Genomic DNA, 57,671 nt, shown 5'->3' on the forward strand with positions numbered 1-57,671 from the left:
CCCCGTTCGTGGCCCGCCCTCATCGGCTCGCCCCGTTCGTGGCCCGCCCTCATCGGCTCGCCCCGTTCGTGGCCCGCCCTCATCGGCTCGCCCCGTTCGTGGCCCGCCCTCATCGGCTCGCCCCGCTCGCGACCCGCCCTCATCGGCTCGCCCCACTCGCGGCCCACCCCCATGCGCTCACCCCGCTCGCGCTCCAGCCCCTGCCGTCGGGCCCGGCTCGCGACCCGCCCTCACCCACCCGAGTGGAACCCCCACGTTCCGGGCATCCGCTCCCAGCCCGTCGCCCGCAAGATATCGCGTTCCATTGACTGTCGTCAGAATTGATAGATACTGGCTGCGCGACTCCCGCTGACGCCAGGATGAGGTGCGCGCACATGGAGCTGTTTCCTTCCGCTCATGTCGATACGTTTTGTCGTGATCGATTGCCACCGGCCGAGCTGTGGCCCGAACTGCGTTTCGAACTACCGGAATTGCGCTACCCGACCCGGCTCAACTGCGCCCGGGTCCTGCTGGACGACACCGTGGACCGGCTCGGTCCCGACCGTCGCTGTCTGGTCACGCTCGACGACCAGTGGACCTACGGGGACCTCCTGCTCCGGGCGAACCAGGTAGCCCGGGTGCTGACCGAGGACCTCGGCGTGGTCCCGGGCAATCGGGTACTGCTGCGCGGGCCCAACAACCCGTGGCTGGTCGCCTGCTGGTTCGGCGTGCTCAAGGCCGGCGCGGTCGTGGTCACCACGATGCCGCTGCTCCGGGCGCACGAGCTGAACGCCCTGTGCGAGATCGGCGCACCCACGGTCGCGTTGTGCGACCACCGGTTCCTGGACGAGTTGGCGGCGGCCGAGGTGCCCGGGTTGACCACCCTCGCCTACGGCGGCGCCGACGAGGCCGACCTGACGGCTCGCTGTGCGAACAAGGACGGCGAGTTCGAGGCCGTGGACACCTCGGCCGACGACGTCGCGCTGATCGCGTTCACGTCCGGGACCACCGGTCGGCCCAAGGCCACCATGCACTTCCACCGCGATGTGCTGGCCAACTCCGACACCTTCGCCCGGCACATCCTCAAGCCCACCCCGGACGACCTGTTCGCCGGCACCCCGCCGCTGGGCTTCACCTTCGGCCTCGGCGGCTTGGTGGTCTTCCCGCTGCACGTGGGCGCGGCCGGCCTGCTGTTGGAGCACGCGACGCCCGAGCGGCTGGCCCGGATCGTCGCCGACTACGGCGTCACCGTGTTGTTCACCGCCCCCACCGCCTACCGGGCGATCATGGGCGCGGGCCTGGCCGACCTGCTCAAGGGCGTCCGCCGGTGCGTATCGGCGGGCGAGGCGTTGCCCGCACAGACCTGGTACGACCTGCACGCGGCGACCGGGATCGAGCTGATCGACGGGATCGGCGCGACCGAGTTGTTGCACGTCTTCGTCTCCGCCGCCGACCAGGACATCCGGCCCGGTGCGACCGGCCGCGCGGTACCCGGCTTCGAGGCCGTGGTGCTCGACGCCGACGGTCACCGCGTCCCGGACGGTACCCCCGGCCAACTGGCGGTCAAGGGCCCCACCGGCTGCCGCTACCTGGACGACCCTCGCCAGGCCGACTACGTGCGGGACGGCTGGAACATCACCGGCGACACCTACATCCGCGACGCCGACGGCTACCTCTGGTACCAGGCCCGCAGCGACGACATGATCGTCTCCTCCGGCTACAACATCGCCGGCCCCGAGGTCGAACTCGCCCTGGCCGCACACCCGGACGTCGTCGAGTGTGGCGTGGTCGGCGCGCCCGACCCCGGTCGCGGACTGATCGTCAAGGCGTACGTGGTGCTGCGCGAGGGGGTGCCCGCCGACGCGGACACCGCCGGCCGCATCCAGACCTTCGTCAAGCAGGCCATCGCGCCGTACAAGTACCCGCGCGCCGTCGAGTTCGTGGCCGCTCTCCCGCGCACCGGCAACGGCAAGCTGCGGCGCGGCGAACTCCGTGCCTGGGCCGAGGCCGGCGCGGCGCCGCCGGCGCCGGCCTCGGGCCGGCCGATACCCGCGGCCGTCGCCCCCGCCCCGGAAGCCTCGTGAAAGGCAACACGATGCAGGACACCCGCCCCACCCGGCCCGACCCGACCGACCCGACCGACCCGGCGGAGGACGCGGCGACGCTGCCCTCCGTGGTGATCGAGCGCCGGGTCGAATGGCAGGACACCGACGCGGCCGGCCACTACCACTACTCGGCCGTACAGCGCTGGGTGGAGGCGGCCGAGGCGGTGCTGCTGCGTCGGCTGGGGGTGGCCGAGTTGTTCGGCCGGATCCCGCGCGTGCACTTCGAGGCGGACTACCGCGAGCGGTTGTGGTTCGGCGAATCCGTGCACGCCGCGTTGCGGGTGGTGCGGGTGGGGGCCAGTTCGCTGCACTACGAGTTCGAGGTGCGCGGCACCAAGGGCGTGGCCGCGACCGGCCGGCTGTCCGTCGTGCACTGCCCGCCGGACGCCGAGGGTGCCTCGCCCTGGCCCGACGAGATCCGGGCCGCACTGTCCCGGGGCGGCCCGCAACGGCCGGAATCGTACGCCTGACGCACGCCGGAGCGAAGACCGCCGCACGGGGCGGAGACCGCCGCACGGGGCGAAGACCGCCACACGGGGCAAAGGCCGCTTCGCGGGCTCGCAGTCCGCCGCACGGTCTCTCGAACACCACCTCGCGGAGCCACACGGCGACCTCAGGCGATATCGCGCCATATTGACGACCGTGGAATTTATTACATACGCTCGGGTAGGCCCGGAACATTGGAGGACGCTGTGCGCATCGCAGTCATCGGTGGCGGGCCGGGCGGGTTGTACTTCGCCGCCCTCGCCAAGCAGCTCTCGCCGGCCGCTGAGATCACCCTGTGGGAGCGCAACGCCCCGGACGACGTGTTCGGCTTCGGCGTGGTCTTCTCCGACGAGACGCTGGACGGCATCGCCCAGGCCGATCCGGAGGTCTTCGCCGCGATGTCCCAGGGGTTCGCCCGCTGGACCGACATCGACGTGCGCTACGGCGGCAGCACCCTCACCTCCGGTGGGCACGGCTTCGCCGCGCTGGGCCGGGAGCGGCTCCTGCGCATCCTCCAGGACCGCTGCGCCGCGCTCGGCGTGGACCTGCGCTACCGCACCGAGGCGCCGGACGTGGCCGAACTCGCGCGCACCCACGACCTGGTGGTCGCCTCGGACGGGGTGCGCTCGACGGTGCGCGAGCGCTACGCCGACACGTTCCGGCCGAGCCTGGACGAGCGCGGCTGCCGCTACATGTGGCTGGGGACCGACAAGGTCTTCGACGCGTTCACCTTCATCGTGGACAAGCACGACTTCGGCGTGGTGCAGGTGCACGCCTACCCGTTCGACGATCGACGCAGCACCTTCATCGTCGAACTCGCCGAGGACGCCTGGCGGCGCGGCGGATTCGCCGAATTCGCCGGCCGCGACCTGCCACGCGGGGCCAGTGACGACGCGGGCATCGCGCGCTGCGAGGCACTGTTGGCCGAACACCTGGACGGCCACCGGCTGATCCCGAACAACTCCCGCTGGATCAGGTTCAGCACCGTACGCAACGCCACCTGGCGGCACGAGAACGTGGTCCTGCTCGGCGACGCCGCGCACACCGCGCACTTCTCCATCGGCTCCGGTACCAAGCTGGCCATGGAGGACGCACTCGCCCTGGCCGCGTGCCTGAACGAGCACGCCGGCATCCCGGCCGCGCTGACCGCCTACGAGGCCGAACGCAAGCCGGTGGTGAGTTCGACCCAGCGCGCCGCGCAGGCCAGCCTGGAGTGGTTCGAGAACATCGACCGCGCGGTGGGCCAGGCACCCGAGCAGTTCGCCTTCAACCTGCTCACCCGCAGCCGCCGGGTCACCCACGCCAATCTGCTCGAACGCGACCCCGAGTTCGTCGCCCGGGTGGACGCGGCGTTCACCGCCGGCCGGCCGGACCGGGTGGACGCGGCGCCGATGTTCCAGCCCTTCCGGCTCGGCTCGGTCCGGCTGCGCAACCGCGTGGTGGTGCCGCCGATGGCCACCTACGCGGCCGAGGACGGCATCCCGGGCCCGTTCGAGTCCGCGCATCTGGGCGCCCTCGCGCTCGGCGGCGCGAGCCTGGTCTTCGCGGGCATGACCGCCGTACTGCCCAACGGCCGCTCCACCGAGGCATGCCCGGGCCTGTGGTCGCCGGCCCACGAGGTCGCGTGGCGCGATGTGGTCACCCGGGTCAAGGAACAGGCCCCGGACGGACCGCTGTTGGGCATCCAGATCGGCCACGCCGGGCGCCGCGCGGCGAGCACTGTGCCGGACGCCGAAGGCCGGAGCGTGCCGCTGGGCCCGAACGGGTGGCCGACGGTGGCCGCGTCGGCGATTCCCTGGGACGCGGCCGGCAACTTCCGGCCGCGCGAGGCGGATCGGGCGGACCTGGACGCGATCACCGCCGCGTTCGCCGACGCCGCCGCGCGCGCCGATCGAGCCGGCTTCGACGCGCTCGAACTGCAATACGGACACGGCCACCTGCTGTCCGGCTTCCTGTCCCCGCTGACCAACCTGCGCGAGGACGAATACGGCGGCACGCTCGCCGGCCGACTGCGCTTCCCGATAGAGGTGTTGGCCGCAGTGCGGGCGGTGTGGCCGACGAACAAGCCGCTGGTGGTGCGGATCTCGGCGAGCGACTGGGCCGAGGGCGGCACCACCGAGGACGACGCGGTCCGGATCGCCCGGGCTCTGGCGGCGGCCGGGGCGGACGCGATCGACGTGTCCTCGGGCGAGGTGGTACCGCACGAGCGGCCCGCCTACGGGCGCGGCTACCAGACCCCGTTCGCCGATCTGATCCGCAACGCGACCGGCGTGCCGACCATCGCGGTCGGCGCGATCTCCACCTACGACGACGTCAACTCGATCCTGCTCGCGGGCCGCGCCGACCTGTGCGCGGTCGGCCGCGCCCACCTGTACGACCCGATGTGGACGCTGCACGCCGCCGCCGAGCAGGGCTACACCGGACCCGGCGCGCCGTGGCCGAGCGCCTGGCGACCGGGCAGCCGCAAGCCGCCCGGCGCGGGCAGCGACCGCGTACCGCCCCGGCTGCACCTGCTGCGCGAGTCGGTCGAAACGGTGCCGCGGCGTTGGCGGCCGACCCGCGATTCCCCTTTGGTGGCCGTACCCGGCCGGCGCTGACGGACCACGAGGAGCCCGACATGAACAGTTGGACCAGTCCCACCGGTCCCACCCCGCCGATCGTGCTGTCCGGCGAACAGCGCGACAACCCGCCCAGGTTCAAGGCCGCGGCCGTGCAGGCGTCGCCGGTCTACCTGGACGCGACCGCCACCGTGGCCAAGGCGGTCGACCTGATCCGCGAGGCCGCCGCCAACGGCGCCGAACTGATCGTCTTCCCCGAGGTGTTCGTGCCCGGGTATCCGTACTGGAACTGGACGATGAACCCGGTCCAGGGCTCGCCCTGGTTCGAACGCCTGTACCGCTCCTCGGTCGACCTGCCCGGCCCACACGTGAAAGCACTGCGCGCCGCCGCCCGGGCGGCCGGCGCGGTGGTGGTGATCGGCGTCAACGAGCGCGGCTCGCACAGCATGGGCGTGCTCTACAACACCATGTTGACCATCGACGCGGACGGCGAACTGATCGGGGTGCACCGCAAGCTGGTGCCCACCTGGGCGGAGAAGCTGACCTGGACCGGCGGCGACGGCAGCTCGCTGCGCGTGCACCCGACCGGGATCGGCCCGCTCGGCGTGCTCGCCTGCGGCGAGAACACCAACACACTGGCCCGCTTCACCCTGCTCGCCCAGGGCGAACTCGTGCACGCGGCAAGCTACATCGCATTGCCGGTGGCACCCGCCGACTACGACATGGCGGACGCCATCGCGGTGCGCACGGCCGCGCACAGCTTCGAGGGCAAGGTGTTCTCGGTCGTCGCGTGCTCGACCATCTCGCCCGAGATCGTCGACGCGATCGCCGGCGACGACGCCGAGGTACGCAAGCAACTCGGCCGCGAACGCAGCGCGCTGTCCGGCATCTTCGGCCCGGACGGCCGCCCGGTCACCGAACCGCTGATCGACGACGAGGGCATCGTCTACGCCGACATCGACCTCGCCAAGTGCATCCAGCCCAAGCAGATGCACGACATCGTCGGCCACTACAACCGCTTCGACATCTTCCGGCTCGACGTGGACAACCGGCCCCGGTCGCCGATCACCTTCACCCACGACCAGACCCCCACCGCCGGCCCCACACCCGTCGCACCCGCCCCCGAGGAGGAGAAATGACCACCCAGGACGACAACATGCTCGGCCGGGCCCGAGTCACCGATACCCCGGAACTGAGCGCCTACTACGCCGAGTTGGCCGACCGCGCGGCCGGCGCGTTGTGGACCGTGGCGAACGAGATCGAGCCGTGGTACCCACAGCCCAAGTCGGTACCCACGTTGTGGCGCTACGCCGAACTGCGCCCGCTGGTACGCAAGGCGCTCGACCTGGTCAAGGCGGACGACGCGGGCCGCCGGGTGGTGATGCTGGTCAATCCCGGACGGCGCGACGTCAGCGCGGCGGCGGGCCTGCTGTACACGGGACTTCAGATCATGGGACCGGGCGAGTCGATGACCGCGCACCGGCACCAGGCCGCCGCGCTGCGGTTCGTGCTGGAGGGCACCGGCGCCTGGACCATCGTGGACGGCGAGAAACTCAAGGTCGGCGCCCGGGACTTCGCGATCACCCCGAACGGGACCTGGCACGAGCACGGCAACGAGTCCGCGGACGCGCCGGTGATCTGGCAGGACGGCCTGGACATCCCGCTGGTCAACGCGCTGGACGCGGGCTTCTACGAGGTGCACCCGGACCTGTACCAGGTGCCCGGCAAGGTGGTGAACAACTCGGTCCTGACCTACGGCGGCAACCTGGTGCCGTACGGCACCGAGCGGTGGACCCGACCCTACTCGCCGCTGCTGGCCTGGCCGTGGGAGCCCACCTACCAGGCCCTGCTCGACCTGGCCCGGGCGAGCGAGGGCTCGCCGTACGACGGCGTGATCATGGAGTACACCAACCCCGCCACCGGCGGCTCGGTGATGCCGACGATGAGCGCGCACATCCAACTCCTGCGCGCCGGACAGGCGACCAAGGCCCACCGACACACCGGCTCGGTCGTCTACACGGCCGCCAAGGGCCACGGCGTCTCGATCGTCGGCGGGCAGCGCTTCGAGTGGCACGAGGGCGACGTCTTCGCGGTCCCGGCCTGGGCCTGGCACGAACACGCCAACCTGGACCCGGCCGACGACGCGGTGTTGTTCTCCTTCAACGACTTCCCGGTGATGCGCTCGCTCGGCTTCCACCGCGAAGAGGCATACCCGGACAACGACGGGCACCAGCCGACCCCGTGAGACCGGATCGCCCACCGGGGCAACGAACCCCGCGACCTTCGACCCCACACGACGAACCCGGGCGGCGCGACCGCGCCGCCCGGACGCAAGGACAGTGAGGACACCCCCATGCGCCTGGTCACCTACACCGTCGACGGATCGTCGTCCCGCCTGGGCGCCGAGGACGGTGCCCACGTACTCGACCTGTCCGCACTCGCCGCCGCCGCGGGCACCGAACTCCCCGGTGATCTGCTCTCGTTCATCCGTGCCGGCGCCGAGGCCCTGGACACCGCGCGAGACCTGCTGGCCGGCGACCCGGCGGCCCGACCCGCCGGCGCCGTGCACGCGAGCGCCGACGTGCGGCTGCTGGCACCGCTGCGGCCCGGGAAGATCATCGGCATCGGGCTCAACTACGTCGAGCACGTGGCCGAGTCCAACCGCACCCTGGACACCGCGAAGGAACTCCCCGAGCGTCCGGTGCTGTTCGGCAAGCCCGCCACCGCCGTCACCGGCCCCGGCGCGCCCATCCTGCACAACGGCGACCTGACCCGACAGCTCGACTGGGAATGCGAACTCGCCGTGGTGATCGGGCGGACCGCGTACAAGGTGAGCGAAGCCGACGCCTGGGAGCACGTGTTCGGGTACAGCATCATGAACGACATCAGCGCGCGCGATCAGCGCCGCTCCGGGCAGTGGTTCTTCTCCAAGGGCCAGGACTCGTATGCCCCGTTCGGCCCCGCCGTGGTCACCGCCGACGACATCCCGGACGCGCAGGCGCTCGACCTGTCGCTGCGGGTCAACGGCGACATCAAGCAGAAGTCGAACACCCGGCACATGCTTTTCGACATCCCGCGCCTGATCGCCGACATCTCCTCCGGGATGACCCTGGAACCGGGCGACGTGATCTCCACCGGATCGCCCTCCGGCGTCGGCGCGGCCCAGGTCCCGCCGCAATTCCTGCGGCCCGGCGACGTGGTCGAGGCCACCGTCGAGCGGATCGGGACGCTGTCCAACCCGGTGATCGACGCCCGCTGACCCGAGCCCGGCCCCACCACTCGAACATTCCGCACCACAGGAGGACCTCCGTGCGCCGACACCCCTACCGCATCGGCCAGATCGTGCCGAGCTCGAACGTCACGATGGAAACCGAGGTACCCGCGATCCTGCGGGCACGTGAGACGGTCGCGCCGGAGCGCTTCACGTTCCACTCCAGCCGGATGCGGATGACCCACGTCACCCCTGAGCAACTCAAGGCGATGGACGCCGATTCCGATCGCTGCGCGGTCGAACTCTCCGACGCGCGGGTGGACGTGCTCGGTTACGCGTGCCTCGTGGCGATCATGAGCATGGGCCTGGGCTACCACCGGGTCGCCGAGGAGCGGCTGCACGGTCGCACCATCGACAACGGCGCGCCCGCGCCGGTGGTCACCAGCGCCGGCGCGCTGGTGCACGGGCTGCACACCATCGGCGCGCGCAAGGTCGCCCTGGTCGCGCCGTACATGTTGCCGCTGACCCGCACCGTCGTGGAATACCTGGGCCACGAGGGCATCGAGGTGCTCGACTTCGAGGCGTTGGAGATCCCGGACAACCTCGACGTGGCCGCACACGACCCGTTGCGCCTGCCGGGCATCGCCGAGCGGCTCGAATACGCGGACGCGGACGCGGTGGTGTTGTCCGCGTGCGTGCAGATGCCGTCGCTGGCCGCGATCGAGGAAGCCGAGCAGCGACTGGGCAAGCCGGTCGTCTCGGCCGCGGTGTGCACCGTGCACCAGATGCTTCGCGCGCTGCACCTGCCCGCCTTCGCGCCGGGCGCCGGCCACCTGCTGTCCGGCAAATTCGCCGACGCACCCCTCGAAGCGGCCTCGGCGAGCTGATTCCGGCGGGCGATCCTGCAGAGCCCGTCGTTCGGCGTGGCCACCCCCGATCGGGGCGGCCCGGCGCGGGTTCCATGAGGGCGGTGTGGGGGAACGGCGCGGCCGAGTGGTTCGGGGGTGGGCCGATCGCCGCGGCGTGTCGGGGTCGGGGCGATTCGCCCGCTTCGACCAAAGATCGGCGCGGTGGAATACTGGCACGCCGTTCCCCACGGAAGGAGGCCCTGGATGGGCTTCGGGCCCAAGTCCATGGCCGCGCTCGGCAAGGCGATCACCGGCCGTGATCTGCCCGCTGCCGATTCCGCGCGGGCAGTCGGGTCACCCGGGATCCGCCGGGTGTTCCAGGGCCGCAACCGGGCGGACATCCTGGTCGTGCTCGTCGCGATGGCCGCCGACCTGCTCGGCTACGCGGTCACCGTGCGCGGTCCGGGGCCTGCGCAGACCGCGGCCAACCTCGCGTTCCTGATCGCGGCGGCGCTGTGCCTGATCGCGCGTCGACGCGCCCCGTTCCCGGTGCTGCTGATGGTGCTGGTGCTTCAGATCGGCCTGAACCTGACCAGCGACATCGGGCAGCGGTTCGGCTTCGTGTTGGCGATCGCGCTGTACACCGTCGGGCTGTCCTGTCGGCCCAGGACGATCGCCCTCGCCATGCTGCTCACCCTGGCCGCCCAGACGTCCGGCTATGCCGACGCGGACATGCCGCTCTTCTACACCTTCAGCGGCGACCTCGTGGCGACCATGCTGGTCGTCGGCGCGAGCGCCGCGGTGCGGCACTGGCAGGCCCAGGTCGAGGTCAACCGGGAGTTGCTTGCCGAGCGGGCGCTGACCGAGGAGCGCCGGCGGATCGCCCGCGAACTGCACGACATCGTGGCGCACCACATCACCACGATGCATCTGATGTCCGGTGGTGCCCGGGCCGGCCTGGACCGCGACCCGGACGGTGCGCGCGGCGCGCTGCTCACGCTGGAGGCGTCGGGGCGGGTCGCGCTGGACGAGATGCGCCAACTGCTCGGCGTACTGCGCAGCGACAAGGACCCGGAATCCGCGCCGTCGGCCCCACAACCCGGCGTCGACGACCTGGACCGGCTGATCGCCGAATCCTCCCTGGCCGGCCTGCCGACCGAGCTCCAGGTGGTCGGCACGCGCCGCGAGTTGTCCCTGACGGTCGGCCTCACGCTGTACCGGATCACCCAGGAGGCGCTCACCAACGCCCGCAAGCACGCCGGCAGCGCGGCGATGGCCCGGGTGCGGCTGGAGTACCTGCCGACGGCGGTCGCGATCGAGATCCGGGACGACGGCGGCGGCGAGCACCTCGGCGGCGGCTACGCGACGACCGGCGGTGGACACGGGCTGGTCGGGATGCGCGAGCGGGTGGCCGTGCACGGCGGGTCGTTCGAGGCCGGGCCGGTTGCGGACGGCGGCTTCCGGGTCGCGGCGAGCATCCCGATGACGGCGGTGGAACCCGCCGTGCCGGCGGGTGCGGAGCCGGTTCCGGCAGAGCCCGTCGCCGAGCCCGCTCTCGCTTCCGCGACGCCCGTGGCCGAGGTCGTTCCTGCGGCTCTCGCGCACCTGAGCGCACCCGAGATCGAGGTGCTGCGCCTGATCGCGACCGGCAGGGCGCGCGACGAGATCGCCGAGGCGATGCGGGTGGACGGCGCGACGGTCGAGCGCCACGAGCGCGCACTGTTGGGCAAGTTGGCACTCCGGGATCGCGCCCAGGCCGTGGTGGTGGCCTACGAATCCGGGCTGGTCCGGGTCGGCCGCCCCACCTCGCCGCGCTGACGCGGGCGGATTCGCGGCGGTGCGCGCGCGGGGCGGGCGTCGGCACTTGTGCGTTCGCACCAAGGGTCGCTCTCGGGTTCGTCGTCACGGCCATGAGCGGGAGCGCCGGCTCCGCGTAGCGTGCCGGTACGCCCCGCCCAGCCCACTGCGAAAGAGGTCCCATGACCGCAACCGTCGACGCCGCGTACTGGAACGCCCGCCTCGCCGAGCTGACCGTCGAATTCGAGGTGCCCGGCGCGAGCCTGGCCTTTCTGCACGAGGGCGAGGTGCACTCCTTCGCCGCCGGAGTCCTGAACAAGGACACCGGGACGCCGGTCTCCACCGACTCACTGTTCCAGATCGGCTCGGTATCCAAGGTCTGGACGGCGACCCAGCTCATGCTGCTGGTCGAACAGGGTCGACTCACGCTGGACACCCCGGTCGTCGACCTGCTGCCCGAGTTCAAGGTCGCCGACGCCGAGGTGACCAAGACGGTGACCGTGCGGCACCTGCTGACGCACACCTCCGGTATCGACGGCGACCTGTTCCTGGACACCGGGCGCGGCGACGACTGTCTGGAGAAGTACCTCACGGCCTGCGCCGACCTCACCCAGAACCACCCGATCGGCGAGTCGTTCTCGTACTGCAACTCCGGCTTCGTCATCGCGGGGCGCATCATCGAGCGGCTCACCGGCAAGAGCTGGGACGAGGCGCTGCGCGAGCAGATCTGCGAACCCCTGGGCCTGACGCACACCTGGACGCTGCCGGAGGACGTGCTGCGGTTCAGTGCGGCGACGGGGCACGTCGAGGACGGCAAGCCGACGCCGGTATGGGGCCTGCCGCGGGCCATGGGGCCGGCCGGGCTGATCTGCGCGCGAGCGAGCGACGTGGTCGCGTTCGGGCGCGCCCACCTGGGCACCGACCTGCTGGCCGCGCCCGAGGCGATGGTCGTGTCGCAGGTGCGCCTGCCGAACCCGTACACGCTCGCCCCGGAGTGGGGGATCGGTTGGATCCTCGACGAGTGGTCCGGACACCGGGTGATCATGCACGCGGGCAACACCATCGGCCAGGCCGCGATGCTCTGGGTCATCCCGGACACCGGCACGGTGGTCTGCCTGCTGGCCAACGGCGGCGAGACCGCCGCGCTGCAGCGGGCCCTGGGCCGCGAGCTGTTCGCCGCGCTGGCGGACGTCGAGATGCCGGAACTGCTCGGCCCGCCGGAGACGCCGGTCGACGTCGACGTCGCCCGCTACGTCGGAACGTACGAGCGGGTCGGCTGCCTCGCCACGGTGACCGTGGAGGAGGACGGCAGGTTCCACCTGCACGTCGAGGTCACCGGCGAGCTGGCGGACATCTCGCCGGCGATGGACTGGGACCTGATATCCGTCGACGAGACCACGTTCGTGGGCCGCCGCGAGGGCAGCCCGCTCTGGGACAGCATGGTCTTCTACGAACTCGCCGACGGCTCGTCGTACCTGCACATGGGCGTACGCGCCACCCCGAAGACGGCCTGAGTCGTCGCAATGCCGGTCACCGCCCGGGTGGATCCCGCGCGGTGACCGGCGAAGCCGGGCGCGGGCCCTTCGCGGAGGAACGGACCGCAAGAGACTCCGCCGGGTGGTGGCGGCGGGGGTCCGGGTTTACGGTCGAACGAGTGGGCGAATATCGCCCGGGTGGGCGGCCCGCCGCCCCTTCGCCGGACGGCGCCGCGTCGGACGCGGCCCTCGGCAGCGCAGGACCCGAAGGATCCGCAGGGCGAAGGATCCGCAGGACTCGCAAGACGGCGTAGGACGCATCATGGCGAACCCGCACGCGACACCCCCGCAGGCCGCCGCCGGATCCGGGCGAAGCGGCGCCACCGCCGCCGCATCCCCACGAAGCGGCGGCAGTGGTGCCGCGCTCGCGGTGATCGCCTCGTGCCAGTTGATGGTGGTCCTGGACATCACCATCGTGAACATCGCCCTGCCGCACATCCAACGCTCGTTGGAGTTCTCCACCACCAGCCTGTCCTGGGTGCTCAACGCCTACACGCTCACCTTCGGCGGCCTGTTGCTGCTCGGCGGGCGAGCCGGCGACATCCTGGGCCGCAGGCGGGTGTTCGTCTTCGGCGTGTTGCTGTTCGTGATCGCCTCGCTGCTCGGCGGACTCGCGCAGAGCGCGCCGGAACTGCTCGCCGCGCGGACCCTGCAAGGTGTGGGCGGCGCCATCGCCTCCCCGACCGCACTCGCGTTGATCACCACGACGTTTCCCGAAGGCCCGGCCCGGAACCGGGCCTTCGGCGTGTTCGCGGCGGTCTCCGCCGGCGGTGGCGCGATCGGGCTGCTCGCCGGCGGTGTCCTGGTCGAATGGCTGGACTGGCGGTGGGTGTTCTTCGTCAACGTGCCGATCGGCCTGCTCATCGTGCTGGCCACGCCGCGCTACATCAGGGAATCCGAGCGCCATCCCGGCCACTTCGACCTGCTCGGCGCGCTGACCTCCACGCTGGGCATCGGCTCGCTCGTCTACGGGTTCATCCGCGCCGCCCAGGAGGGATGGCGGGACGCCCTGACCCTGGGCGCGTTCGCGGCGGCCGCCGTACTGCTCGTGATCTTCGTGTCCGTCGAGCGCAACTCCAGGCAGCCGATCACCCCGCTGGCGATGTTCGCGGACCGCAATCGGGCGGGCACGTACGGCATCATGTTGTGCCTGGCCGCGGCGATCTTCGGGATGTTCTTCTTCCTCACCCTGTTCGTCCAGGATGTCCTGGGCTTCAGCCCGATTCAGGCCGGCCTGGCCTTCCTCCCGATCAGCGCGGTGGTCGCGGTCGGCGCCGGCTTCTCCTCCCAGCTCCTGCCGCGCTACGGACCCAAACCCTTCATGGTCGTCGGCGCCATCCTGGCGGCGACCGGCCTCGCCTGGCTGACCCGTACCGACGTACACAGCACCTACGCCGGCAGCATCCTGGGCCCGACGCTGATCTTCGGCCTCGGCATGGGCATGCAGTTCGTGTCGCTGACCCTGATGGCCGTCTCCGGCGTCGCCCGCCACGAAACCGGCGCCGCCACGGGCCTGCTCAACGCCACCCAGCAGGTGGGCGGTTCGCTGGGCCTGTCCATCCTGGTCACCGTCTTCGGCACGGCCAACCGCAACGAGGCGAAGGATCAGGTGCCCGAGTTCCTCGCCCAGGCGAGCCCCGCCGAGCGGGCGAACTTCGAGCGCACCGGCGTGCTGCCCGCGCCATGGAGTCACCAGGTGCTGACCACCGGCATCTCCACGGCCTTCGTGACGGCCGCGATCTTCGCGGTGATCGCCGTGGTGATCGCCGTGTTCGTCATCCAGGTACGCGCCTCGGACCTGGAACGACTGCGCGGCGACGGCCCCCCGGGGGCGGGTGGCTGACCGCCCGAGGGCGGCCGGGCACGTGCCGTCGGAGCGGGTCGGGTCTTCCCTCGTGGGTGGCCGCGTACCCGTTCGACCACCGTCCACGGGTGCCGACGCGCAGCCTGACCTGCGCGGATGGACCATTCGGCACCCACGGCCCGGAGCAGGCGCCTTCCTCGGGCATCGGCGCCGGACGCGCCGGCGGGGGATGCGGCGTGGTGGCTCAGCCGCCGAGTGCGTCGGTCACCAGTTTGAAGACGGTGTCGGCCAGGGCGCAGGTGTCCAGCGTGGAGCCGCCCTTGTCCGACTCCTGGTTGACGTCCAGGCTGATGAGTTGGGCGTCCCACGCCGTGCCGGATGTTTCGCGGACGTAGGTCAGCGACGCGATGCAGAACGATGTCTTTCCACTGTCGGACAGTTCGATGCCGTTCATGCCGCGCACCGAGATCGGCTTGGCGCCTGCGGCCACCTGCTCGGCGTCCCGCTTGTAGGTGATCGCGACGGTGTAGGTCGAGTCGCCGTTCACCAGCTTGACCGAGCAACGATAGGGAAGGTTGCGGCTGATGCCCTGGTACGTCCAGCCCTGGACCTTGGGCGCCGACGCGTCGATCGAGTTGCACGGGTCCTTGCCGACGAGTGTGTGTCCGGTCGGGGCCGTTGCGCGCGGCGCCAGTTTGGTGACCTTCGGGGCGATGAGGACCGCGTACGACTTGGCTGTTGCGCAGCCCTCGGCCCACGGTGCCTGGTCCGACCCCTTGTTGGGGTAGTGCTGGTTGACCTGCACCGCCGCCCCGAACCCGCTGTCCCCGAAGGGGAGGGTGACCGTGCAGGTGTTGGCAGACGCGGACACCTGATCCTGGAAGAGTGCGACGCCGTCCACCGTGACGGGTGTCAGCTTGGCGCGTTCCTGGGCGGTGAGCAGGACGCCCAACTCGACCCGGAACCGCACACTCAGGTCGGTCGCACCGCCGTTGTTCGCCACGATCTGGCACTCGGTGAACTTCTGCGCCTGGCGTGCCGTCTCGACGACGACCGAGCCGAAACGCTTCGGGAACTCACGGTCGAGCATCGCGCAGGGGTCGGTCGCCCGGATCTGCGACATGAGCGGGACGGTCGCCTTGCGGGCCTCGGCTTCCTCGAAGGTGGCCGGGATCGCGTCGGCTCTCGCCCCGGATCCGCCGGCGGGCGGGGCAGCGGGTGACGTCGAGTCCCGTTTCGCGTTCGGGTCGGTAGCGGGGTTCGTTCTCGTGTCCGACTGGCCGCTCGCGGCGCCTTTCCTTTTGTTCCCCGAGTCGTCGCCTTCCGTCCACTGGATGGCGAGGGCAACCGCAAGTGCCGGCGCGACAACGGCCGCGACAGCGCCGAGGACGAACTTGCGGCGCCGGGCTGCCGGCTCGGGCGCGGGCGCCGAGCCGGGCAAGACAGGGGCTGGGGGCATCATCGGAGGCACGCGCGGACGTGCCGGGATACCGCCAGGGGCACCATCCCCGGCACCGCCGTCGGCCCCGATCGCGGCCAGGCGTTCGCGTACCTCCACCGCGCTCTGCGGCCGGTCCTCGGGCGCCTTGGCCAGCAACGCGAGAATCAGTTGCCGCAAGTCCTCCGGCAGCCCCCGACGCTCCGGACCCGGCGGACGAGGCGGCGTGGTCAGGTGCTGCATGGCGATGCCGTACATGGACTCGGCGTGGAACGGCGGCTGCCCGTCGACCAGGGCGTACAGGAGGCAGCCCAGTGAGTACAGGTCGCTGCGGTGGTCCGCCTTCTTGCCGCCCGCCTGCTCCGGGGACATGTAGTGCGGGGTGCCCAGGATCGCGCCGGTAACCGTCATCGGCGTGTGCCCGGCGTCCGGTTCGACGATCCGGGCGATGCCGAAGTCGAGCACCTTGACCGACCCGTCGGCGCACAGGAAGACGTTGGCGGGTTTGATGTCGCGGTGGACCACGCCGCGCGCGTGCGCGTGTTCGAGCGCGATGCACACCGCGCTGCCCCAGGCCACCACGTCGGCGACCGGCACCGGAACTCCGGTCATGAGACGGGCATTCAGCGCGGTGCCGGCGAGCAGTTCCATCACCAGGTAGGGGGTCATCCGCCCGCCGACCTCGGCCCGCCCGAAGTCGTGCACGGTCACGATCGCCGGGCTGCCCAGCGCACCCACGATGCGCGCCTCGCGCTCGAAGCGGTCGGGTGCGCCGCCGGAGTTCGCGGCGTACGACAACAGCTTGACCGCGACATCCCGCCCGATGCGCTCGTCGCGGCAACGCCACACGTCGCCCATCCCGCCACTGCCGATACACACGACACAGCGGTAGCGGCCGTCGAGGAGCAGACCTTCCACGGTGAATCCCCCGTTGTGGTTTGGGCACGCCCGTCGCGGCCGCGCCGCGATCAGGGTACGGGCACCGCAAGAAGCCCTTTCGGGCACTGGGGCGCAGCGTCCCAGGAGCCGATGCCTGCGGCGAACTCGCGGTCTCCGCCTCGGTCGATCCGGCGCGGGCCGCCGCCTCGATTCGGGTCACGTCGCCGCGTCCCGCCTCTGGGAGCGGCGCACCGACGGATGCGCGCAGGGCCGGCGCATGGAGAGGAACGACGTGGAAGCACTCGTGCGCACGGCATCGGGGACATCCGTATGGCGCTCGTCGAGGCAAAACCGCAGCTCAAGAAGGCGACCCACGACGCGCTCGGGCTACGGCTCACATACGACACCGGAACGCAAAAAGTGCGAGCCGAGGTGATCCTCGACCCGCACAAATTGGGGTTACGGCCTGTGTCCGAGGGGGGACTTGAACCCCCAAGCCCTTTCGGGCACTAGCACCTCAAGCTAGCGCGTCTGCCAATTCCGCCACCCGGACCGGGTGGTCTCCGCTGGTGTTTCGTGCGGCGACGTGGAGAACCATATCAAAGATCCGGAGGGGGATCGGACCGGGATGGGTGGGGCTGACCTGGGGCTTGGCGGGGGAGGTCGGCTTGCGGGCGCCGGGGTGGGGGCGGGGGTCAGGTCTTGTCGAGCAGGCGGGCCTCCTGCTCCGGAGAGAGGCCCTGGGAGAGCGGGGGTTCGCCTCGGGCTCGGTCCCAGGCGAGCACGTCGGCGGCGGTGGTGGAGAGGGGGGTGGACGGGAGGCCGGCGGCGCGGGCGCGGGCGGCGCTGCGTTGGCGGGCGGCCCATTGGTGCTCGGGGGTGACCAGGGGGAAGGGGTCGGGGACCGCGTCGGGGGAGACGGGGACGATTTCGACCTCGGTGCCGGCGACATGGGCGCAGGTGTGGATCAGGTCGCCCAGGGTGGTTGGTTCGGCCGGCCCCACGGCGTGGAAGGCGCCGGGGCGGTTGTCGATCAGGAGCTGGGTGACCAGGCGGGCCAGATCGCGGGAGTCGACGATCTGGATCGGCTGTTCGGGTCGGCCCGGGAGGGCGACGCGGCCGCCTCGGGCGGCTCGGCGGGTCCAGTAGGTGAAGGTTTCCTGGACGTCGTGGGGACCGGCGACCTTGCCCGGGCGCACGATGGTGGCGCGGTCGCCGTAGCGGGCGAGTACGTCGTCCTCGCAGGCGACCTTGCAGGGGCCGTAGGTGTCGTTGTCGAGTTCCTCGGTGTCGCGGACGGGAGGGCGGCGGGGGGTGTCCTCGTCCGAGCCGGGGCCGACCCCGGACTGTACGTACACCGCTTGGCTGGAGACGAACAGGTAGCGGCCGACCCGGTCGCCGAGTACGGCCATCGCCTGGCCGACATGGCGCGGTACGTATCCGCTGACGTCCACCACCGCGTCCCACTCGCCGTCGCGCAGTGCCGAGTAGTCGCCGGTGTCGCGGTCGCCGATTCGCCGGGAGGTCTGCGGGAAGAGGTCGGTGCCGGTTCTGCCACGGCCGAACAGGGTTACCTCGGCGCCCCGGACCAGTGCGTCCTCGACGATCGCCCGGCCCACGAAAGCGGTGCCTCCGAGTACAAGAATTCGCATGGTTCGCGACCGTAGCGGGTCGGCGGGGTGTGTGCGCTCTCTTTTCGAGGGCTTCCGGAGGGCCTTTCCGGCGGTCGCTCGGCAGCCTTTCCGGCGACGTGGGTGTCAATCGTGGTTGACAGATGCGGAATGTCAACGTAGGTTGACGGATATGACCGAAGCAACCGACCTCGCCAGTCGTGCGGGGGATCGCGATCCACGAGTGGGCCTACGGGCCGTGGCCGCGCTGCGCCGGCTGCTCGAACAGCTCGAGGCCGTGCAGGTGCGCAGTGCGCGTGTGCAGGGCTGGTCGTGGCAGGAGATCGCCGCGGAGCTCGGGGTGAGCCGACAGGCAGTGCACAAGAAGCACGGGAGGAACTGATGTTCGAGAGGTTCACGGACAGTGCCCGCGGCGTCGTGTACGGGGCGATCGAGCACTCGCGGCAGGCCGGCGACGCCTGCGTGGAGGAGGAGCACATGCTTGCGGCGCTGTTGGACGCGGAGGGTACGCGGACCTCGGTCGCGCTCGCCGCGCTCGGCTTCGTGGCCGGTCGGGACGAGATCGAGCGCGGGCTGGCCCGGGCCCGGCGGCGCGGCGGCGTCTCGCAGGCCGACGAGGCGGCGCTCGCCGACCTCGGGATCGACGTGGGCGAGATCGTCGCGCGCGTCGAACAGACGCACGGCGAGGGCGCGTTGGTGCCGGCGCGGCGGACCCGGCGGCTGTGGCCGTTCGGCGGCGGTCGGACCGGGCACGTGCCGTTCACGCCCGGCGCCAAGAGGGTGCTGGAGCAGTCGTTGCGCGAGACGATCGAGCGCGGTCAGCGGCACATCGGCGACGAACACATCCTGCTCGCACTGACGGCCGGCCCGGGCCTGGTCGCGGACCTGCTCGCCGAGTACGGCGTCACCCACACGACGGTCCTGAAGGCGCTGGCCCCCAGGGCCCAGGCGAGCTGAGCGGGCGCTCGGCGGTGGCGGTCGCCCGAAGGCGGGGGTGCGGAGCGCCCGGGCGGCCCGGCCGCTTCACGGGTTCGCAGGGCGACCCGCGGGAGTCCGTCCCCGTTCTCGGCTGAACGGGCGCTCGGCGGTGGCCGTCGCCCGAAGGTGGGGATGCGGAGTGCTCGGGTGCCCGGTCGCTCCATGGGCCCGCCGGGCCACCCGCGCCCCCACCCGCCCTCACGCGAGGGCGATCACCGGCCTCACTCCACCAATCCGGCCCGCCGGAGGGCGTCCGCGATTGCGCCGCCGCCCCCGGCCGGCCCCTGCGGACCCCTGGTCTGCTTCGGGGGTGCGGCGGCACGTCGTCCCTGACCCCCGCCACTCGCACCGGTGTTGCCGCCCTGGCCCTGGCCCCGGCCGCCCCCGCCGTTGCCGCCCTGGCGGCCGTCGCCCCGTCGCCCGTCACCCTGCGGCCGACCCTCGCGCGCCCCGCGCTCCGGTCGAGGGCCGCGGTCACCGCGATCGGCCCGGTCGCCGCGATCCCCGCGCGCGCCGCGCTGCTCCGCCTCGTCCTCCAGCCGCAGCGTCAGCGAGATCCGCTTGCGCGGGATGTCCACGTCGAGCACCTTGACCCGGACCACGTCGCCCGACTTGACGACGTCGTGCGGGTCGCTCACGAACGTCTTCGACATCGCCGAGACGTGCACGAGGCCGTCCTGGTGCACGCCGACGTCCACGAACGCGCCGAACGCGGCCACGTTGGTGACCACGCCCTCCAGGAGCATCCCGGGTTGCAGGTCGGACAACTTCTCGACGCCCTCCTTGAAGGTCGCCGTCTTGAACGCCGGCCGGGGGTCGCGGCCCGGCTTCTCCAACTCGCGCAGGATGTCGGTCACCGTCGGCAGGCCGAACTTCTCGTCGGTGAACGCCTTCGGGTCCAGCGCGCGCAGCCGGGGCGCCGCGCCGATCAGGGTGCGGACGTCACCGCCCGCCGCCGCGGCGATCTTGCGCACCACGGGATACGCCTCCGGGTGCACGGAGGAGGAGTCCAGCGGGTCGTCGCCGGCCGGAATCCGCAGGAAGCCCGCCGCCTGCTCGAACGCCTTCGGGCCCAGCCGCGCGACGTTCTTCAGATCGCGCCGGGTCTTGAACGGGCCATTGGCGTCCCGGTGTTGCACGATGTTCTCGGCCAGCGTCGCGCCGATTCCGGATACCCGGGTGAGCAACGGTGCGGACGCGGTGTTGACGTCCACGCCGACCGCGTTCACGCAGTCCTCGACCACCGCGTCCAGCGACCGGGACAACTTCAGCTCGGACAGGTCGTGTTGGTACTGGCCGACGCCGATCGACTTCGGGTCGATCTTGACCAACTCGGCCAGCGGGTCCTGGAGTCGGCGGGCGATCGAGACCGCGCCGCGCAACGACACGTCCAGGTCCGGGAGTTCCTGCGAGGCGAAGGCCGAGGCGCTGTACACCGAGGCGCCGGCCTCGGACACCATCACCTTGGTCAGGCCCAACTCGGGGTGCTTGGCGATCAGTTCGGCGGTCAGCTTGTCGGTCTCGCGGGACGCGGTGCCGTTGCCGATGGCGACCAGGTCCACCCGGTGCGCGGCGGCCAGCTTCGCGAGCGTGGCGATCGACTCGTCCCAGCGGCGACGCGGCTCGTGCGGGTAGATCGTCTCGGTGGCGACCACCTTGCCGGTGTCGTCGGTCACCGCGACCTTGACCCCGGTACGCAGCCCCGGGTCCAGGCCCATCGTGGCGCGGGTGCCGGCCGGCGCCGCGAGCAGCAGATCGCGCAGGTTGGCGGCGAACACCCGGACCGCCTCGTCCTCGGCGTCCTGCCGCAGCCGACCGCGCAGGTCGATGCCCAGGTGCACCAGGATCCGGGTACGCCAGGCCCAGCGCACGGTGTCCGCGAGCCACTTGTCGGCCGGCCGGTCCCGGTTGACGATGCCGAACGTGTGCGCGATCGAGCGCTCGTACTCGGTCGGGCCGTCGACCTCCTCGTCCGCCGAGGGGGCGAGGGTGAGGTCGAGGACGTCCTCCTTCTCGCCGCGGAACATGGCCAGGATCCGGTGCGAGGGAAGCCGGGTGAACGGCTCGGCGAAGTCGAAGTAGTCGGCGAACTTGGCGCCGGCCTCCTCCTTGCCGTCGCGTACCTTGGCCACGACCCGGCCGCGCGTCCACATCCGCTCGCGCAGCGCGCCGATCAGGTCGGCGTCCTCGGCGAACCGCTCGACCAGGATCGAACGCGCGCCGTCCAACGCCGCCTGGGCGTCGGCGACGCCCTTGTCCGCGTCCACGAACGCCTCGGCCGCGGCGGCCGGCTCGCGCGAGGGGTCGCCCAAGAGCCCGAGCGCGAGCGGTTCCAGACCGGCCTCGCGGGCGATCTGCGCCTTGGTTCGCCGCTTCGTCTTGTACGGGAGGTAGATGTCCTCCAACCGAGCCTTGGAATCGGCCGCCAGGATCTGTGCCCGCAGCGGGTCGTCCAACTTGCCCTGCGCCTCGATCGCGGCGAGCACGGCGGTGCGGCGCTCCTCCAGCTCCCGCAGGTAGCGCAGCCGCTCCTCCAGATTGCGCAACTGCGTGTCGTCCAGAGTCCCGGTCACCTCCTTGCGGTACCGGGCGATGAACGGCACGGTCGCCCCACCGTCGAGCAACTCGACCGCGGCTCTGACCTGCCCCTCGCGAACCCCGAGCTCCTCGGCGATCAGCCGATGCACATCCCGCGGCGCACCCTGCTCCGAACCCTGCTGCCCAGACACCGACATCGTCACGTCCCGATCCACCTCATCACCAAGCCTGCCCCCGCCATTCTCCCGCCCCACCGAACCCCCTGTCGCCCTGCCCCACCGGGGCGCCTCCGGTTTCCGCTCGGGCACGGGGCGGCCGGGGCGTCGGCAGGCGCGGGGCGGGGGTCGGTCGAGCGCGGTCGGGCGGGTGACAGGTGGGTCGAGTGCCCTGTGCGGCGGGACCGGCTCGCACGCGGACAGGCGACGCTCGGCGAGGGGCGAGGGGCGAGGCGCGGCTAGGAGTAGGCGGATCGCGTGCGGTGTGACGAAACGGACGGGCTCCCGCGCGAGGACGCCGGCGAACGCGGGGAGAGCGTCGGCGCGGGCGGAGGATGTCGGCGAGTGCGGGTGGGTCGAGCGCGGTGTGGCGGGATCGGCTCTCGTGCACGAAAACGCGCCGGGCGCGGGCGGCGGTGGACGTGCATGAAGACGCTCTGCCCACCGAGGAGAACGGGCCCGGTGGCGCGGAGCGCTCCGGGCCCGGGCCCGATCGGTCGGTTCGGCCTGCCGGGCCCAAGCCTGGTCGGGCCGGGGCGGATCGCCCGCCAGGCCCGCCCCGGCCGGATCAGCTCGCCGCGTCCGGCCGAGCGGCGTTCTCCCGCAGGGCCGGGACGCGGCTGGGGCGGCGGCGTTCTCGGGCCTCCAGCAAGGGGAGGGTGCGCATCGGGACGACCTCGGACAGGACGATCACGCTCGTGGAGCGGACCACCTCGGGGATGCGGTTGATGTCGATCAGGATTTGTTGCAGGTCCTGGTTCGAGGTGGCGGCGATGCGGCAGTGCACGTCGCCGATGCCGGTGGTGCCGTAGGCCTCCAGCACCTGGGGGACCGCGCTCAGCGCGGTGGCCACGCCGGACAGGCCGCCCTGGGCGATCTCCAGTGTGACGAAGGCCAGAACCGGGTATCCGGCGGCGACCAGATCGACCTCGGGGCCGTAGCCGGTGATCACTCCGGCCGCCTCCATCCGCTCCAGGCGGGCCTGGACGGTGGCGCGGGAGACTCCGATCACCCGGGACAACTCCAACATGCCGGCCCGGGGGTGTTGCCGGCCCGCCCGGATGAGACGCACGTCCAATTCGTCGAGCGTGCTACGCGAATCCTGAAGATCATCCCGCATATGGCCGCCTCAGCTAGGCATTTTGTACAGCTCCCGAGTTTGATGTTGTCAGATGTTGTATCCGGAAGTGTACTTCCGGCATCCGTTCCTTTCCGAGGGGATCGCGCGTCATGAGCACCTTCACCACCCTTGAAGACACCGACGCCCTCGTCGGCGCCGTCGAGCACGACCCGGCGGGAGACCCCTTCCCGGTCGTCGCGATGGACCATGTTCGTTTCTTCGTCGGCAACGCCAAACAGGCCGCGCACTACTACTCGACGGCATTCGGCATGACCTGTGTCGCCTACCGCGGGCCCGAAACGGGGTCGCGCGACGTCGCCGAGTACGTACTGGTGTCCGGCAAGGCGCGTTTCCGGATCACCGGCGAGGTTCACGCCGGCACCGAGGTCGGCGTCGCGACCGCCGCCCACGGTGACGGCGTCTCCGACCTCGCGATCGAGGTGCCGGACGTCGACAAGGCGATCGCCTACGCCCGGGAGAACGGCGCGACCATCCTGGTGGAGCCGCACGACGAGAGCGACGAGCACGGCACGGTGCGTACCGCCGAGCTGGCCACCTACGGCCAGACCCGACACACGCTGGTGGACCGGTCCGGCTACAAGGGCCCGTTCCTGCCCGGCTTCGTCGCCGCCGACCCGCTGTTCCGCGGCAAGCCGGCCGACCACCCCAAGCGCTACTTCCAGGCGATCGACCACTGTGTGGGCAACGTCGAACTGGGCCGCATGGACGAGTGGGTCTCCTTCTACAACCGCGTCATGGGCTTCACCAACATGAAGGAGTTCATCGGCGACGACATCGCCACCGAGTACTCCGCGCTCATGTCCAAGGTGGTCACCAGCGGCAACCACCGGGTGAAGTTCCCGCTCAACGAGCCCGCGGTCAGCCGCAAGAAGTCGCAGATCGACGAGTACCTGGAGTTCTACGGCGGCCCCGGCGTGCAGCACATCGCGCTGGCCACCGGCGACATCGTGGCCTCGGTGCGCGCGATGGCCGAGATGGGCGTCGAGTTCCTGGCCACCCCGGACAGCTACTACGACACGCTCGGGGAGTGGGCCGGCGAGACCCGGGTACCGGTCGAGACGTTGCGCGAACTGAAGATCCTGGTCGACCGCGACGAGGACGGCTACCTGCTGCAGATCTTCACCAAGCCCGTCCAGGACCGGCCGACCGTGTTCTTCGAGCTGATCGAGCGGCACGGTTCGCTCGGCTTCGGCAAGGGGAACTTCAAGGCGCTGTTCCAGGCCATCGAGCGCGAGCAGGAACGGCGCGGCAACCTCTAGGCCGGTCGGGGGAAACCACCCGCAGCGCCGGGAGGAACCACCGGCAGGCCCGGGGGAGCAGGGCACGGGAGCGGACGGAGGAGTCGGGCAGTCATGGCGTACTACCGCAGCGTGGGCGAGGTGCCGCCGAAGCGGCATACCCAGCACCGCCGCCCCGACGGCGGCCTGTACTACGAGGAGCTGATGGGCGAGGAGGGCTTCACCTCCGACTCCTCCCTGCTCTACCACCGCGCGATCCCCTCGGCCATCGCCGACGCGAGCGTGTGGGAGGTCCCCGACCAGAGCATCGCCGCCAACCACCCGCTCAAGCCGCGCCACCTCAAGCTGCACGAGCTGTTCGCGGACAACGAGTGGAAGGCGGTCGACGCGGTCACCGGCCGCCGACTGGTGCTGGGCAACGGCGACGTACGGATCTCCTACGTGGTCGCGGGCAGCCCCTCCCCGCTGTACCGCAACGCGCTCGGCGACGAATGCGTCTACATCGAGTCCGGCACCGGGACGGTGGAGACCGTGTTCGGCGCACTCACCGTCGGCGCCGGCGACTACGTGATCCTGCCGCGCGCCACCACCCACCGGTGGGTGCCCGGCACCGACGAGCCGCTGCGCGCGTACTGCATCGAGGCCAACTCGCACATCGCGCCGGCCAAGCGCTACCTCTCCCGGTTCGGCCAACTGCTCGAACACGCGCCGTTCTGCGAGCGCGACCTGTGCGGGCCGGTCCAGCCGCTGCTGGCCGAGGGCACCGATGTCGAGGTGCTGGTCAAGCACCGCGGCCTGGGCGGCGAGGTCGCCGGCACCCGCTACGTCTACCCCACCCACCCGTTCGACGTGGTCGGCTGGGACGGGTGCCTGTACCCGTACGTGTTCAACATCTCCGACTTCGAGCCGATCACCGGCCGGATCCACCAACCGCCGCCCGCGCACCAGGTGTTCGAGGGGGAGGGGTTCGTGATCTGCAACTTTGTGCCGCGCAAGGTGGACTACCACCCGCTGTCGATCCCGGTGCCGTACTACCACTCGAACGTGGACTCGGACGAGGTCATGTTCTACTGCGGCGGCAACTACGAGGCCCGCAAGGGATCCGGCATCGGCCAGGGCTCGATCTCGCTGCACCCGGGCGGGCACGCGCACGGGCCGCAGCCCGGGGCCTACGAGCGCAGCATCGGCATCGAGTTCTTCGACGAACTGGCGGTCATGGTGGACACCTTCCGGCCACTGGGCGTCGGCGAGGGCGGCCTCGCGAGCGAGGATCCCGGTTACGCCTGGACCTGGGCCGGGAAGGCGCCGCGATCGTGAGCACCTCCACCGACGCCCTCGACACGCTGCACCGGTCGCTGTTCACCGGACTGTGGGACGACGCCGCGCTGTTCCCGCCCGGCAACGCCCCGATGGCCGAGGCGGTGCCCGCGCACCGGCTCTACCGCACCGAGTGGTTCGCCCCGTTCGTGCGCAACTTCCTGGTCGGCGCGGCGCACGTGCCCGACCTGGTCGAACTGGCCGATCCCGACGCGCCGCTGCGCGTGGTGCTCGTGGCTCCCGGCGGCCCCGCCACCGTGGGGCCGGCCGTACGCACCATCCTGAACACCCCCGGGTTGATCCTGGAGGGCATCGAGGTCGCCGGCGACGGCGAGATCGGCAAGGCGGTCGCGGCGCTGCACGAACACCTGCCGGAGATGACGGCGGGCTACGTCGAGGTCCTCAAAGGCGCGGGCCTCGACGCAGACCTGGACAATCTCGCCGGCACGTACGGGCGGCCCAAGTTCCGCACCGGCGGTACCGCCGCGCACGCGTTCCCGGACGAGGCCGAGCTGGCCGCGTTCGTGCACGCGTGCCGGATCCGCGAACTGCCGTTCAAGGTCACGGCCGGGCTGCACAACGCTGTGCGGCACACCGACCCGACCACGGGTTTCGAGCACCACGGTTACCTCAACCTGCTGCTCGCCACCCACCACGCCGTCGCCGGCGCCGAATCCGACGCGCTCGCGGACGTACTCGCGATCCGCGACAGCGCGGAACTCACCCGGATGACGCACGACCTGACCCTGACCGAGCGCACCCGCCTGCGCGGCTACCTGACCTCCTACGGCACCTGCAGCGTCGCCGAGCCGCTCCAGGACGCGCTCACCCTGGGTCTGCTCGGCGAACCCCCGCACCACCGCGACTGATCCGATCGAGGAGCCGCACGCCATGCCCACCACCTGGGTCCCGTTGCCGACCGACACGGGGTACGGCATCGACAACCTGCCCTACGGCGTGTTCACCACCGACCACGAGCCGGATCGGCCGCGGGTGGGGGTGGCGATCGGCGACTTCGTGCTGGACGCCGGCGCGGCGGCGCACGCGGTGGGCGCACCGGCCGACGTGCTGGACGCGCCGAGCCTGACCGGGCTGATGGCGGCCGGCCGGGCGACCTGGAGCGAGGTGCGCGCCTCGCTCACCACCTGGCTGACCGACCCGAGTCTGCGGGCGAGTGTCGAGCCGCACCTGATCCCGCGTCAGGAGGTGGTGCTCCGACTGCCGTTCGAGGTCGCGGACTACGTCGACTTCTACGCCTCCGAGCACCACGCGAGCAACCTCGGCCGCATTTTCCGACCCGGCTCCGAGCCGCTGACGCCGAACTGGAAGCACCTGCCCATCGGCTACCACGGCCGCGCCGGCACCGTGGTCGTCTCGCACACGCCGATCGTGCGGCCCAGCGGCCAGCGCAAGGCGCCCGCCGACGCGGCGCCCTCGTTCGGACCCACCCGGCGACTGGACATCGAGGCCGAGGTCGGCTTCGTGGTCGGCGCCGGCTCCGAACTCGGCACCCCGGTCGGCCTGGGCGACTTCGCCGAGCACGTGTTCGGCGTGTGTCTGGTCAACGACTGGTCCGCCCGGGACATCCAGGCCTGGGAGTACGTCCCGCTGGGCCCGTTCCTGGGCAAGTCCTTCGCCACCTCGGTGTCGCCGTGGATCGTCCCCCTCGAAGCTCTCGGCGTCGCACGCGTGGCACCCCCCGCGCGCGACGTCGAGCCACTGCCGTACCTGGACGACCGCGGCGGCGAACCCTGGGGCCTGGACCTGGCCCTGGAGGTCCGGCTCAACGGACACCTGATCTCCCGGCCGCCGTTCGCGGCGATGTACTGGACCGCGGCGCAGCAGCTCGCCCACCTGACCGTCAACGGCGCGGCGCTGCGCCCGGGCGACCTGTTCGCCTCCGGCACGGTCAGCGGCCCCGAGGTCGGTCAGCGCGGCGCGCTGATCGAGATCACCTGGAACGGCGAGAACCCCCTCAAGCTCCCGGACGGGTCCACCCGGACCTATCTGGAGGACGGCGACGAGGTCACGATCACCGCTACCGCTCCCGGCCCGAACGGCACTCGTATCGGATTCGGCGAGGTAAGCGGGCGAATCATGACGGCGCGCTGACTCGATGCCGGCTCCCGCAACTTGCGGGAGCCGGCATATCGCCGAGGACGAGGAACCGAGGGGCGACCGCGAGGTCGCCCCATGTCGTCGTTGTCGTCCTTCGCGGGCAGATCGTGGAACAACACCGCCGTTGCACCCTTTCGGCGGGCAGTGCCGCGGCCGGCTCGGCCGTCACGGGTGTGCCCACCGCATCGGGTCCGACGCCACCCCGGTCGTCCCCGCGTTCCGGTGACGCGCTGTCGCGCGAGCCCCGTCGGGACAGGAGTTCGTGGACGGCGTGGGCACGGGCGCGGCGATGTCGAAGAGCCCGTCCACCGCGAGCCGGGCCCACCCGCGCGCCAGGAGCCGAGCCCGGTCGGGATCCGCCGGACGGGGCCGGGCCCGCGGACCGTCCGCAGCGGATCGCTCCGGGACGGTCCCTCCGGGATGGCCACCGGCGGCCCGCAGGCGGCCTCCGAGCCGTCCTCGCGGCTCGTGCGCGCGAGGTGCTCGCGATGGTGCCCGTGGCGGCCGGACAAAGGCCACGGCGGCCGCGTGCGACTCCGCCGTGGCCCCCGGCCCGGCCATGGTCCGCCTTCGATACCGGCCGCGGGCTCGGACGGCCGGATCGTTCGGTGCGGACCCCTCGTCTCGGGTCACCCGATCCGGGTTACCGGATCCGGGTCACCCGAGACGGATCGGCCGAGACGGATCAGCCGGTCTGAACAGCCCGGTATTCGCCACTTTTGTCGTAGTAGCCGGGGCCGGCCACCAGCGCGGTGCGGAAGTACAGACCCTCGCCGACCACGCCGTTGTTGTTGCCGTGTCCGGGCACGAACGGTTGCCACAGGGCCACCAGCAGTTCCGGGGCCACCAGCGACGCGCCCTCGGTCTCCACCCGCACGGGTGTCAGTTCACCGAGCAGTCGGGTGACGTCGACGGCCGGCGTGCCGAAGACGTCGACGCCCAGACACAACACCGTGTCCGCGAAGTCGTCCTCGGACCGATGGACCTCGATCGCCTCGACCAGTCCGTCCTTGTCGCTCACCACATGAATCGAGAGGTCCGCACCGAAGTGGGCGAACCCACGAGTGCGTCCCGACAGATCTCCTCCGAGTTCGCGCAGAGCCGCCTCTGCCTCGTCCATGGACATGCCGATCTTGATCGGCCCTACGCCGTAAGGCGGATCCAACTCAAGCTGCACGTGATCTCCCTCGCCTCGAACACCCGAGTATGACGCACCGTCATCGAGGCCCCTCGCACCCGGTTGCCGGTTCGGTGCGCACGGGTGGCGCGCTGCCCGTACCCGAACGGCAACGCTCCGGTCGGTGCCGGCGCCGGCTTCTTCTTTGTACCCATTCGGGTCAATCGAGCCGATCGCCGACACCGGCTCCGGGGCGTCAGCGCGGGGTGCCGAAGACCTGGGTCCACGAGGTGCCGTAGGTGCCGCCCGTGACATACCCGACACCGATCTCGGTGAACTCCGGGGTGAGGATGTTCTTGCGATGGCCGGGACTGTCCATCCAGCCCTGCACCACCTCGGCCGGGCTCTGCTGGCCGCAGGCGATGTTCTCCCCTATCCGGCTGTACAGGTAGCCCGCCGCGATCGCCCGGTCCCACGGCTCGCGGCCGTCCGGATCGGTGTGCGAGAAGAACGCCCGGCTGATCATGTCCGCACTGAACGCCTGAGCGCACGCGGTCAGTTGTGGCTGCGGAGCCAGCGCGCGCAGGCCGTGCCGGGCGCGTTCGACATTGGTCAGCTCGACCACCCCGCGCTGGAAGTCGGAGAGACCCGCCGGGGTTTGTGTCTCCTCCTCGACGTCGACGCCGAAGTCGCGCGCGATCCCGGCCAGCCCGTCCGCGTAGCCCTGCCCCAGCGCGCGTACCTTCCAGCCCGCGCCCCGGCGGTAGATCTCGACCAACAACAGCACCGTCTCGGTGCGCGGCCGAGGCGGGGTGAACCGGGCCAACAGCGTGCCGCCCGCGCCGGTGAGCGTCATCGCCGGCGGCGGCAACTCGCCCAGGGTGTGCGTGGTGTCGGCGGGACTGATCACCACCGTCACGCGCGTGGCGCCCGCCCGCAGGCCGGCCGGGTCCACCGTGACGGTGTCTCCGCCCAGGCGCACCCCGGGTGCGACGAGCTGGTTGAAGAAGACGAAGTCCGCGTCGCCGGACACCTGTCCGTCCTCACCCGTGATCAACGCGGAGAGATCGAACGGACCGGGCACGCGTACGTGCACCACGCCGCCCGGCAGGGATTGGTTCGCACCCGGCGGCAGTTCGTTCATGGCCTCGGATTCTAACGACGGATCAGACCTCGGTGACCCGGCCGTCCGCGACTCGGATGCGCCGCGTGGTGCGCACCGCCTCCAGCATCCGCCGGTCGTGGGTGACCAGCAGCAACGTGCCCTCGTAGGACTCCAGCGCGGATTCCAACTGTTCGATCGCGGGCAGATCCAGGTGGTTCGTCGGCTCGTCCAGCACCAACAGGTTGACTCCCTCGGCCTGGAGCAGCGCCAGCGCCGCCCGGGTGCGCTCACCCGGGGACAGCGTCGCCGCCGGACGCAGCACATGCGCCGCCTTGAGCCCGAACTTGGCCAGCAGCGTGCGCACATCGGCCGGCGCCAGGTCCGGGACCACCGCGCAGAACGCCTCCAGCAGCGGCCGGTCGCCCAGGAACAGCCCACGCGCCTGGTCCACCTCGCCGACCACGACACCCGGACCCAGCGCACTGCGACCGGCCGTCAACTCGGCCCGCCCGAGCAACGCCGCCAGCAGCGTGGACTTGCCCGCGCCGTTCGCGCCGGTGATCGCGACCCGATCGGCCCAGTCGATCTGCAACGTCACCGGGCCCAGCGTGAAGCCGCCGCGCTCGACCACCGCACCGCCGAGAGTGGCCACCACGGCGCCCGCCCGAGGAGCGGCGGCGATCTCCATCCGCAGCTCCCACTCCTTGCGCGGCTCCTCGACCACCTCCAGGCGCTCGATCATGCGCTCGGTCTGGCGCGCCTTGGACGCCTGCTTCTCGCTGGCCTCGGACCGGGTCTTGCGGCTGATCTTGTCGTTGTCGGTGGACTTGCGGCGGGCGTTGCGGGTGCCCTTGTCCATCCACCCGCGCTGCATCCGGGCACGGGCCTCCAGGTCGCCGCGCTTGTCGGCGTACTCGTCGAACTCCTCGCGCGCATGCCGGCGGGCCACCTCGCGCTCGGTCAGATACGCGTCGTAGCCGCCGCCGTAACTGCGGATCTGCTGCTGGACCAGATCCAGCTCGACCACCCGGTCCACCGTGCGAGCCAGGAACTCGCGGTCGTGACTGATCACCACGGTGCCCGCCCGCAACCCGGTGACGAACTTCTCCAACCGGTCCAGACCGTCCAGGTCCAGGTCGTTGGTCGGCTCGTCGAGCAGGAACACGTCGTACCGGCTCAGCAGCAGCGACATCAGCCCCGCGCGCGCGGCCTGACCACCCGACAACGCGGTCATCTCGCGATCCAGGTCCACCGCCAGACCCAGATCGGCGGCGACCTCCTCGGCCCGCTCCTCCAGATCCGCGCCGCCCAGGTCCAGCCAGCGATCCAACGCGACGCTGTACTCGTCGTCGGCGCCCGCGCGGCCCTCGACCAGGCCCTCGGTCGCCGAGTCGAGCGCGGCCTGCGCGGCGGCGACGCCGGTACGCCGGGCCAGGAACGCCCGGACCGTCTCGCCCGGCCGGCGCTCCGGCTCCTGCGGCAGATGGCCCACCGACGCGGTCGGCGGGCTGGCCTGGATCGACCCGGCCTCCGGTTCGGCCAGGCCGGCGAGCAACCTCAACAGGGTGGACTTGCCCGCGCCGTTCACCCCGACCAGGCCCACCACATCGCCCGGGGCGATCACCAGGTCCAATCCGGAGAACAGGACACGGTCTCCGTGTCCGGCGGCAAGGTCTTTGACGACGATCGTGGCGCTCATGAGGATACGAATCCTATCGGCCGCTGCGAGGATGACGACGTCCGCGTAGCACCGGCCCGTGCGGCCACTTGGGAAGGACCATGCGATGACCACCGAGCCCCGGCCCGAACCGTACGAGGCGCTGCCCGAGGACTGGGAGCGCGCCGTCGCCATCGTCGCGCACCCGGACGACCTCGAATACGGCGCCGCCGCCGCGATCGCCCGGTGGACCCGGCAGGGCAAGAAGATCACCTACGTCATGGTCACCAGCGGCGAAGCCGGTATCGACGGACTCGATCCGGACGAGTGTCGCCCGCTGCGCGAGGCCGAACAGATCGAGTCGGCCCGGATCGTGGGGGTGGACACGGTCGAGTTCCTCGGCTATCCGGACGGCGTGCTGGAGTACGGCCTGCCGCTGCGCCGCGACCTGTCCCGGGTGGTCCGCCGGCACCGGCCCGAGATCGTGATCACCGGGAACTTCCGGGACACCTGGGGCGGCGTCATGCTCAACCAGGCCGACCACATCGCGGTCGGCCGCGCGGTCGTGGACGCGGTGCGCGACGCGGGCAACCGCTGGGTCTTCCGCGACCTGCTCGCCGAGGGGCACGAGCCGTGGGGCGGGGTGCGCGCGGTGTGGGCGGGCGGCTCGCCGCAGTCCGGGCACGCGGTGGACACCACCGAGGACTTCGCCCTCGGCGTCGCCTCGCTGGAGGCGCACGCGGCCTACCTGGCCGGGCTGGGCCAGGGGCAGATGGCGGACGCGGGGGAGTTCCTGGAGGGCATGGGCCGGGCGGCCGGCGCGCGTCTGGGCACCCGATTCGCAGCCGCATTCGAAGTCTTTCCGATGGCATGACGATCCCCTGACCAACGCTCAGTACGCTGCGCGAATGAGCCGTAGGCAGCATCCACGTGGCCGGGTCCTCGCCGTATGCGCGGCGGGGGCACTGGCCGTCACCGGAATCGGCGCGTGCAGCAGCGACGGCGACGACATCCTGTCCGGGGCCTCGAAGCGGTTGAACATCGAGAAGTTCCGGCAGGCGGTCCGGCCGATCGGCGCGGGCGGCCCGCAATGCCCGCTGCCGTTCGACGTCGCCGCGGCCACCGCCGCGATCCACCTCGACGGGGTGGTCACCCCGGGCGATCCGGCCGCGGACGGCAGCCAGGGCTGGTCCGACGACGAGGCGAAGGCGCGCGACCCGTACTCGGACCTGACCGCGATGCAGCGATCCAACGGCGTCGAGGCCACCTGTCGATACAAGGTCGGCACCGTCGAGATCCACGTGGACACCTGGGCCGCACGGCGCGGTCCCGCGATCAACGCGGCGCTGCCACTGATCCAACGCGATGCCGGCGTGAGCGTGGACACACTCGGCGACTTCGCCACCCGGATGACCCGGATCGCGCCGCAACAGGTGGTCCCGGTCGGCGAGGGCAAGGTCGCGGCCGTCCGGCTGAACGTGGACGGCCCCGGCGAGGCGGTGTTGTTCGTCTCCGCCGAGACGCTGCCGCCCGATCGCATCGCCACGCTCGCGAGCACGTTCGCCAAGCAACTCGACTGAGCCGCGCCCGGGTTCGGCCCCGGCTCAGCCCGACCGCGAGCGCGTCGCGTTCAGCACCTCCACCGCCCCCGCCGCGTCGCCGATCGTCGCGTAGTCGACCGCGACGAAGTTCACCGGCCGCCCGCGCCGCGCCTCGCACGCGTGGGCCCGGTCGAGCACGTACTGCCGCGCGTTCACCCGCCCCGCGTCCAACCGGCTGCCGCCGCGGTTGGTGATGAAGTGGTTCAGCAGGAACAGTCGCTTGTCGGTGCCGCCGCGGTTGGGCTCGCAGGACATCTCGGCGGGGGAGGCGAACGCGAACGGTGTCTCCATGCCGTACTCGTAGAAATTGCGGTACCACGGCGCGGGACCGCTGCCGCGCTCGGCGAACACCACCAGGCGTTTGTCCGCGCGGACCAGATCGCCCAGTCGGGGCCACCTCGCCGCCGGATCCGGGGACGGCGTGTACAACAGCCGCTCCACGCCCGCCTCGCGGAACGCCTGCTCGGTCTGCTCGCCGGTGATGTCGTTCTGCAGAATCAGCGTCACCACCTCCCCGGGATTCCCGTCCAACCAGGCGCCGATCCGCTGCAGCGTGGGCGCCAACGGGACCGCCCCCGCGCGGCACAGCGCATGGCACAACCACAGGCCCGGGCGTGGCGGATTGGCCAGGTCGATCAGGCGCAGGATCTCGGCCTGCATGTCCGGCGCGAAGCTGGACAGGCTCAGTCGCGGCTGGACCTGATCCGGCAGCTCCCAGGTATAGGTGTCCAGTTGCAGCCCGCGCGCCCCCGCGTTGAGCTGCGCGATCGGGTCCGGGTCCTGGAGCGGGCCGATGAACCGGTCGGTGGTACTGGCCATCGCGTTGTGCGTGGTCAGGTAGGCCACCTCGTCGTAACGGCGCTCGCACAGCTCGATCGAGCCCAGACAGTGCGGCTCCTCGGTCCTGCCCGCCGCGACCGGGACCACCGTCGCGCCCAGGACCACGGTGGCAACCGCGAACACGCCCACCGTCGCGGCAATCGCAATCCGGTGCCGGGGCGGCAGGTTCAGCGCGCGGCGCGCGGCCGCCCGCCGCCAGCTCCACGCGCCCGCGACCAGGACCAGACCCAGGACCAGCGGGACCAGTGCGGCGACCAGGCCGACGCCGGTCAGCGACGAGATCGCGGCCTGCTGGACATCGCCCACCAGCGTGTTGACCGAGTGCGGCCAACTCGACGTGGGCTTGGCCGACACGTCGGGCAGTTCCGAGCGCACGAGCAGGACGAGCGCCCCGGCGAACACCCCGCCGACCGCGAGCGCCCACGCGATCGCTGGCACCCGGCGCGTCCAGGAGCGCGGCCCGGTGAACCACAGCAGCAGCACCGCGACGATGCCCAGCACGGTGGCCAGCGTCTGGACCGGACCCAGCGCGAGCCTGGTGAAACCGCGTGTGGTGGAGACGCTGCTCAGATCCAGGCCGGCGTGCTCCAAGTCGGGAAGCATGTCCCACTGTCCGTCGTCGGTACGCGCGGCCAGATCCGAACCGGCCGACCCGGCGCTGCCGCCCAGTACATACGGTCCGACCACGGCCAGCGCGCCCGCGATGTCGCCGGTCGCCAGCGCGGCGGTGACCTGGTCGCGCACCTGCGCCTCGGCGTCCGAGGGCACGATCGCCACCAGCGCGTCGGTGGTCGCGGCGATGCTCGGCCCGTCCAACGCGAAGGACGGGAAGTCGGCCGGGCGGCGCCCGGCGGCCAGGTCGTCCAGGGCGGCGTCCAGGCCGGAGCGGAACGCGCCGAAGTCCGCCGACGGCTTGCCCTGCACATTGGCGATCAGGTCACCGAGGTAGAGCTCGGCGAGATCGCCGACGTTGCCCAGCACCGGGCGCAGGTCCACGGTCAGCCGCAACACCGATTGTTCGCCGCGCAGGTAGCCGATGGTGTTGGCGATCTGTCGGTCCACGATGCCGCGCAGGGTCGCGGGCGGCAGCACGCTCTTGAGGTTGGCGGTGATCACCGACGACGGCACCGGGATCCGGGCCAGCAGGTCCCGGGTGACCTGTGCGGCCGCCGGGTCGACCAGGACCTCGTCGTACATCCGGTTGTAGGCGCGCTCGTCGTCCAGGGCCGCCTGATAGAAGGCCCGGTTGAGCACGGTGCTGCGGGCGGTGCCGGCGGCCGTGAGCACGACCACCGCGAGCACGACCACGATGCTCGCGGCCACGCGCAGCACGATCAGCCACCGGCCTGCCACCATCTCCCGACCGTCGCCCCGCCCGCCTGGCCTCAAACGCCGGCCGGGCCGAATTCAGCCCGACCGCGAGCAGGTCGACCGGCCCGGCCGAACCGACCGCCATCGGCCCGGCCGGACCCTTCGGGCTAGCCCGCCGCCCGTACGCCGTCGGCGTGCTCGTGCACGCGGGTCACCGCGTCCGCGACCCGGCGCACCGTCGGCTCGTCCATGTGCGACCACAGCGGCAGCGTCAACACCCGGGACGACACGTCGTCGGTGATCGGCAGCGCCCGCGAAGGCAGATGCGCGTACGCCTTCTGGCGATTCACCGGCGGGTGGAAGTAGCGGCGCGAGTCGATCCCGTCCGCCTTCAACGCCCGGGCCAGCGTCGGCACGTCCAGGCCGAAGGCGTCCGGGTCGACGATCAGGGTCAGGTCCTTCCAGGTGGACACGTCGCCCTCGGCTAGCGCCGGCAGCCGCAACCCCGGCACGTCGCGCACCGCGTCCGCGAACACCCCCACCAGATGCGACCGGGTGGCCACCCGCTCCGGCAGGCCCCGCAGCGAGACCAGCGCGAGTGCCGCGTGCAACTCGGACATCCGCGCGTTCAGACCCGGGAACAGGCAGTCGTAGTCGCCCGGGTTGCCGTACCCGCGGCCCAGTCGGCACGCCTTGGCCAACTCCTCGTCCCGGGTGGCGATCAGCCCGCCCTCGCCCGCGATCACCACCTTCGTCGGGCTCAGCGAGAACACCTCCGCCGCGCCGAAGCCACCGATCGGCGTACCCGCTCGCCGGCTGCCCAGCGCGTGCGCCGCGTCGTAGACGATCGGCACGTTCGCGTCGGCCGCGACCTTCGCCAATTCATCGACCCGACACGGCGTTCCGTACACGTGCGTGGCCATCAACGCGGACGCGCCCGACTCGGCCAACAGCGCCGCCGCGTCGGCCGGGTCCAGGGTCAGGCTGTCCGGGTCCACCTCGGCGAACACCGGAGTCGCCCCCGCCCAGTGCGCCGCGTGCGCGGTGGCCGAGAAGGTGAACCCCGGCATCGCCACCGATCCGCGAGCCCCCAGCGCCTGCAACGCGAGCATCAGCCCGCTGGTGCAGTTCGACACCGCCACCACGTACGGCACCTCCAACTGCGCCGCCGCGGCCTCCTCCAACTCGCGCACCGTGGACCCGTCGGTCAACTGACCACTGGTCAGGATCGTGTCCAGCCGTCGTGCCAACTCCTCCCGCTCGGGTACCTGCACGCGCGTCAGCGGCAGCCCCTCCGCGAACATCGCGTCCCCACCCAGAACCGCCGGCTTGCCGGTCACCGCCATGCCCCATCCCCCCTGGATTCACCGGGATACCCCGGACTGGTCGAACTCGTTTCCCCACCCGCGGCGTCGACCGCCGGGGCCGGCTGCTGCCGCCCCGACGTCCGTCGCCGCCTGCGTTCCGAACTCCCGCCCTTGTCGGTCTCGGTGCGATCCGGCTTCGACACCGCGAGCAACACCAGCACGAACGGGAACACCTGGACCCGTTCGCGGGTGAGGATGCCGAAGTTGCGGATGTTTGCGAACGCGAGCGCGAACACCAGCGTGTAGACGATCACGAAGGCGACGTAGGGTCTTCGGATCAGCAGGCCCGGAATGCGTTTCAATCGGGGCAGCGCGACCACGAACAGGCCCATCAACACGACCCCTTCGAGCGACGCCACCAGCGCCTGGATGTTGTGCGCCTCGAACGGGAACGGCCGGAACAGCACGGTCACCAACGACTGCGGAAGCGCGGCGGGCGAAATGGACAGCGCCGCCGAATCGTCCACCGCCTGCGCCGAACCACCCTGCGCGGTCTGGGTCTGGGTCTTGGCGATCACCTGATTGGCCTGCGCGGCCCCGATGCCCGGCGTCCCGAAGAAGGTGCCCACCTGCTGGAGCGCGAGCACACAGCCCACGCCGAGCACCAGGATCCCGAAACCGGCCCGCAACGGCCCCAGCGCGGACGCCTGTTGCGGTCGATTGCGCAGCAGGTAGCCGACACACAGCCCGCACAGCAGCAACACCGTCACATGCGGGCGCACCATCGTGGTGCCCACCGCGCCCAGGATCAGGAACACGAACGCACCACGCCGACGCACCAGGAGCAGCGCCACACCATAGGCGGCCAGGCCCAGCGTGAACATCATCCAGGTGTCCTTGCCGATCCCGGACGGCCAGAACAACAGGGACGGCAGGAAGAACAACAACTTGCCGTAGCGGCGCCGGTCACCGTCCGGATACGCCACGTTGAACGCGCGCCAGAACAGATACAGGCCCCAGAACCCCAGCCACGAATAGACCAGGTAGCCGGCCAGCAACGACTGCCCGACGATCGCGTACACGATCCCGGTGACGATCATGATGAAGCCGGTGCCGATCACCTTGCGGCCGATGTCCACGGTGAAGTCGCCGTCCCGGAAGTGCGGCGCGATGGCCCGCCCGACCAGGTCGTAGGTGGCCGCGTCGGCGCGGCCCTCGTAGAGCACGAAGGACATCCAGTACCGGGCGAAGCACGCGAGCAACTTGGCCACCAGCGCGCCGATCACCAACCGCCGCACCCACGGTGGCTCGTCGCGGGAGAACCGGGACAACAGCGGCACGCTGATGGTCAGCAGCAGCGGGAAGACGATCAGCGCGCCCCACGTGTCGTACGGGCGATACTCCATCGCCCACGCGAACACCGAGCAATACAGACCGACCGCGGCGAGCGCGAGCAGGGAACCCCACGGCAGTCGCGACGGAGGCACCCACCGGGTGTACGGCGCAAGACGGGACGACAACGGAGCTCCTTGCGGGACGGCGTACCTGTGCGGCGTCGGGCGGGCGGCGAGGGGAGTCGGCTGTGGACCGGCCCGGGGGCTGCCCGCCGGATGGCTAGAAGACCTCCAAGTCCCCCAGGGAGAGCTGCCACGAGCGCAGGTCGTGGACGTCGATCGGATGCGGGTGCACGGTCCGCGCGACCAGCAGCATGCCGGTGCGCGGCGGTGTGGCGTAGCCCGCGTAGCGGGCCGCCCGCGCCGCCTCGGAGCCGCGCGCCAGATGGGTGGCGACGTGGTCGCAACCGGACATGGCCACCCCGGAGAACAACTTGCGCGCGGTGTCGCGGTCGCCGGGGCGCACCACCATCTGGGACAGCGTGAACTCGACCAGCGGACCGCGCAGTCGCGGCCGGCCGAACACCACGCCGGTCAATTCGCCGTTCTTGTACGAGGCGACCACCCGATAGTCCAGGCCCGGCGCGTCGCCGTAGCGCCAGCGCAGGAAATCGCCGGTGAGCGCGGTGCGCAGCTTGTCGTGCCCGATCGCCGCGTCACCCGCGTCCGCCTCCGCGACCAACTCGTCGAAGCCCACCGCGGCCTTGGGATCGGAAAAGAACTGACGAGCCGTCGGGAAGCGGCAACGTGCCGCCGGGTCCACCTCGTTCCAGGACTGCGAGGTACCGGACAGATCGCCGGTGGCACGCAACTCCTTGAGGCCGCGCGCGAACGCGATCGGCCGGATCGGGTGCAGCGACACCGGCACCTTGCCGACCTCCTGCCAACCCATCCGCAGATAGCCGGGCAGGCTGTTGCCGTTCGGGGTGTTGAACACCAGCGCGGTGTCCGCCTCGATCCGCGTCAGCAACTCGGTGGTCAACCGGCGGAACAGGCCGCGGCCCTGGACATCCGGGTGGGTCGCGGTGTCCACCGCGCGCACCGCCCGGATCACCTCGCCGCCGAGCACGAACTCCCAACGCAGGAAAAGCCGTACCGCGACCACCCGGCCGGCCGCCTCGGCGACCAGGCCCGGACTGGCGCCGAACGGGTTGTCCCGGTGCTTCCAGCGGAAGAACTCCGAGGTGCGCTCACCGGTCGGGCCACCCGACAACGCGTCACCGAGCAGCGCCAACACCCGGGGCTCGTCGTGCTTGCCCAACTCGCGGACGGTGAACGGCGAACCGTCCCGCTCCGGTCCACTCACCGCGATCCCTCCAGCACCCTCGCGTACACGTCCTCGATCCGCCGCTGCGCGCCCGCGACATCGAACTCGTCGGAGCGCTTGGCCGCGGCCTCGCCGCACGCGCGCCGGCGCGCCGGATCGTCGGCGAACGCCGTCAACGCCCGGGCGAAAGCCGCCGGATTACCGGCCGGCACCACCGTGCCCTCGATACCGTCGGTGACGATCTCCGGCATCCCGCCCACCGCGGTCACCACCGACGGCAGACCGACCGTCATCGCCTCCATCAGCGAGACGGGCAACCCCTCCTGCCGTGAACTCAGCGCGAACACGTCGAATCCGGGCAGGAGCATGGGCACGTCGCCGCGCGAGCCGGCGAAGACCACCGCTCCCTTGAGGTCGGGACGACTCGCCCGCTCACGCAGCGTCGCCTCCAGCGGGCCGGAACCGATCAGCACCAGCACCGCGTCCGGATGCCGGGCCCGCAGCAGCGCGTGCGCGTCGAGCAGGCCCAACTGGTCCTTCTTCGGCGTGAAGTTGGCCACCGTGCCGACCGTGAACGCGTCCTGGTCCAGGTCCAGCGCCTGCCGGGCCCGCTCCCGCGCGCCCGGTCCGGCGAACGCCTCGCCCAGGTCCGGGCCGTGGTGGATCACCGTCGGCGTGGTCCCGCGCCGCAACCGGGTCGTTCGGATGCTCTCGGCCACCGCGCCGGAGACCGCGATCACCCCGCTGTTGCGCCGGTAGGTCCAGGCGTTGGCGATCCGGGTCGGTCGCCGATAGCGCGGCCACATGTTGTGCTCGGTGTGCACGAGCGGCACGCCGCGCGAGAGCACCCGCGCGGCCACCGCCGGGACCGGCATGTGGGTATGGATCAGGCCGTAGTGGCGCGCCCGCAACAGGGCGCGCAACCGCAGCGGCCAGGTTCGGCCGCCACCCAGGCAGTGCACCGTGATGCCCAACTCCCGCAGGTTCGGCACCAGCGCGTCCTTCCACGGCAACACGTAGGCCACCTCGACCTCGTAGCGTTCGCCGTCCAGGTGTCGCGCGCAGTTGACCAGCAACTGCTCGGCGCCACCGCGCCCCAGACCCTTGGCGAGCCACAGGACGCGAACGCGGTCACCCATCAGCGATCCTCCGAGCCGAGTTCGACGGTGGACCACGTGTCGAAGTGCGGTCCGAGCTGCGCACCGTCGCCGGCGCCGTTGTGCAACGCCCGCTCCGTCGCGGACTGCACCCGGAATCCGGGGTCCGCCGAGTCCGGCGTCGAGGCCACCGGTTCGGCGCGGTGCGTGCCCCGCCCGCTCGGGGTCGACTCCGGCTCACCGTCCGTGAGTCGGCCGCGCTTGGCCCAACTGGGCGCGGGTCGCTCGGCGTCCTCGTCCTCGACCGGGCTCGGGGCGCTCGAGCGGCCACGCAGCACCAGGCCCGCGGTCGAGCCGATCCGGCCCACCGCGCCCACGCGCGATCCGCGCTTGAGTCCGCCGCCCATCGAGCGCTGCGGGTCCACCCCGAGCAGCACCACCCCGGCGATCGGCACCCCGGTACGGGTCAACAGCTCGCCCACCCGCGAGGCCTGATCGGCCGTCAGGTTGCCGCTGCGGGCCACCACCAACATCGCGTCGGCGTGCTGCACCAGGTCGTTGGTGTCGTTCGCGTACAGCAGCGGCGCACTGTCCACCAGCACCACGTCCGCGTGATGCCGGGCGCGTTGCACCACCTCGCCGGCGCGCAGCAGCAGCGCGGCCGGGTAGGCGGCCGGCGCGCCGGCGGTGATCACCCGGACGTTGGGGATGTTCGTGCCGCGGATCACGTCCTGGAGGTCGATCTCCTGCTCGGCGAGCAGCACCTCGGACATGCCCTTGCCCGGCTTGGCGCCCAGGTACAGATGGGTGGCCGGAGTACGGAAGTCGCAGTCCAGCACCAGCACCGAGCGCCCCGCCTCGGCCAGCGCCGCGGCCAGGTTGGCCACCGTGCTGGTGCGCCCGTCGCCCGGCCTCGGTGAGACCACCAGGATCACCGGCGCCGGGTCGCTGATCCGGCGGACGGGCATCGCGGTGGCCCTGGTCTGCCGCGGATCGGTGCCGCTGAGCCGATAGGCCAGCCCGGGCGGCCCGGACAACAACAGCGCCGAACGCAGCGTGCGATACGCCTCCGCGACCGGGCTCTCCGGCCGACCGGCGACCAGCACCGCGTGGCCCGCGCGCTGGCGCCGGGTCGCCCTGGGTACCTCGGCGATCACCGGGAGGCCGAACGCGTCCTCCAACTGGATGCGCCCGCGCAGCCGGACGTCCATCCGGTCCACCATCAGCGCCGCGATCAACCCGAGCGCGAGCCCGAGCGCCGCCGCGAGGCCGATCCGCAGCGGACGCGAGGTCGGCGCCAGGATGCTCGTGGTGGAGTCCGGCGTGCTCTTGAGGCCGTCCATCACCTCGACCTTGGGGTCGTTCAGCGGGTTGATCAGCTCCTGCTGTTGGCCCACCAGCGTGGTGTACTGGCCGCGCTTGGCGTCGAACTCGGCCTGGAGCGTGGCCTTCTTGCCCACCGGCGCGTTGGTGGTGCTCTTCTCCAGACCGTCGATGTCGGTCTTGAGCTTGTCCAACTGGGCGGTCATGCTGTCCGCCTGACCCTGGCGGGTCTTGCGCTGCGAGTCGCCGAACGCGGCGACGGTCTCCTGCGCCCACGCGGTGGCCAGATCCTCGGCCGCCTTGCGACTGGGTGCCTTGGCCGCGATCTGCACCAGCCCCAGGTCCGGGTTCAACTGCGAGGTGACCTTGGCCGCCAGCACGGCCGGATCCGGGTTGTTCAGCCGCTTCGCCACCCGGCGGGCCACCTCACCGCCGTCCGTCATCAGTTGTACCGGAGCCAGATTGAACTCCTTCGCCGAGTTCGGCGCCGGCACCACGTTGACCGAGCTGGTCCACTGATTGCCCGTGCCCTTGGGGTCCGATGGCGTCAGGATCAACCCGGCGAGCAGTCCGATCGCCAAACACGCGAGTACCAGCGGCCAACGGCGCTGGAGAACGGAGAAGTAGCTAGAGGTTTCCACCGGTCCCCCTCCGGTTCGAGTTGCCGCCCTGCGAACGGACCGCGGGGCAGGCCAAACGTAGAGCACTCGCGGTGTCGATCGGTCCCGGGACTGTGCCGGAAGTGTGGAGATTCCGTCGAGATCCCGACGGGTGTGTTCGGGTGGCCGTCACCGCACCGGACCTGACGACACGTCACGGCCGGCTCTGGGGTCGATGGCCCGGGCATAGAACGCGACCATCCGGTCGCAAACGCTGTCGATCGTGTACTCCTCGCCGAAACGTCGACACGCCGCTTCCGTGCGCATCGCGGTCTTCTCCCGCTCCGTCAGGGCGGCAACCAGCGCCGTCGCCAGTGCCTCGGGCGAGTTCGGCGGCACCAACGCCGCACAGTCGCCCGCCCCGGTGATCTCGCGCACCGGGGGCAGGTCGCTGGTGACGATCGGCGTCCCCACCCCCATCGCCTCGATCAGCACGCTGCCCAACCCCTCCCAGCGCGAAGGCAGCACGAACACATCGGCCGCGCCCATCAGATCGGGCACGTCGTCACGGTGTCCCAAGAACCGTACGGGCTCCGCCGCGCCGGCGGAATCCCCGATTCCGCCTGTTTCGGCCGCCAATCGGCGCAGCGACTCGGTGCGGCTCCCGTCCGGTCCGGCCAGCAACAGGACCGCGTCCGGGACCTCGTGGCGCACCCGGGCGAACGCGGTGATCAGCACGTCCAGACCCTTTTGGTACTCCTGCCGGGCGGCCGTGACCAGGACCGGCACGTCCGGCCCCAGCCCCAGCGCGGCCCGGGTGGCGTCGCGGCGATCCCGGGCGGCGGCGAGCAGTTCGCGATCGCGTCCGCGCGGCACCACCTCGATCCGCGAGCGGCGCACCCCCAGTCGGCGGGACATCACACCGGCCACGTGCTCGGTCAACGCGTGGAAACGGCGCACGCCGCGCGCGCTGGCCGCGTCCAGGCCCTGGGCGGCCCGCAGTTTCCACGGCCGAATCCCGGGCTGGTCGCGCATCTCCGCACCGTAGGAGGTGTTCACCAGACTCGACACCACCGGAACGCCGGTCGCCAGCGCGGCGATTCGTCCGGCGATATCCGCCTCGTACAGGGTCGTGTGCACCAGATCCGGACGGCGATCGCGGATCACCCGGGCCAGTCCGCGTGCCGAACCCGCCCGCGAACCGCGATGCACGCCGAACAACGACACCCCGGCCTCGGTCAACTCCGGTTGAAATCCGTCCAAATCCAAGAGATACGCGATGTCCAGCGTGATTCCCCTGCGGATCAACTGCGGGGCCATGGCCACCGCCGCCCGCTCGGCCCCACCGACTCGATCCACGCTGTCGATCACCTGGAGCACGTGCACTGCATCACCTCTGCCATCCCCGCCAATTTGCTCGGCAAGTCGCCGACACCAGGGCGCCCCCACCCCACACGGCTGAGCATGTCATCGATACGCCCCCGGCGGGGCGGGATTCGTGACAACCTGTCACCTCATGGGGACACCGACGGACCGGCGTGCGGTCCTGCACGTCGTGACCGACCCCCGACGCCGGGGATCACAGGCATTCGCCCACGACTTGGACGTGGCGCTGCGCGAGCGTGGTCGGGCGTCGTCGATCGTCGCGCTCGCGGGTGTCGGCGAGTTGGACATCCCGGTGCTGGGGCCGGGCCGGTTGCACCCGCGCACGTTGCGCGCGCTGCGCCGGCGGGCGGCGGGCGTGGGCCTGGTGATCGCCCATGGCTCGACCACGCTGGACGCCTGCGGGATCGCGCTCGCGGGCGCGGGCACGCCGTTCGTCTACGTCAACATCGGCGACCCCCGGCACTGGGCCAAGGACGCGCTGCGGCGGGCCCGGGTCGGGCTGATGTTGCGCCGCGCGACGGCGATCGCGTCGGTGTCGCCGATGGGCCGGGAAGTGCTGCTGCACACCTACCGGTTGGCGCCGGAGCGGGTGCGGGCGATCCCCAACGGCCGCCGACCGGAACGATTCCCGCCGCCGGACGAGAGCGATCGGGCCAAGGCGCGTGCCGAGTTGGGGCTGCCGGCGGAGGCGACGGTGCTCGCGGTGGTGGGCGCGTTGGCCGGCGAGAAGCGGGTCGCGCTGGCGATCGAGGCGTTCGGCCTGCTCGCGGGCACCGAGCCGGCGAGCGTCGGGGAGCCTCCGCAAACCCCGGACCACCGCCTGCTCGTGGCCGGGGAGGGCCCCGAACGGGCCGCCCTGGAGGCGCTCGCCGAACGCCGGGCGCCGGGCCGGGTCACCTTCACCGGCAACCTCGCCGACCCGGGTCCGGTGTACCGGGCCGCCGACCTGCTCGTATTGTCCAGCACCAGCGAGGGCGTCCCGGGCGTGCTCGTCGAGGCGGGCCTGAGCGCGGTCCCGGCTGCGGCGACCGATGTCGGCTTCGTGCGCGACGTGGTCGTGGACGGGGTCACCGGCGCGCTCGCCGACGTCGGTCCCGGCCCCGGCGACCCGCGGGCGCTGGTCGCCGCGATTCGCCGGGTGTTGGCCGATCGGGACACGATGGGGCGTGCGGCCAGGGCCCGTTGCCTGGAACGGCACGCGATGGAGACCGTGGTGGACGCGTGGATCGCGCTGCTCGACGAACAGCGCCGATGACGCCGCAGGACCGCAGGGTGGGGAAGAAGTAGGGCGGGAGCGTCGAGTTCCGTACGGCCGAATGCGACTCGTGGGGAGATCGCATGTGCCAAGGTTGTTGTCGAACCAGGGAGGGGGAGTCCGTGGGGGAGTATGTGGGGGGTGCCGTCGGCATGCCCGGCGACGGCATGGGCCGGGTGGGCCGGCATGCGCGGCCGGGCGGCAGTGTCGACGAACCCGCCGACCACCGAACACACGTCAACGGAGCGCCCATCACGGGCCACGGGGGAGCGACCACGCCGACCATCGACAGTCGCACCGGTACCGGACGACATGCGGCGCCCATGGCGGGCGTCGGCAGCGGAACCGGCCGGATTGCCGCAGCACAGGCACCCGACCCCGAGATCAAGGGACCACCGCCGGAACTCAAGTTCAAGCGCCGCACCAGCCTGATCCGCGGCATCCGCGAGTTGTGGCACTCGCGCGAACTCGTCCGCACCCTGGCCGAGCGCGACCTCAAGGCCCGCTACAAACAAGCCGTTCTCGGCTTCGCGTGGGCGGTGATCACCCCCGTGTTGCTGATGCTGGTGTTCACCGTCGTCTTCCAGCGGGTGGGCAACCTCAGCGAGACGGCGCACAAGTACGACGTGCCCTACCCGCTGTTCAGCTACCTCGGCCTGCTCCCGTGGACCTTCTTCATGTCCTCGGTGACCCAGGGCTCCTCGTCCCTGGTGTCCAACGGGCCGCTGCTGAACAAGGTCTACTGCCCGCGCGAGGTCTTCCCGTTCGCCACCGTGATCGTGGCCACCGTGGACATGCTGATCGCCTCCTCCGTACTGGTCGTGCTGTTCGCGGCGTACACCACGCCGCCCGCGGCGACCAGTTGGGCGTTGCCGATCCTGCTGCTCATCCAATTCGAGGTCACCCTCGGGGTGGTGCTCGTGTTGTCCGCGGCGGTGGTCTACTTCCGCGACATCCGACACGTGTTGCCGCTGCTCATGCAGATGGGCATGTTCGCCACCCCGGTCGCCTACGGGATGGACCAGATCACCAAGGACTGGCTGCTGCCGTACGTGATCTGCAATCCGCTCGCCGCCGTGATCGACGGCTACCGACGGTCGATCCTGTACGGACAACAACCCGACTGGGAACTCACCGGCGCCGCCGCCGGATCGGCGACCGTGCTCCTGATCGTCGGATACAAGATCTTCAAGAAGCTCGAAGCGGGGATCGCCGATGTCGCCTAGCCCGACGACGACCAAGGCCCCGGTCAAGCCGGGCACCCTGCCGCTGGGCACCATCCGGGCCGAGCACCTGTGGAAACGATTTCGCGCGGACAGTCAGCGCATGCTCCTGCGGGACAACCTGGGCCGCATCGCGCGCAAGATCTCCGGCCGCGACCAGGCGGACTGGCGCTGGGCGTTGCGCGACATCGACATCCACATCGACCCCGGCGAGGCGGTCGGCCTGATCGGCTCCAACGGGTCGGGCAAGTCGACGCTGCTCAAGATGCTCACCGGGGTGATGTACCCCTATGCCGGCCGACTCCAGGTGCGGGGTCGCGTCGGCGCGCTGATCGAGGTCCGAGCGGGCATCCACCCGGACCTGACGGGACGTGAGAACGCGTTCCTGTACGGATCGTTGCTCGGCCTCAAGCGGGCCGAGGTGGCCAACCGGTTCGACGACATCGTGGACTTCGCCGAGTTGGGCACCGCGATCGACCGGCAGGTCAAGTGGTACAGCTCCGGCATGCAGATGCGACTGGGCTTCGCGGTCGCCGCGTTCCTGGAACCGGACGTGCTCCTGGTCGACGAGGTGCTCGCGGTCGGCGACGCGCTCTTCCAGCAGAAATGCCTGGACCGGATGCGGGTGGTGCTGGAACAGGGCACCACGCTCGTGCTGGTCTCGCACGACCTCGCCTCGGTCGAGTCGATCTGCACCCGCGGCATCTGGCTGGAGCAGGGCGAGATCCGCACCGACGGCCCGATCCGGCAGGCGCTGCGCGGATATCGGGACAGCGTCGAGGAGGAGACCGAGGCGCGCACCCGCACCGACGAGGCGATCCGGACCACCTTCGTGGACGTGCGCGGCGTGGACACGGCCGGCCCCACCACCAACCGGTCGATGGTGGTCGAGGCGGAGTTCACGGGCGACCATCGCGGACCCGCCACGGTGCATATCGGGGTCACCGAGGGCACCGCCAGTCCGGTCTTCACCACCCGCCGGGACGTGCAGTTCGGCCGAGCGGGCAACCGGGTCAGGTGCACCCTGGACCGACTCCCGCTGCCACGTGGCCGATACGCGCTGTGGATCGGCGTCTACGACCGGGACGGGCACCCGCTGACCACCTGGCATCCGGCGAAGCAGTTCGACGTGGCCGGCCCCGAACTGGACACCCCGCCGCGCGCGGTGGTGCTGGCCGCGCCGGTCTACGTCGACCACACCTGGGAGGGGTGACCGACCGTGCGCATCCTGGTGTGTCCGCACGACATGCAACTCGGCGGCAGCTCGATCAACGCCGTGGACCTGGCCCGCGCCGTCCGCGACCTCGGCCACGAAGTGTGGGTGATGGGACGTCAGGGCCCGCTCCGGCAACGGGTAGCCGCCGCCGGACTGCCGCTGCTCGCACTCCCTGAACGGGCCCACGTGCGGCCCTCGCCCGCGGTCTCCCGGACCATCGCGGCGGCGGTGCGTCGGCATCGGATCGACGTGGTGCACACCTATGAATACTGGCCGCTCGTCGAGGCGTTCCTCGGCGCCTTCGTGCCGCGCGGCACCCCGGTGCTGGGCACCATCATGTCGATGGGCAGCCTGCCCCCGTACTTTCCGCGCACCGGCGTGCCGCTCACCGTGGGCTACGGCGAGTTGTACGAGGAAACCGGCGAGTTGCGCGGCCTGGAGGGTGCGCGAGTGCACCTGCTGGAGCCGCCGGTGGACACCGCGATCGACCACCCGGTCGGCTCGGCGAAGGCCGACGGCACACCGGAGGTCGACGTCGACGCGTTCGCCGCCGAACACGGACTGCTCAAGCCCGCACCCACCGTGGTGGTGGTGTCGCGGCTGGCCCGGCACCTCAAACAGGAACACCTGGAACGCACCATGGACGCCGTCGCCCGGTTGTCCCCGGACATTCCCGGGTTGCGCCTGGTGATGGTCGGCGGTGGCTCGATCGAACGCGAACTCCAGGCCCGCGCCGCCGACCACAACGGCAACCTGGGTCGGCGCGCGATCGTGCTGACCGGCGAGCTGGCCGACCCGCGCCCGGCCTACGCGCTCGCGGACGTCGTGGTGGGAATGGGCAGTTCGGCGCTGCGCGGGATGGCCTTCGGCAAACCCACGGTGGTGGTCGGCGAACAGGGCTTCAGCAAACCGGTGACCCCGGAGACGATCGGCGACTTCGACGCGCTGGGCTTCTACGGCCTGGGCGCGGGCCGGGTGCCGGTCGAGCAGGACCCGCTGGTCGGCCAACTCACCGCGCTGCTGCGGGATCAGGCCGAACGCGAGCGGATCGGCGGCTGGGCGTTGGACCTGGTGCACGAGCGCTTCGCGCTGGAGAGCCAGGCCGGCCGGTTGGTCGAATGGTACGAACAGGCACGGCTGGAGCGGCCGGTGGCGCGCGGCCGGGTGGGCGAGGCGGTCCGGGTCGGCGGGCGGCTGGTGGGCTTCAAGGCCGGGCAGCGCGGCCAGGCCCTGCGCCGGCGCACGCGCGGCGCGCGTGGGGCCACGACGGGATGACCGGCTCGACCGGCCTGACCATGCTGCACGTCGGGGCGTTCTCCGGCTCGGTGCCGGCGCTGCGCCGGGCGCTGGCGGAGCGCACCGCGGTCGAGGCGCACGACCTGATGCCGCTGGCCCGCGCGCCGGGTCTGGCCGGCGCCCGGTTGCGGGCCGTGCGCGAGGCGCGCCGGGCCGGGCCCGGGACGCCGTGGACCAAGACGCACGCCTGGACGGCGGCGCTGGATCGCAGGGCCCGGGCGCGAGGTCTGCTCGGCCCGCACCGTCCGGTGCTGATCGTGCAGACACTGCCCGCGCTGGTGCCGCCGGCGGGGGTGCGCTACGGCGTCTACACCGACCGGGTGGGCCTGGAGGGCGCGGCGGTCGGCGGCATGCATCGATCCCGCTTCACGGACGGGTGGTTGGCCCGCGAGCGGCGCCTGTTGTCGGGCGCCCACCGGGTGTTCGTGATGGGGCCGAGCACGGCGGACGTGCTGGTCACCGAGTACGGGCTGGCCGCGGACCGGGTGCACGTGGTGGGCGCGGGCACCAACGCGGGCCCCGCGGCGGCGGATCCCGGTCCGCGTGCGGCGGATCCGCCCCGACTGCTGTTCGTCGGTACACAGTGGGAGCTCAAGGGCGGCCCCACGCTGCTGGAAGCCTTCGCGCGCCTGTACGCGCGCGACCCGCGCCGGACGTTGACCCTGGTCGGCAGCGGCCCCGACGGACCGCTGCCGCCCGGCGTGCGGGCGTTGGGCCGGGTGCCGCACGCGGCGATGGGCGCGGCCTACGACGAGGCCGACGCGGTGGTGATCCCCACACACATGGAGGCGTTCGGCATCGCCCTGGTCGAGGCGCTGACCCGCGGCCTGCCGTGCGTGGCCTCCACGGTCGGCAACCAACCGTGGATCGTGGGCGACGCGGGCATCGCCGTACCGCCGGGCGACGTGGACGCCCTGACCGAGGCCCTCACCCAACTGAGCGCCGACTACCCGACCTTCCGTACCCGAGCCATCACCCGCGGCGTGGAACTGCGCACCACGATGACCTGGCCCGCGGTCGCCGACCACATCCTGACCGAACTGTGCCCTTGACCGACCCCCGTCGTCCCACCCATCGAGCGGCCTCGAACGCCGGCCGGATCGATCGGTAGCAGTCCGGCCGGCGCTCGGGGCCGAGCCGCGCCCTCGGCGCCTAGCGGCGGCGGTGCGCGGCGCGTTCGTAGACCTCGGCGAAGCCGTCCAGCATGTGCCGGCGGGTGAACCGGCCCAGCACCCGCTCCCGGCTCGCCGCGCCCATCCGGGCCCGCAACGCGTCGTCGGTGAGCAACTCGCGGCACGCCATCACCAGCCCGCCGCGATCACCCGCCCGCAACAACCGCCCGGTGACCCCGTCCGCGACCACGTCGGTCACCCCGCCCACGGCCGTGCCGACCACCGGTACGCCCGCCATCATCGCCTCGGCGACCGCGAGCCCGAAGCCCTCGTAGTGCGACGTGGACAGGAACAGGTCGGCCGCGTCGAAGGCGTCGCTCAGTCGCGGCAACGGCGGGACCACCCGCACGTGCTTGCCGACGCCCAACTCCTCGATCAGCGCCGCGATCTCCGGTTCCTGACGACCGATCACCAGGAACACCACCGGCGGACCGGCGTCGCCGAGCTTGCGCACCACGTCCGCGCCGACCCGCACCATCAGCGGGATGTTCTTCTGTGTCGCCCGACCGACCCCCACCACCACGCGTGCCTCGTGCGAAATGCCCAACTCGGCGCGCAACGCCGGCCCCGCCGCCGGATCCGGCTCGTGCACCGGAACACCCAACGGCACCAACGGGATACGTTCCGGCCGCCACCCCAGGATCGCCGCGGTCGCATCCCGGACGTGTGTCGAATGCGCGAACGGGCGGAAACCGGCCGCCTTGACCATGCCGACCTCGATGCCGTTGGTCAGCCGGGAGTGCAGGCCGTCCTTGAGCGGCTCGTGCACCTCCAGCACCCTGGGCGTCCCCGGCGAGCCGAGCGCGGACGGCAGCGACAGCCGAGCCGTGCCGCTGTGCGCGTGCAACACGTCCGGACGCAACTCGCGCACCCGCGAGGCGATCCGCAGCCCGAGCCGAATCTCGTCCTGCGGCCGGGTCGGCCCCTCGTGGTCGAGCGCGTGCACGGTCACGTTCGGCCCCAACTCGGCCAGCCGGTCCTCCTCCCAGGCCGGCCGGGCGATGATCGCGTGGCACTCGAAGCGCTCCGGGTCGAGTCCGGCCAGTACCTGCCGGCTCACCTGCGGGATGCCACCGCCGACGCTCAGCCGCCACACCACGTGCACGAGCCTGATGCGATCCTTCACGCTTCCCCCCGAACCGGCCGCAGCCGGCGATCCCTGACCCGGCGAGCGGCGGACTTCGCGCCCAACAGCGCGCCGCCCGCTCCCCGGGCCACCAGCCATGTCGTGTCGTATCGATCGGTCGCACCGAATCGGTGCTTGAACTCCTCGGCCCCGCGCAGGAAGTCGAAGGTCCGCACCCCCCGCTCGGCCAGCGCGGTGAGCGTCTCGTGGAACAACACCGTGCCCAGGCTCGCCTTCGCGTAGGCCGGATCCCAGCCCAACTGGTAGTAGGCGAAGGTGTCCTGCCACAGGAACCCGTACAGGATCCCCACCGACCGGCCCTGCGAATCACGCGCCACCAGCGCGCACGGCCCACGATCGGCATCGGCGCGCGCCGCGAGCGCCGCGTGCAACGGACGCCGGGTCGCGTCGAAAGCGCTCGACCCACCGATCGCCTCCCGACGCAACCGGTGCAGCCGCAACAGGTCGTCGAACAGTTCGGGGGTCATCGCGTCGGGTGTCACCCAGTCGAAGGTGATCCCGTCCTCGGCCAGCTTCCGAGCCTTGCGCCGCACCCCCTGTCGATGCCTGGCCGAGCCGAGCGCGTTCGGGTCGGCCGGCATCACCGGACACGCGGTGCGCTCGATCTCGCGGGCCCCGGGCGGCAGGAACGGATCGCCGGTGGCCGCGTCCAGGTGCGGGAAGACCATGCTGCGCCGCCGGGCGAGCGAGGCCAACCAGGCGCGTACGTCCTGGTGTCGGACCGGATCGACGGCGAACCCGCAGTGGTCCGCGGCGCCCGGCCCGGTGCCCAGCAGCGTCCAGCTCAATACACCGCCGGGCAACCGCGGATGCAGCCGCTCACGGGCGCGCAGCAGCGGTACGACCGCCTCCGCGGCGCCGTCCTCGGCACGCCACACCGCCACCACCGCACGGCCGGCCTGCTCCCGACCCAGCGACTCGCTCCAGCCCAACACCCAGTCGGGCGTGGTGAAGTACGACGTCCCGGGCGTCGCGGCCACCAGCGCGCGCCAGGACGGGACCAGCGCCGCCAACTCGCCGGGCGAGCGCAGCAGCGTGGGCAGAGCAAGCACGGTGATCTCCCTGTCTCGTCCGTCGAGCGCGGTCGGGTCCGTCGACCGGAGTCGGGTTCTCGACCGGATCCGCGCACCATCGGCCCGAACAACGCGCCGATTCAAGCAGGTCAATGCCCGCCGCGCAGCGAATGCAGGGCCGGATGCAGCCCGGACAGGATCGTCGCGAAGCGATCCGGGCGGGTATTCGACCCGACCCGCAGGCGGGAGATCCGCAACGGGTGGTCCGGCAGCCTGGGTCCGAGCCGATGATCGAAGAGGAACCCGGTGCGGTAACCGAGTTCGACCAACAACCGTTCGGTCCGCACGTCCCAGTTGCCGTTCGGATACGCGAACGAACTCGGCGCGCGACCGAGCAACCCGGTCAACCGCTCGTGTGCCTGGACCACTTCGTCCCGCACGTCGGCATCGGTGCACCGGTCGAGCAGCGGGTGGGTCAGCGAATGGTTCTCCACCCGCACGCCGCCCGACTCCAGCGTGCCCAGATCCGCACCGGTCAACTGGGCGGTCCGCACCGGTTCGTGGCCCTCGCGCAGCGCCGCGAGCAGGCGCAGTCGCCGCTCCTGCGGCACCGTCTTCAGATACGCCACCCACGCGCCCGGCGAACGCTCCGGCTCGCCCGCCACCCGCGCCCCGGCGGCGACCAACCGGTCCGCCTCGTGCCACCAGAACGGCGTCGCCGAGTCGATCGCCGAGGCCACCACATAGGCCACCCCCGGGATGCCACGCTCGCGCAGCAGCGGCAAACCGTGCTCCAGGATGCTGCGTTCACCGTCGTCGAAGGTCAGCAACACCGCCTTGGCGGGCAACGCGCGGCGGGTGGCCAGCGCCGTCTCCACCTCGTCCAGGGACACCGGGCGCGCGATCCGGCGCAGCCGGTCCAACTGGCCCGCGAACGTGTCCGGATCCGCGATCCCGTGATACCCGAGCACCGCGAGCCGCAGCCGGGCGCGCCGCGCGAACCACACCTGCGCCGGAGAACGCCGCAACAACGCGTCGCCCCCGGACCGCACCGACCCCACCATCGAACCGCCCACCCAAGCCTCCCCAGCCCCGCGGCGTCGTTGCCGGAACCGTAACAGCGGGGTCACCTCCCGTCAGCCGGTCGCCGAACGCCGTCCACCGCCGGTCATCCGCCGTCCGCCCACCGGCCACATCGGGGCAAGCTTGCCAACCCCGGATATCGCGGAGCATCACCAACGACTCGTGGACGGATTGCGAAACACCCTTCACGCGTGACCCATCCGGCCTAATCTGGTCGGCGGGCGACTCGTGTCCCGACCGTGTGGGGGCGGGGGACGCCGGTTGGGCACAAACGTTCCGATGCTGCTCACATCGGGACCGCGAGGTGGGGGCCAGGCGATGGTCAATCGTGCATCGACCCTGCGCGCCGAGGAGATCGATGCCGATCTGGCTCGTGCGTGGGACGAATTGGTGGTGGGACGGGGGGTCCAGGCAGACGTCTTCGATACACACGCGTGGGCGTCCTCGTGGGTGGCAAGCCGCCCCGAGCGGGCCGAACACGTGCGCATACCCGGCGTATTCGCCGCCGGGCGCCCGCTGGCCCTGCTCCCGCTGGAGCTCGACTCGGCCGGCCGCGCCCACGAACTCGGCCGCGGCCAACGCGAACGGACACGTGTCGTGCTGGGCACACCCGAGCCGGAGCCCGCCGTACTGCGCCAACTCGTCGCGGAACTGCGCCGGACCGGCATCCGCGAACTGACGCTCCAGCGCCTGCCCAGCCGGGACCCGGCCACACACGCCCTCGTCGCCGCGCTGCGCGAGGCGGGCTACGCGGTGGACGTGCGCGAACGCATGACCGACATGATCGAGGCCACCCCCGACGGCTGGTCCGGCTACCGGGCCCGACACCGAGGCTTCGACAGCGCGATCGCCCAGACCACCCGGCGGGCCGGACAACTGTGGAAGCTGCGGGTGGCCGCCTTCGGCGCGCCCGACACCCCGCCGCTGGCGGCCGGCCTGGCCGACCACGAGGAACTGTTCGACCTGAGCTGGAAGGGCCGACTCGGCGCCGCGCCCGAGCGCCGCCGACTGCTCACCCAGGCCCTCGACGCGCGCGGCATGGCCCGGCTGTACGTGCTCTACGCCGACGACCGCGCCATCGCGTCCTGCCTGGGCGTACGCATCGGCCCGGTCGTGCACTGGCACACGGTCGCCTACGACCCGGCCGCCGCGATGCTCTCCCCGGGCAACGTGGTGCACTGGCGCGCCCAGGAACTTGCCTTCGCCGAAGGCGGCTTGACCCTGATCGACCTGCTGCCCGGGGCGAGCCCGCTCAAGGACCGGGTCAGCACCGAACGACCAGCCCTGCTCGACATGTGCGCCGCCCGGGTGCCCAGCCGGGTGTTGCCGCTGCTGCGCGGCGCCCGCGAGGCGCAACGCGCGATCCCGATCGCCACCCGGGCCCGGGTCCGCGGCCTGCGCGCGCGGGTGACCGCGGTCGACCCCGGCTCCTCGGGCACCGCCCGCCGGTTCGAGGCCCGACCCGCGACCGAGATCCCGACCCGAGCCGCCGCCGAGCTGACCCTGGACCAACCCACGCTGCGCCTGCTCACCGTGGCCTGCGCCCGCCGGGGCCCGCAGGAGATGCGGGCCGACTGGGGGCCGGACGACCGCTGGTATCGGATCGGCACCGGCCCGCTGGCGGTGGCCCGCGTCGACCACCACGAACCCGTACCCACCCTGCGCGAGGTCGTGCGCTACGACCCCACCTACACCCTGGAGGCGATCGCGCTGATGCTGGCCGACCTGCTCGCGTCGCCCGTCCGGTACCTGGACGAGGTGCCCGTGCGCGACCCGCGCCTGCGCTGGCCCCGCGCGTGGGGCCCGCCCACCGCCGGCCTCGCCCCCACCGGAGCCGACCCGGTCACCACCGTGCCCGGCACGGCCGCCGAGGCCGCCACGTCCGCCGCCGGCACCGACGCCCGCGGTGCGCTCAGCCGCGCCGAGGGGGCCTGATGCACGCCCGCCCGATGCACCCGCTGGAGATCGACGCCGCGTTCGCCGCGTCCTGGGACCGGCTCGTGGCCGCCCGCGGCGTGCACGCCGACCCGTTCGACACGCACGCGTGGTTCGCCTCCACCCTGCACGGCCACCACGACCCGCTCGACGACATCCGGGTGGTCTCCGTACTCGACGACGCCGACCAGCCGCGCGCGTTGCTGCCGCTGGAGCGGATCGGCGCCGAACGCTGGGGAGTGTTCTCGGCACACCGCCGTCCCCGCAGCCACGTGGTCGTGCACCCCGACGAACCGCACGGCGCCGACTCGATCGCCGACGCCCTCGCCCGCACCGGCATCCGTGAACTGCGCCTGCACCGGATGCCCAGCCGGGACCCGGAGACCCACCGGCTGATCGCCGGACTGCGCGCGTGCGGCTACACCGTCTCCGCCCGGGAAAAAGCCTGCGACATGCTGGCCGGCGTCGAAGGCGGCTGGGCCGGCCACAAGGCCCGATTCCGCAGCTTCGACCGCTACGCACATCGCTTCGCCGCCCGGGTGCGCGCGCACTGGGACCTGACCGTCGAGGAACTGGCCGGCGCCGACACCGGATCCGAGCGCGACCTGGACGCCGGATTCGCCCTCTACACCGACCTGTTCGCCCGTAGCTGGAAGGGCCCGCTGCAACCCGCCGCCGCCGAGGCCCGCCGCGAACTGATCGCCCGCGCCGCCCGGCACGACTGGGCCCGGCTGTACATCCTGCGGGTGGACGGCATCCCCGCCGCGATGCACCTGTGGTTCCGCCTGGGCGACGTGGCCACCTGGCACTCCACCGCCTACGACGAGCGCTTCGCCGCGCTCGGCATCGGCACCGTGGTGCAATGGCAGGCCCAGGAACGGGTGTTGACCGAACCCTGGCCCGCCGGCAGCAGCCCGCGCCTGGTCGACCTGATGCCCACCCGCACCCCGCAGAAGTTGCGACTGGCCCCCGAGCGCCCCGCCCTGTGGGACATCGAGGCGATCCGCGACCGACGCCTGCTGGCCGCCACCCTGCCCGTCCGCGGCTTCGCCCGAGCCACCCGGATGTCGGTCGAACAACACCTTCGGGTCCGCCGCGCCAAGCCCGCGGCCGAGCAACCCACCCTGGTCGCCGAGACGGTGATCCCGCCCGCGATCAACCCACACGGCGAAGCTGGCCACAAGCTCGACCCGGTCCACGAAGCAGGCGCCGAGCACAACCGACCCATCGCGCTGGCCTGCGGCTATCGGGGCACCGACGTGGTCGACGGCGGCCGGACCCGCGGCGAGACGTGGTGGCTGGTCGGCGAGGAGCCACACACCCTGGTGCACCTGGACGCGGACCGCACCGTGCACACCGTCGCCGCGCTGGGCACCGACCGGGAGCACCCACACGCGTGGGAGCCCGACGAAGCGGTACGCAGTGTGGCCACCGCCCTGGGCGAGACCCTGCGGCTGCACCTGCTCGACCCCGCCGGCCGCGCCGGCACCCCGCTCCGGCGGGAAAGCGAACCGATCCCGTGGCCGCTCGCCCGTACCCATCCCACCCGGCTCACCCCGAAGGGCACCACCCGATGACCGCCATCAGCGGCGACCGCGTGCGCGCCACGCTCAAGCGCGGCCTGGCCGCCACCTCGCTCGGCCGCGATCCCGCGCCCGGCGCGACGCTGCTCATCTACCACCGGGTCGGCGGCGGCAGCCGGGACGAACTCGACCTGCCCGCAGACGCGTTCCGTACCCAGCTCGACCTGCTCCCGCGCGCGCACGTGGTCTCGCTGGACACCGCCGTGGACCGGCTCGCGGCCGGCGACCCGACACCCTCGATCGTGCTCACCTTCGACGACGGCTTCGCCGACGTGTACGCCAACGCCTGGCCGGAACTGCGGGCCCGCGCGCTGCCGTTCACCCTCTACCTGGCCACCGGCTGCATCGGCGAACAGATGCGCTGGGAGGGCTCCACCGGTACCAGCGGCGGATCCCCCGCGCTGAGCTGGGAGCAGGTCGCCGAACTGGCCGAATCGGGCCTGGCCACCATCGGCAACCACACCCGAAGCCACGCCCGCCCCGAGGCACTCACCGCGACCGAACTCGACGAAGCCTCCGACGACGTCGAGCGTCGACTCGGGCTGCGCCCGGCCCACTTCGCCTACCCGTGGGGCATCGCCGTCCCGGACATGGAGCACGCCCTGCGCTGCCGATTCCGCAGCGCCGCCACCGGCGTGCTCGGCCGCAACCTCCCGGGCTGCGACCCGATCCGGCTGCGCCGGGTCCCGGTCCGCCGTACCGACCCACCCGCGTTCTTCCGCGCCAAACTCGGCGGCCGGCTCGCGCAGGAACGCGCCTACGCGGCCGTGGTCAGCCTGGGCAAGCGGGCCGGTGCCCATGCGTGAGCCGCGCGGGCCGGGTGGTCGACCCCTGCGGGTCGCCCACCTGACCACCATCGACATGAGCCTGGCCCTGCTCCTGCGCACCGAACTGGAGGAGGACGTCGCGGCCGGCTTCGAGACCTACG

Annotated in this window: 44 protein-coding genes and 1 tRNA gene (1 of these 45 running past the window's edge); 27 read left to right on the forward strand and 18 right to left on the reverse strand. The window is 71.8% G+C overall.

The genetic code is table 11. The features are described 5' to 3' along the window. The first annotated feature begins 374 nt into the window (after positions 1-374). The 10 genes from ACFXMF_RS05800 to ACFXMF_RS05845 all read left to right on the forward strand — a co-directional run bounded on the left by ACFXMF_RS05800 (position 375) and on the right by ACFXMF_RS05845 (position 14,362). Positions 375-2,063 (forward strand): AMP-binding protein, encoded by a 1,689-nt coding sequence (locus tag ACFXMF_RS05800; protein ID WP_380020540.1) that lies wholly within the window; start codon positions 375-377, stop codon positions 2,061-2,063. Further along, complete coding sequence (locus tag ACFXMF_RS05805) at positions 2,060-2,554, forward strand: thioesterase family protein (RefSeq protein ID WP_360309697.1); 495 nt, start codon at positions 2,060-2,062, stop codon at positions 2,552-2,554. Before ACFXMF_RS05800 ends, ACFXMF_RS05805 begins: the two co-directional genes overlap by 4 nt. Before the next feature lie 222 nt (positions 2,555-2,776). After that, positions 2,777-5,167, forward strand: a complete 2,391-nt coding sequence (locus ACFXMF_RS05810) for an FAD-dependent monooxygenase (RefSeq protein WP_379992572.1) — start codon at positions 2,777-2,779, stop codon at positions 5,165-5,167. 20 nt (positions 5,168-5,187) lie between these two features. Continuing rightward, the gene (locus ACFXMF_RS05815) at positions 5,188-6,267 is read left to right on the forward strand and encodes a carbon-nitrogen hydrolase family protein (RefSeq protein WP_379992571.1); all 1,080 of its coding nucleotides are present in this window, start codon (positions 5,188-5,190) and stop codon (positions 6,265-6,267) included. Beyond that, positions 6,264-7,373 carry a cupin domain-containing protein gene (locus ACFXMF_RS05820; RefSeq protein ID WP_360309691.1) on the forward strand — a complete coding sequence of 370 codons (1,110 nt, stop codon included), beginning with the start codon at positions 6,264-6,266 and terminating at the stop codon, positions 7,371-7,373. The genes ACFXMF_RS05815 and ACFXMF_RS05820 overlap by 4 nt, the downstream gene beginning before the upstream one ends. A gap of 108 nt (positions 7,374-7,481) precedes the next feature. Further along, positions 7,482-8,387 (forward strand): fumarylacetoacetate hydrolase family protein, encoded by a 906-nt coding sequence (locus ACFXMF_RS05825; protein ID WP_360309689.1) that lies wholly within the window; start codon positions 7,482-7,484, stop codon positions 8,385-8,387. 50 nt (positions 8,388-8,437) lie between these two features. Continuing rightward, positions 8,438-9,226, forward strand: a complete 789-nt coding sequence (locus ACFXMF_RS05830; RefSeq protein ID WP_379991479.1) for an Asp/Glu racemase — start codon at positions 8,438-8,440, stop codon at positions 9,224-9,226. Between the two features lie 225 nt (positions 9,227-9,451). Next, positions 9,452-11,005 carry a hybrid sensor histidine kinase/response regulator transcription factor gene (locus ACFXMF_RS05835; RefSeq protein ID WP_379991480.1) on the forward strand — a complete coding sequence of 518 codons (1,554 nt, stop codon included), beginning with the start codon at positions 9,452-9,454 and terminating at the stop codon, positions 11,003-11,005. A 161-nt stretch (positions 11,006-11,166) separates the two neighbouring features. Then, a complete protein-coding gene (locus ACFXMF_RS05840) occupies positions 11,167-12,498 on the forward strand; it encodes a serine hydrolase domain-containing protein (protein ID WP_360309683.1) in 1,332 nt (443 codons plus the stop codon). A 283-nt stretch (positions 12,499-12,781) separates the two neighbouring features. Continuing rightward, positions 12,782-14,362 (forward strand): MFS transporter, encoded by a 1,581-nt coding sequence (locus tag ACFXMF_RS05845; protein WP_360309681.1) that lies wholly within the window; start codon positions 12,782-12,784, stop codon positions 14,360-14,362. A 205-nt stretch (positions 14,363-14,567) separates the two neighbouring features. On the opposite strand, the gene ACFXMF_RS05850 is transcribed toward ACFXMF_RS05845, so the two are convergent. From ACFXMF_RS05850 to ACFXMF_RS05860, 3 genes are all read right to left on the reverse strand, one after another. Further along, on the reverse strand, positions 14,568-16,679 hold the full coding sequence (locus ACFXMF_RS05850) for a protein kinase (RefSeq protein WP_379991481.1): 2,112 nt from the start codon (positions 16,677-16,679) through the stop codon (positions 14,568-14,570). Positions 16,680-17,109: 430 nt separating this feature from the next. After that, positions 17,110-17,193, reverse strand: a tRNA-Leu gene (locus tag ACFXMF_RS05855). Between the two features lie 142 nt (positions 17,194-17,335). Next, on the reverse strand, positions 17,336-18,292 hold the full coding sequence (locus ACFXMF_RS05860) for an NAD-dependent epimerase/dehydratase family protein (RefSeq protein ID WP_379991482.1): 957 nt from the start codon (positions 18,290-18,292) through the stop codon (positions 17,336-17,338). Positions 18,293-18,443: 151 nt separating this feature from the next. Between ACFXMF_RS05860 and ACFXMF_RS05865 the strand changes: the two genes are divergently transcribed. Both ACFXMF_RS05865 and ACFXMF_RS05870 read left to right on the forward strand, forming a co-directional pair. After that, a complete protein-coding gene (locus tag ACFXMF_RS05865; RefSeq protein WP_026218136.1) occupies positions 18,444-18,653 on the forward strand; it encodes a helix-turn-helix domain-containing protein in 210 nt (69 codons plus the stop codon). Beyond that, positions 18,653-19,228 (forward strand): Clp protease N-terminal domain-containing protein, encoded by a 576-nt coding sequence (locus ACFXMF_RS05870; protein WP_360309675.1) that lies wholly within the window; start codon positions 18,653-18,655, stop codon positions 19,226-19,228. The genes ACFXMF_RS05865 and ACFXMF_RS05870 overlap by 1 nt, the downstream gene beginning before the upstream one ends. A gap of 242 nt (positions 19,229-19,470) precedes the next feature. Here ACFXMF_RS05870 and ACFXMF_RS05875 read toward each other — a convergent pair whose 3' ends face one another. Further along, entirely contained in the window at positions 19,471-21,984 is a 2,514-nt protein-coding gene (locus tag ACFXMF_RS05875) for a Tex family protein (protein WP_360309673.1), read from the reverse strand. Between the two features lie 586 nt (positions 21,985-22,570). Continuing rightward, positions 22,571-23,122, reverse strand: a complete 552-nt coding sequence (locus ACFXMF_RS05880; protein WP_360309671.1) for an Lrp/AsnC family transcriptional regulator — start codon at positions 23,120-23,122, stop codon at positions 22,571-22,573. A gap of 200 nt (positions 23,123-23,322) precedes the next feature. Here ACFXMF_RS05880 and hppD point away from each other — a divergent pair, with 200 nt between their 5' ends. From hppD to fahA, 4 genes are all read left to right on the forward strand, one after another. Next, complete coding sequence (gene hppD, locus ACFXMF_RS05885) at positions 23,323-24,402, forward strand: 4-hydroxyphenylpyruvate dioxygenase (RefSeq protein WP_360309862.1); 1,080 nt, start codon at positions 23,323-23,325, stop codon at positions 24,400-24,402. Positions 24,403-24,495: 93 nt separating this feature from the next. Further along, positions 24,496-25,698: a homogentisate 1,2-dioxygenase gene (locus ACFXMF_RS05890; RefSeq protein ID WP_379992575.1), complete on the forward strand. Its 1,203-nt coding sequence runs from the start codon at positions 24,496-24,498 to the stop codon at positions 25,696-25,698. Further along, positions 25,695-26,567 carry a hypothetical protein gene (locus ACFXMF_RS05895; protein ID WP_360309667.1) on the forward strand — a complete coding sequence of 291 codons (873 nt, stop codon included), beginning with the start codon at positions 25,695-25,697 and terminating at the stop codon, positions 26,565-26,567. Before ACFXMF_RS05890 ends, ACFXMF_RS05895 begins: the two co-directional genes overlap by 4 nt. A gap of 22 nt (positions 26,568-26,589) precedes the next feature. Next, positions 26,590-27,810, forward strand: coding sequence for a fumarylacetoacetase (fahA, locus tag ACFXMF_RS05900; protein WP_360309665.1), 1,221 nt, complete (start codon positions 26,590-26,592; stop codon positions 27,808-27,810). A gap of 691 nt (positions 27,811-28,501) precedes the next feature. On the opposite strand, the gene ACFXMF_RS05905 is transcribed toward fahA, so the two are convergent. From ACFXMF_RS05905 to ACFXMF_RS05915, 3 genes are all read right to left on the reverse strand, one after another. Beyond that, positions 28,502-28,993 carry a hypothetical protein gene (locus ACFXMF_RS05905; RefSeq protein ID WP_360309663.1) on the reverse strand — a complete coding sequence of 164 codons (492 nt, stop codon included), beginning with the start codon at positions 28,991-28,993 and terminating at the stop codon, positions 28,502-28,504. A gap of 196 nt (positions 28,994-29,189) precedes the next feature. Further along, positions 29,190-30,077, reverse strand: coding sequence for a CAP domain-containing protein (locus ACFXMF_RS05910; RefSeq protein ID WP_379988924.1), 888 nt, complete (start codon positions 30,075-30,077; stop codon positions 29,190-29,192). Positions 30,078-30,099: 22 nt separating this feature from the next. Next, positions 30,100-31,737 carry an ABC-F family ATP-binding cassette domain-containing protein gene (locus tag ACFXMF_RS05915; RefSeq protein ID WP_360309659.1) on the reverse strand — a complete coding sequence of 546 codons (1,638 nt, stop codon included), beginning with the start codon at positions 31,735-31,737 and terminating at the stop codon, positions 30,100-30,102. A gap of 85 nt (positions 31,738-31,822) precedes the next feature. Here ACFXMF_RS05915 and ACFXMF_RS05920 point away from each other — a divergent pair, with 85 nt between their 5' ends. Together ACFXMF_RS05920 and ACFXMF_RS05925 are read left to right on the forward strand one after the other, a co-directional pair. Further along, positions 31,823-32,569 carry a PIG-L deacetylase family protein gene (locus tag ACFXMF_RS05920; RefSeq protein ID WP_360309657.1) on the forward strand — a complete coding sequence of 249 codons (747 nt, stop codon included), beginning with the start codon at positions 31,823-31,825 and terminating at the stop codon, positions 32,567-32,569. 34 nt (positions 32,570-32,603) lie between these two features. Further along, positions 32,604-33,275 carry a hypothetical protein gene (locus ACFXMF_RS05925; protein ID WP_379988925.1) on the forward strand — a complete coding sequence of 224 codons (672 nt, stop codon included), beginning with the start codon at positions 32,604-32,606 and terminating at the stop codon, positions 33,273-33,275. Positions 33,276-33,299: 24 nt separating this feature from the next. Here the strand turns inward: ACFXMF_RS05925 and ACFXMF_RS05930 are convergent, their stop codons facing one another. From ACFXMF_RS05930 to ACFXMF_RS05960, 7 genes are all read right to left on the reverse strand, one after another. Next, on the reverse strand, positions 33,300-35,492 hold the full coding sequence (locus ACFXMF_RS05930) for a hypothetical protein (protein WP_379988926.1): 2,193 nt from the start codon (positions 35,490-35,492) through the stop codon (positions 33,300-33,302). A 122-nt stretch (positions 35,493-35,614) separates the two neighbouring features. Further along, positions 35,615-36,793 (reverse strand): DegT/DnrJ/EryC1/StrS family aminotransferase, encoded by a 1,179-nt coding sequence (locus ACFXMF_RS05935; RefSeq protein ID WP_360309651.1) that lies wholly within the window; start codon positions 36,791-36,793, stop codon positions 35,615-35,617. Beyond that, positions 36,784-38,274 (reverse strand): hypothetical protein, encoded by a 1,491-nt coding sequence (locus ACFXMF_RS05940; RefSeq protein WP_360309649.1) that lies wholly within the window; start codon positions 38,272-38,274, stop codon positions 36,784-36,786. Before ACFXMF_RS05940 ends, ACFXMF_RS05935 begins: the two co-directional genes overlap by 10 nt. Before the next feature lie 94 nt (positions 38,275-38,368). After that, entirely contained in the window at positions 38,369-39,454 is a 1,086-nt protein-coding gene (locus ACFXMF_RS05945; protein ID WP_360309647.1) for a GNAT family N-acetyltransferase, read from the reverse strand. Then, positions 39,451-40,554 (reverse strand): glycosyltransferase, encoded by a 1,104-nt coding sequence (locus ACFXMF_RS05950; protein WP_379988927.1) that lies wholly within the window; start codon positions 40,552-40,554, stop codon positions 39,451-39,453. The genes ACFXMF_RS05945 and ACFXMF_RS05950 overlap by 4 nt, the downstream gene beginning before the upstream one ends. Then, positions 40,554-42,476 carry a CpsD/CapB family tyrosine-protein kinase gene (locus ACFXMF_RS05955; RefSeq protein WP_360309643.1) on the reverse strand — a complete coding sequence of 641 codons (1,923 nt, stop codon included), beginning with the start codon at positions 42,474-42,476 and terminating at the stop codon, positions 40,554-40,556. Before ACFXMF_RS05955 ends, ACFXMF_RS05950 begins: the two co-directional genes overlap by 1 nt. 147 nt (positions 42,477-42,623) lie before the next feature. Then, on the reverse strand, positions 42,624-43,820 hold the full coding sequence (locus ACFXMF_RS05960) for a glycosyltransferase (protein ID WP_379988929.1): 1,197 nt from the start codon (positions 43,818-43,820) through the stop codon (positions 42,624-42,626). A gap of 130 nt (positions 43,821-43,950) precedes the next feature. Here ACFXMF_RS05960 and ACFXMF_RS05965 point away from each other — a divergent pair, with 130 nt between their 5' ends. The 5 genes from ACFXMF_RS05965 (at position 43,951) to ACFXMF_RS05985 (ending at position 49,862) form a co-directional block, all read left to right on the forward strand. Continuing rightward, positions 43,951-45,075, forward strand: coding sequence for a glycosyltransferase (locus ACFXMF_RS05965; protein WP_379988930.1), 1,125 nt, complete (start codon positions 43,951-43,953; stop codon positions 45,073-45,075). A gap of 122 nt (positions 45,076-45,197) precedes the next feature. Then, complete coding sequence (locus ACFXMF_RS05970) at positions 45,198-46,301, forward strand: ABC transporter permease (protein ID WP_360309637.1); 1,104 nt, start codon at positions 45,198-45,200, stop codon at positions 46,299-46,301. Then, positions 46,291-47,511, forward strand: coding sequence for an ABC transporter ATP-binding protein (locus ACFXMF_RS05975; protein ID WP_379988931.1), 1,221 nt, complete (start codon positions 46,291-46,293; stop codon positions 47,509-47,511). The genes ACFXMF_RS05970 and ACFXMF_RS05975 overlap by 11 nt, the downstream gene beginning before the upstream one ends. Before the next feature lie 6 nt (positions 47,512-47,517). Beyond that, entirely contained in the window at positions 47,518-48,789 is a 1,272-nt protein-coding gene (locus ACFXMF_RS05980; protein WP_379988932.1) for a glycosyltransferase family 4 protein, read from the forward strand. Continuing rightward, a complete protein-coding gene (locus ACFXMF_RS05985; protein ID WP_379988934.1) occupies positions 48,786-49,862 on the forward strand; it encodes a glycosyltransferase family 4 protein in 1,077 nt (358 codons plus the stop codon). The genes ACFXMF_RS05980 and ACFXMF_RS05985 overlap by 4 nt, the downstream gene beginning before the upstream one ends. Positions 49,863-49,962: 100 nt before the next feature. Here ACFXMF_RS05985 and ACFXMF_RS05990 read toward each other — a convergent pair whose 3' ends face one another. The 3 genes from ACFXMF_RS05990 to ACFXMF_RS06000 form a co-directional block, all read right to left on the reverse strand. After that, a complete protein-coding gene (locus ACFXMF_RS05990) occupies positions 49,963-51,108 on the reverse strand; it encodes a glycosyltransferase family 4 protein (RefSeq protein WP_379988935.1) in 1,146 nt (381 codons plus the stop codon). After that, the gene (locus ACFXMF_RS05995; RefSeq protein ID WP_379988936.1) at positions 51,105-52,181 is read right to left on the reverse strand and encodes a GNAT family N-acetyltransferase; all 1,077 of its coding nucleotides are present in this window, start codon (positions 52,179-52,181) and stop codon (positions 51,105-51,107) included. Before ACFXMF_RS05995 ends, ACFXMF_RS05990 begins: the two co-directional genes overlap by 4 nt. Positions 52,182-52,291: 110 nt before the next feature. After that, complete coding sequence (locus ACFXMF_RS06000; protein ID WP_360309625.1) at positions 52,292-53,194, reverse strand: polysaccharide deacetylase family protein; 903 nt, start codon at positions 53,192-53,194, stop codon at positions 52,292-52,294. Between the two features lie 349 nt (positions 53,195-53,543). Here ACFXMF_RS06000 and ACFXMF_RS06005 point away from each other — a divergent pair, with 349 nt between their 5' ends. The 4 genes in view from ACFXMF_RS06005 to ACFXMF_RS06020 are tightly spaced (each overlapping or abutting the next) and all read left to right on the forward strand, a layout consistent with a single transcriptional unit that may run on beyond the window. Then, positions 53,544-55,160 carry a GNAT family N-acetyltransferase gene (locus ACFXMF_RS06005; RefSeq protein ID WP_379988938.1) on the forward strand — a complete coding sequence of 539 codons (1,617 nt, stop codon included), beginning with the start codon at positions 53,544-53,546 and terminating at the stop codon, positions 55,158-55,160. Next, a complete protein-coding gene (locus ACFXMF_RS06010; RefSeq protein ID WP_379988939.1) occupies positions 55,160-56,737 on the forward strand; it encodes a GNAT family N-acetyltransferase in 1,578 nt (525 codons plus the stop codon). Before ACFXMF_RS06005 ends, ACFXMF_RS06010 begins: the two co-directional genes overlap by 1 nt. Continuing rightward, positions 56,734-57,549 (forward strand): polysaccharide deacetylase family protein, encoded by an 816-nt coding sequence (locus ACFXMF_RS06015; RefSeq protein WP_360309619.1) that lies wholly within the window; start codon positions 56,734-56,736, stop codon positions 57,547-57,549. The genes ACFXMF_RS06010 and ACFXMF_RS06015 overlap by 4 nt, the downstream gene beginning before the upstream one ends. Continuing rightward, positions 57,542-57,671, forward strand: partial view of a glycosyltransferase gene (locus ACFXMF_RS06020; RefSeq protein WP_360309617.1) — the 5' end (the start) only. It continues 1,028 nt past the right edge of the window; 130 of the gene's 1,158 nt are visible here — the first part of the coding sequence; the start codon lies at positions 57,542-57,544; its stop codon lies off the right edge, out of view. The genes ACFXMF_RS06015 and ACFXMF_RS06020 overlap by 8 nt, the downstream gene beginning before the upstream one ends.

Source organism: Embleya sp. NPDC059213, from assembly GCF_042754445.1.
Classification (GTDB): Bacteria; Actinomycetota; Actinomycetes; order Streptomycetales; family Streptomycetaceae; genus Embleya.

Excerpts from the sequence above, each read along its gene's own strand:
- ACFXMF_RS05800 (WP_380020540.1), top strand. The coding sequence starts at position 375 with ATGGAGCTGTTTCCTTCCGCTCATGTCGATACGTTTTGTCGTGATCGA.
- ACFXMF_RS05815 (WP_379992571.1), top strand. The coding sequence starts at position 5,188 with ATGAACAGTTGGACCAGTCCCACCGGTCCCACCCCGCCGATCGTGCTG.
- ACFXMF_RS05820 (WP_360309691.1), top strand. The coding sequence starts at position 6,264 with ATGACCACCCAGGACGACAACATGCTCGGCCGGGCCCGAGTCACCGAT.
- ACFXMF_RS05825 (WP_360309689.1), top strand. The coding sequence starts at position 7,482 with ATGCGCCTGGTCACCTACACCGTCGACGGATCGTCGTCCCGCCTGGGC.
- ACFXMF_RS05835 (WP_379991480.1), top strand. The coding sequence starts at position 9,452 with ATGGGCTTCGGGCCCAAGTCCATGGCCGCGCTCGGCAAGGCGATCACC.
- ACFXMF_RS05840 (WP_360309683.1), top strand. The coding sequence starts at position 11,167 with ATGACCGCAACCGTCGACGCCGCGTACTGGAACGCCCGCCTCGCCGAG.
- ACFXMF_RS05845 (WP_360309681.1), top strand. The coding sequence starts at position 12,782 with ATGGCGAACCCGCACGCGACACCCCCGCAGGCCGCCGCCGGATCCGGG.
- ACFXMF_RS05860 (WP_379991482.1), bottom strand. The coding sequence starts at position 18,292 with ATGCGAATTCTTGTACTCGGAGGCACCGCTTTCGTGGGCCGGGCGATC.
- ACFXMF_RS05865 (WP_026218136.1), top strand. The coding sequence starts at position 18,444 with ATGACCGAAGCAACCGACCTCGCCAGTCGTGCGGGGGATCGCGATCCA.
- ACFXMF_RS05870 (WP_360309675.1), top strand. The coding sequence starts at position 18,653 with ATGTTCGAGAGGTTCACGGACAGTGCCCGCGGCGTCGTGTACGGGGCG.
- ACFXMF_RS05875 (WP_360309673.1), bottom strand. The coding sequence starts at position 21,984 with ATGTCGGTGTCTGGGCAGCAGGGTTCGGAGCAGGGTGCGCCGCGGGAT.
- ACFXMF_RS05880 (WP_360309671.1), bottom strand. The coding sequence starts at position 23,122 with ATGCGGGATGATCTTCAGGATTCGCGTAGCACGCTCGACGAATTGGAC.
- hppD (WP_360309862.1), top strand. The coding sequence starts at position 23,323 with ATGGACCATGTTCGTTTCTTCGTCGGCAACGCCAAACAGGCCGCGCAC.
- ACFXMF_RS05890 (WP_379992575.1), top strand. The coding sequence starts at position 24,496 with ATGGCGTACTACCGCAGCGTGGGCGAGGTGCCGCCGAAGCGGCATACC.
- fahA (WP_360309665.1), top strand. The coding sequence starts at position 26,590 with ATGCCCACCACCTGGGTCCCGTTGCCGACCGACACGGGGTACGGCATC.
- ACFXMF_RS05910 (WP_379988924.1), bottom strand. The coding sequence starts at position 30,077 with ATGAACGAACTGCCGCCGGGTGCGAACCAATCCCTGCCGGGCGGCGTG.
- ACFXMF_RS05915 (WP_360309659.1), bottom strand. The coding sequence starts at position 31,737 with ATGAGCGCCACGATCGTCGTCAAAGACCTTGCCGCCGGACACGGAGAC.
- ACFXMF_RS05920 (WP_360309657.1), top strand. The coding sequence starts at position 31,823 with ATGACCACCGAGCCCCGGCCCGAACCGTACGAGGCGCTGCCCGAGGAC.
- ACFXMF_RS05925 (WP_379988925.1), top strand. The coding sequence starts at position 32,604 with ATGAGCCGTAGGCAGCATCCACGTGGCCGGGTCCTCGCCGTATGCGCG.
- ACFXMF_RS05930 (WP_379988926.1), bottom strand. The coding sequence starts at position 35,492 with ATGGTGGCAGGCCGGTGGCTGATCGTGCTGCGCGTGGCCGCGAGCATC.
- ACFXMF_RS05935 (WP_360309651.1), bottom strand. The coding sequence starts at position 36,793 with ATGGCGGTGACCGGCAAGCCGGCGGTTCTGGGTGGGGACGCGATGTTC.
- ACFXMF_RS05950 (WP_379988927.1), bottom strand. The coding sequence starts at position 40,554 with ATGGGTGACCGCGTTCGCGTCCTGTGGCTCGCCAAGGGTCTGGGGCGC.
- ACFXMF_RS05965 (WP_379988930.1), top strand. The coding sequence starts at position 43,951 with ATGGGGACACCGACGGACCGGCGTGCGGTCCTGCACGTCGTGACCGAC.
- ACFXMF_RS05975 (WP_379988931.1), top strand. The coding sequence starts at position 46,291 with ATGTCGCCTAGCCCGACGACGACCAAGGCCCCGGTCAAGCCGGGCACC.
- ACFXMF_RS05985 (WP_379988934.1), top strand. The coding sequence starts at position 48,786 with ATGACCGGCTCGACCGGCCTGACCATGCTGCACGTCGGGGCGTTCTCC.
- ACFXMF_RS06005 (WP_379988938.1), top strand. The coding sequence starts at position 53,544 with ATGGTCAATCGTGCATCGACCCTGCGCGCCGAGGAGATCGATGCCGAT.
- ACFXMF_RS06010 (WP_379988939.1), top strand. The coding sequence starts at position 55,160 with ATGCACGCCCGCCCGATGCACCCGCTGGAGATCGACGCCGCGTTCGCC.
- ACFXMF_RS06015 (WP_360309619.1), top strand. The coding sequence starts at position 56,734 with ATGACCGCCATCAGCGGCGACCGCGTGCGCGCCACGCTCAAGCGCGGC.